General features: G+C 59.8%; 55 protein-coding genes and 1 pseudogene (2 of these 56 only partly in view). 22 read left to right on the forward strand and 34 right to left on the reverse strand.

The features are described 5' to 3' along the window. A protein-coding gene (locus tag FBY04_RS06015) for a D-glycerate dehydrogenase (RefSeq protein WP_145314777.1) crosses the window boundary here: on the forward strand, nucleotides 1–100 show its final stretch. The gene continues 875 nt to the left of window position 1, outside the view; the window shows 100 of its 975 coding nt (coding positions 876–975); its start codon lies beyond the left edge, outside the window; the stop codon is at nucleotides 98–100. Between the two features lie 173 nt (nucleotides 101–273). Continuing rightward, nucleotides 274–783 (forward strand): DUF2165 domain-containing protein, encoded by a 510-nt coding sequence (locus FBY04_RS06020; RefSeq protein WP_145314778.1) that lies wholly within the window; start codon nucleotides 274–276, stop codon nucleotides 781–783. 28 nt (nucleotides 784–811) lie between these two features. On the opposite strand, the gene FBY04_RS06025 is transcribed toward FBY04_RS06020, so the two are convergent. Further along, entirely contained in the window at nucleotides 812–1,714 is a 903-nt protein-coding gene (locus tag FBY04_RS06025) for a DMT family transporter (RefSeq protein WP_084318170.1), read from the reverse strand. Nucleotides 1,715–1,852: 138 nt separating this feature from the next. Between FBY04_RS06025 and FBY04_RS06030 the strand changes: the two genes are divergently transcribed. Continuing rightward, on the forward strand, nucleotides 1,853–2,728 hold the full coding sequence (locus tag FBY04_RS06030; RefSeq protein ID WP_145314779.1) for an AraC family transcriptional regulator: 876 nt from the start codon (nucleotides 1,853–1,855) through the stop codon (nucleotides 2,726–2,728). Nucleotides 2,729–2,859: 131 nt separating this feature from the next. Here the strand turns inward: FBY04_RS06030 and FBY04_RS06035 are convergent, their stop codons facing one another. The 8 genes from FBY04_RS06035 to FBY04_RS06070 all read right to left on the reverse strand — a co-directional run bounded on the left by FBY04_RS06035 (nucleotide 2,860) and on the right by FBY04_RS06070 (nucleotide 11,034). After that, complete coding sequence (locus FBY04_RS06035; RefSeq protein WP_145314780.1) at nucleotides 2,860–5,304, reverse strand: TonB-dependent receptor; 2,445 nt, start codon at nucleotides 5,302–5,304, stop codon at nucleotides 2,860–2,862. 126 nt (nucleotides 5,305–5,430) lie between these two features. Beyond that, nucleotides 5,431–6,417 carry a FecR family protein gene (locus FBY04_RS06040; RefSeq protein ID WP_145314781.1) on the reverse strand — a complete coding sequence of 329 codons (987 nt, stop codon included), beginning with the start codon at nucleotides 6,415–6,417 and terminating at the stop codon, nucleotides 5,431–5,433. Beyond that, nucleotides 6,414–6,977, reverse strand: coding sequence for an RNA polymerase sigma factor (locus FBY04_RS06045; RefSeq protein ID WP_090473880.1), 564 nt, complete (start codon nucleotides 6,975–6,977; stop codon nucleotides 6,414–6,416). Before FBY04_RS06045 ends, FBY04_RS06040 begins: the two co-directional genes overlap by 4 nt. Before the next feature lie 4 nt (nucleotides 6,978–6,981). Continuing rightward, nucleotides 6,982–7,308, reverse strand: coding sequence for a DUF3325 domain-containing protein (locus FBY04_RS06050; RefSeq protein WP_145314782.1), 327 nt, complete (start codon nucleotides 7,306–7,308; stop codon nucleotides 6,982–6,984). Next, nucleotides 7,309–8,889 (reverse strand): PepSY domain-containing protein, encoded by a 1,581-nt coding sequence (locus tag FBY04_RS06055; protein ID WP_145314783.1) that lies wholly within the window; start codon nucleotides 8,887–8,889, stop codon nucleotides 7,309–7,311. Then, a complete protein-coding gene (locus FBY04_RS06060) occupies nucleotides 8,886–9,179 on the reverse strand; it encodes a DUF3649 domain-containing protein (protein WP_145314784.1) in 294 nt (97 codons plus the stop codon). Before FBY04_RS06060 ends, FBY04_RS06055 begins: the two co-directional genes overlap by 4 nt. A 286-nt stretch (nucleotides 9,180–9,465) precedes the next feature. Further along, complete coding sequence (locus FBY04_RS06065; RefSeq protein ID WP_084318163.1) at nucleotides 9,466–9,873, reverse strand: HPF/RaiA family ribosome-associated protein; 408 nt, start codon at nucleotides 9,871–9,873, stop codon at nucleotides 9,466–9,468. Between the two features lie 213 nt (nucleotides 9,874–10,086). After that, nucleotides 10,087–11,034: a LysR substrate-binding domain-containing protein gene (locus FBY04_RS06070; protein ID WP_084318162.1), complete on the reverse strand. Its 948-nt coding sequence runs from the start codon at nucleotides 11,032–11,034 to the stop codon at nucleotides 10,087–10,089. Between the two features lie 135 nt (nucleotides 11,035–11,169). Here FBY04_RS06070 and FBY04_RS06075 point away from each other — a divergent pair, with 135 nt between their 5' ends. Next, a complete protein-coding gene (locus FBY04_RS06075) occupies nucleotides 11,170–12,546 on the forward strand; it encodes an L-serine ammonia-lyase (protein ID WP_145314785.1) in 1,377 nt (458 codons plus the stop codon). A 321-nt stretch (nucleotides 12,547–12,867) separates the two neighbouring features. Next, nucleotides 12,868–13,182, forward strand: a complete 315-nt coding sequence (locus FBY04_RS06080; RefSeq protein WP_084318160.1) for a DUF3509 domain-containing protein — start codon at nucleotides 12,868–12,870, stop codon at nucleotides 13,180–13,182. Here the strand turns inward: FBY04_RS06080 and FBY04_RS06085 are convergent. Next, nucleotides 13,179–13,679 (reverse strand): phosphate-starvation-inducible protein PsiE, encoded by a 501-nt coding sequence (locus tag FBY04_RS06085; protein WP_084318159.1) that lies wholly within the window; start codon nucleotides 13,677–13,679, stop codon nucleotides 13,179–13,181. The two genes, FBY04_RS06080 and FBY04_RS06085, sit on opposite strands and share 4 nt — an antisense overlap. 358 nt (nucleotides 13,680–14,037) lie before the next feature. On the opposite strand from FBY04_RS06085, the pseudogene FBY04_RS06090 reads away from it, so the two are divergent. Then, nucleotides 14,038–14,292: pseudogene (locus tag FBY04_RS06090) on the forward strand (YebG family protein); the annotation flags it as partial. Nucleotides 14,293–14,451: 159 nt separating this feature from the next. Here FBY04_RS06090 and FBY04_RS06095 read toward each other — a convergent pair. From FBY04_RS06095 to FBY04_RS06105, 3 genes are all read right to left on the reverse strand, one after another. Beyond that, complete coding sequence (locus tag FBY04_RS06095) at nucleotides 14,452–14,883, reverse strand: hypothetical protein (protein WP_145314787.1); 432 nt, start codon at nucleotides 14,881–14,883, stop codon at nucleotides 14,452–14,454. Further along, nucleotides 14,880–15,653 carry a hypothetical protein gene (locus FBY04_RS06100; RefSeq protein WP_145314788.1) on the reverse strand — a complete coding sequence of 258 codons (774 nt, stop codon included), beginning with the start codon at nucleotides 15,651–15,653 and terminating at the stop codon, nucleotides 14,880–14,882. Before FBY04_RS06100 ends, FBY04_RS06095 begins: the two co-directional genes overlap by 4 nt. A gap of 159 nt (nucleotides 15,654–15,812) precedes the next feature. Next, complete coding sequence (locus FBY04_RS06105) at nucleotides 15,813–16,832, reverse strand: Glu/Leu/Phe/Val dehydrogenase dimerization domain-containing protein (protein ID WP_084318156.1); 1,020 nt, start codon at nucleotides 16,830–16,832, stop codon at nucleotides 15,813–15,815. Between the two features lie 172 nt (nucleotides 16,833–17,004). Here FBY04_RS06105 and FBY04_RS06110 point away from each other — a divergent pair, with 172 nt between their 5' ends. Beyond that, complete coding sequence (locus FBY04_RS06110) at nucleotides 17,005–17,808, forward strand: SirB1 family protein (RefSeq protein ID WP_145314789.1); 804 nt, start codon at nucleotides 17,005–17,007, stop codon at nucleotides 17,806–17,808. Between the two features lie 93 nt (nucleotides 17,809–17,901). Here the strand turns inward: FBY04_RS06110 and maiA are convergent, their stop codons facing one another. From maiA to hmgA, 3 genes are read right to left on the reverse strand one after another with little or no spacing between them, the layout of a single operon-like run. Next, complete coding sequence (gene maiA, locus FBY04_RS06115) at nucleotides 17,902–18,537, reverse strand: maleylacetoacetate isomerase (protein WP_145314790.1); 636 nt, start codon at nucleotides 18,535–18,537, stop codon at nucleotides 17,902–17,904. A 12-nt stretch (nucleotides 18,538–18,549) separates the two neighbouring features. Continuing rightward, nucleotides 18,550–19,854, reverse strand: coding sequence for a fumarylacetoacetase (fahA, locus tag FBY04_RS06120; RefSeq protein WP_145314791.1), 1,305 nt, complete (start codon nucleotides 19,852–19,854; stop codon nucleotides 18,550–18,552). 3 nt (nucleotides 19,855–19,857) lie between these two features. Continuing rightward, a complete protein-coding gene (hmgA, locus tag FBY04_RS06125) occupies nucleotides 19,858–21,162 on the reverse strand; it encodes a homogentisate 1,2-dioxygenase (protein ID WP_145314792.1) in 1,305 nt (434 codons plus the stop codon). 165 nt (nucleotides 21,163–21,327) lie between these two features. Between hmgA and FBY04_RS06130 the strand changes: the two genes are divergently transcribed. Continuing rightward, a complete protein-coding gene (locus FBY04_RS06130; protein ID WP_145314793.1) occupies nucleotides 21,328–22,122 on the forward strand; it encodes an IclR family transcriptional regulator in 795 nt (264 codons plus the stop codon). A 6-nt stretch (nucleotides 22,123–22,128) separates the two neighbouring features. Here FBY04_RS06130 and FBY04_RS06135 read toward each other — a convergent pair whose 3' ends face one another. From FBY04_RS06135 to FBY04_RS06175, 9 genes are all read right to left on the reverse strand, one after another. Beyond that, nucleotides 22,129–24,576: a dermonecrotic toxin domain-containing protein gene (locus tag FBY04_RS06135; RefSeq protein WP_145314794.1), complete on the reverse strand. Its 2,448-nt coding sequence runs from the start codon at nucleotides 24,574–24,576 to the stop codon at nucleotides 22,129–22,131. A 92-nt stretch (nucleotides 24,577–24,668) separates the two neighbouring features. Continuing rightward, on the reverse strand, nucleotides 24,669–24,989 hold the full coding sequence (locus FBY04_RS06140; protein ID WP_145314795.1) for a hypothetical protein: 321 nt from the start codon (nucleotides 24,987–24,989) through the stop codon (nucleotides 24,669–24,671). 148 nt (nucleotides 24,990–25,137) lie between these two features. Beyond that, nucleotides 25,138–27,693, reverse strand: coding sequence for a LuxR C-terminal-related transcriptional regulator (locus tag FBY04_RS06145; protein WP_145314796.1), 2,556 nt, complete (start codon nucleotides 27,691–27,693; stop codon nucleotides 25,138–25,140). Nucleotides 27,694–27,833: 140 nt separating this feature from the next. Continuing rightward, on the reverse strand, nucleotides 27,834–29,201 hold the full coding sequence (locus tag FBY04_RS06150; RefSeq protein ID WP_084318147.1) for a DUF1329 domain-containing protein: 1,368 nt from the start codon (nucleotides 29,199–29,201) through the stop codon (nucleotides 27,834–27,836). Nucleotides 29,202–29,224: 23 nt separating this feature from the next. After that, the gene (locus tag FBY04_RS06155; protein WP_145314797.1) at nucleotides 29,225–31,018 is read right to left on the reverse strand and encodes a DUF1302 domain-containing protein; all 1,794 of its coding nucleotides are present in this window, start codon (nucleotides 31,016–31,018) and stop codon (nucleotides 29,225–29,227) included. 497 nt (nucleotides 31,019–31,515) lie between these two features. Further along, the gene (locus FBY04_RS06160) at nucleotides 31,516–32,427 is read right to left on the reverse strand and encodes an SDR family oxidoreductase (protein ID WP_084318145.1); all 912 of its coding nucleotides are present in this window, start codon (nucleotides 32,425–32,427) and stop codon (nucleotides 31,516–31,518) included. Between the two features lie 268 nt (nucleotides 32,428–32,695). Beyond that, a complete protein-coding gene (locus FBY04_RS06165; protein WP_145314798.1) occupies nucleotides 32,696–33,598 on the reverse strand; it encodes an alpha/beta fold hydrolase in 903 nt (300 codons plus the stop codon). After that, nucleotides 33,598–34,380, reverse strand: coding sequence for a class II aldolase/adducin family protein (locus tag FBY04_RS06170; protein ID WP_145314799.1), 783 nt, complete (start codon nucleotides 34,378–34,380; stop codon nucleotides 33,598–33,600). The genes FBY04_RS06165 and FBY04_RS06170 overlap by 1 nt, the downstream gene beginning before the upstream one ends. Nucleotides 34,381–34,635: 255 nt before the next feature. Further along, nucleotides 34,636–35,091 (reverse strand): flavodoxin, encoded by a 456-nt coding sequence (locus tag FBY04_RS06175; RefSeq protein ID WP_084318142.1) that lies wholly within the window; start codon nucleotides 35,089–35,091, stop codon nucleotides 34,636–34,638. Between the two features lie 103 nt (nucleotides 35,092–35,194). Between FBY04_RS06175 and FBY04_RS06180 the strand changes: the two genes are divergently transcribed. Together FBY04_RS06180 and FBY04_RS06185 are read left to right on the forward strand one after the other, a co-directional pair. Then, entirely contained in the window at nucleotides 35,195–35,671 is a 477-nt protein-coding gene (locus FBY04_RS06180) for a PAS domain-containing protein (protein ID WP_084318141.1), read from the forward strand. A gap of 54 nt (nucleotides 35,672–35,725) precedes the next feature. Further along, nucleotides 35,726–36,331: a hypothetical protein gene (locus FBY04_RS06185; protein WP_084318140.1), complete on the forward strand. Its 606-nt coding sequence runs from the start codon at nucleotides 35,726–35,728 to the stop codon at nucleotides 36,329–36,331. 1 nt (nucleotide 36,332) lies between these two features. On the opposite strand, the gene FBY04_RS06190 is transcribed toward FBY04_RS06185, so the two are convergent. After that, on the reverse strand, nucleotides 36,333–37,292 hold the full coding sequence (locus FBY04_RS06190) for a MerR family transcriptional regulator (protein WP_145314800.1): 960 nt from the start codon (nucleotides 37,290–37,292) through the stop codon (nucleotides 36,333–36,335). A gap of 212 nt (nucleotides 37,293–37,504) precedes the next feature. Here FBY04_RS06190 and FBY04_RS06195 point away from each other — a divergent pair, with 212 nt between their 5' ends. The 7 genes from FBY04_RS06195 to FBY04_RS06225 all read left to right on the forward strand — a co-directional run bounded on the left by FBY04_RS06195 (nucleotide 37,505) and on the right by FBY04_RS06225 (nucleotide 42,106). Further along, the gene (locus FBY04_RS06195; RefSeq protein WP_084318138.1) at nucleotides 37,505–38,074 is read left to right on the forward strand and encodes an antibiotic biosynthesis monooxygenase; all 570 of its coding nucleotides are present in this window, start codon (nucleotides 37,505–37,507) and stop codon (nucleotides 38,072–38,074) included. Nucleotides 38,075–38,247: 173 nt separating this feature from the next. Further along, the gene (gene folM, locus FBY04_RS06200) at nucleotides 38,248–38,958 is read left to right on the forward strand and encodes a dihydromonapterin reductase (RefSeq protein ID WP_084318137.1); all 711 of its coding nucleotides are present in this window, start codon (nucleotides 38,248–38,250) and stop codon (nucleotides 38,956–38,958) included. Between the two features lie 21 nt (nucleotides 38,959–38,979). Then, nucleotides 38,980–39,555: a GTP cyclohydrolase I FolE gene (gene folE / locus FBY04_RS06205; protein ID WP_008026971.1), complete on the forward strand. Its 576-nt coding sequence runs from the start codon at nucleotides 38,980–38,982 to the stop codon at nucleotides 39,553–39,555. Between the two features lie 2 nt (nucleotides 39,556–39,557). After that, complete coding sequence (gene folX, locus FBY04_RS06210; RefSeq protein ID WP_008026970.1) at nucleotides 39,558–39,929, forward strand: dihydroneopterin triphosphate 2'-epimerase; 372 nt, start codon at nucleotides 39,558–39,560, stop codon at nucleotides 39,927–39,929. Nucleotides 39,930–39,997: 68 nt separating this feature from the next. After that, complete coding sequence (locus FBY04_RS06215) at nucleotides 39,998–40,294, forward strand: DUF1244 domain-containing protein (RefSeq protein ID WP_008026968.1); 297 nt, start codon at nucleotides 39,998–40,000, stop codon at nucleotides 40,292–40,294. Beyond that, on the forward strand, nucleotides 40,287–40,625 hold the full coding sequence (locus tag FBY04_RS06220) for a HopJ type III effector protein (protein ID WP_084318136.1): 339 nt from the start codon (nucleotides 40,287–40,289) through the stop codon (nucleotides 40,623–40,625). Before FBY04_RS06215 ends, FBY04_RS06220 begins: the two co-directional genes overlap by 8 nt. 230 nt (nucleotides 40,626–40,855) lie before the next feature. Next, on the forward strand, nucleotides 40,856–42,106 hold the full coding sequence (locus FBY04_RS06225; RefSeq protein ID WP_145314801.1) for an aspartate aminotransferase family protein: 1,251 nt from the start codon (nucleotides 40,856–40,858) through the stop codon (nucleotides 42,104–42,106). 153 nt (nucleotides 42,107–42,259) lie between these two features. Here FBY04_RS06225 and trxB read toward each other — a convergent pair whose 3' ends face one another. Next, nucleotides 42,260–43,222 carry a thioredoxin-disulfide reductase gene (gene trxB / locus FBY04_RS06230; protein WP_084318134.1) on the reverse strand — a complete coding sequence of 321 codons (963 nt, stop codon included), beginning with the start codon at nucleotides 43,220–43,222 and terminating at the stop codon, nucleotides 42,260–42,262. A 315-nt stretch (nucleotides 43,223–43,537) separates the two neighbouring features. Between trxB and cysZ the strand changes: the two genes are divergently transcribed. Continuing rightward, complete coding sequence (gene cysZ / locus FBY04_RS06240; RefSeq protein WP_084318133.1) at nucleotides 43,538–44,293, forward strand: sulfate transporter CysZ; 756 nt, start codon at nucleotides 43,538–43,540, stop codon at nucleotides 44,291–44,293. A gap of 27 nt (nucleotides 44,294–44,320) precedes the next feature. On the opposite strand, the gene FBY04_RS06245 is transcribed toward cysZ, so the two are convergent. Beyond that, the gene (locus tag FBY04_RS06245; RefSeq protein WP_084318132.1) at nucleotides 44,321–44,896 is read right to left on the reverse strand and encodes a hypothetical protein; all 576 of its coding nucleotides are present in this window, start codon (nucleotides 44,894–44,896) and stop codon (nucleotides 44,321–44,323) included. Between the two features lie 140 nt (nucleotides 44,897–45,036). Between FBY04_RS06245 and FBY04_RS06250 the strand changes: the two genes are divergently transcribed. After that, the gene (locus tag FBY04_RS06250) at nucleotides 45,037–46,212 is read left to right on the forward strand and encodes a glycosyltransferase family 1 protein (protein ID WP_084318131.1); all 1,176 of its coding nucleotides are present in this window, start codon (nucleotides 45,037–45,039) and stop codon (nucleotides 46,210–46,212) included. A gap of 126 nt (nucleotides 46,213–46,338) precedes the next feature. Here the strand turns inward: FBY04_RS06250 and FBY04_RS06255 are convergent, their stop codons facing one another. The 3 genes from FBY04_RS06255 to FBY04_RS06265 all read right to left on the reverse strand — a co-directional run bounded on the left by FBY04_RS06255 (nucleotide 46,339) and on the right by FBY04_RS06265 (nucleotide 48,765). Then, entirely contained in the window at nucleotides 46,339–47,442 is a 1,104-nt protein-coding gene (locus FBY04_RS06255) for an NADH:flavin oxidoreductase (protein WP_084318130.1), read from the reverse strand. Nucleotides 47,443–47,673: 231 nt separating this feature from the next. Then, complete coding sequence (locus tag FBY04_RS06260) at nucleotides 47,674–48,156, reverse strand: glutathione peroxidase (protein WP_084318129.1); 483 nt, start codon at nucleotides 48,154–48,156, stop codon at nucleotides 47,674–47,676. Nucleotides 48,157–48,279: 123 nt separating this feature from the next. Then, complete coding sequence (locus tag FBY04_RS06265; protein ID WP_084318128.1) at nucleotides 48,280–48,765, reverse strand: peptidylprolyl isomerase; 486 nt, start codon at nucleotides 48,763–48,765, stop codon at nucleotides 48,280–48,282. Here FBY04_RS06265 and FBY04_RS06270 point away from each other — a divergent pair. From FBY04_RS06270 to FBY04_RS06280, 3 genes are all read left to right on the forward strand, one after another. After that, on the forward strand, nucleotides 48,734–49,072 hold the full coding sequence (locus FBY04_RS06270; RefSeq protein ID WP_084318127.1) for a DUF3565 domain-containing protein: 339 nt from the start codon (nucleotides 48,734–48,736) through the stop codon (nucleotides 49,070–49,072). The two genes, FBY04_RS06265 and FBY04_RS06270, sit on opposite strands and share 32 nt — an antisense overlap. A gap of 218 nt (nucleotides 49,073–49,290) precedes the next feature. Continuing rightward, nucleotides 49,291–51,390 (forward strand): phosphate acetyltransferase, encoded by a 2,100-nt coding sequence (gene pta, locus FBY04_RS06275; protein WP_084318126.1) that lies wholly within the window; start codon nucleotides 49,291–49,293, stop codon nucleotides 51,388–51,390. Continuing rightward, a complete protein-coding gene (locus FBY04_RS06280; protein ID WP_084318125.1) occupies nucleotides 51,391–52,293 on the forward strand; it encodes an acyltransferase in 903 nt (300 codons plus the stop codon). It begins immediately after the preceding gene. A gap of 186 nt (nucleotides 52,294–52,479) precedes the next feature. Here the strand turns inward: FBY04_RS06280 and cysN are convergent, their stop codons facing one another. From cysN to FBY04_RS06295, 3 genes are all read right to left on the reverse strand, one after another. Beyond that, nucleotides 52,480–54,378: a sulfate adenylyltransferase subunit CysN gene (cysN, locus tag FBY04_RS06285; RefSeq protein WP_084318124.1), complete on the reverse strand. Its 1,899-nt coding sequence runs from the start codon at nucleotides 54,376–54,378 to the stop codon at nucleotides 52,480–52,482. 9 nt (nucleotides 54,379–54,387) lie between these two features. Beyond that, on the reverse strand, nucleotides 54,388–55,305 hold the full coding sequence (gene cysD, locus FBY04_RS06290; RefSeq protein WP_010463281.1) for a sulfate adenylyltransferase subunit CysD: 918 nt from the start codon (nucleotides 55,303–55,305) through the stop codon (nucleotides 54,388–54,390). A 226-nt stretch (nucleotides 55,306–55,531) separates the two neighbouring features. Beyond that, on the reverse strand, nucleotides 55,532–55,738 hold the 3' end of the coding sequence (locus tag FBY04_RS06295) for a Nif3-like dinuclear metal center hexameric protein (protein WP_008026945.1). It continues 552 nt past the right edge of the window; the window shows 207 of its 759 coding nt (coding positions 553–759); the start codon falls outside the window, past its right edge — the gene reads right to left on this strand; its stop codon occupies nucleotides 55,532–55,534.

The raw sequence follows: 55,738 nt of genomic DNA on the forward strand, positions 1-55,738 counted from the left end.
CCGTGAAGCGATGGCCAATCGTGCCTTGGCCAACCTGCGCAGCGCCTTATTGGGTGAACGACCGCAAGACCTGGTGAACCCGCAAGTCTGGAAAGGCTGATAAACATGTGGGCAGGCGATTAAAGCGCCTGCCCGCCTACAACTAAACATCGGCAACTAAAAAGCCAACACTACACAATTTGCAATTGTGCCCACGCCTCAACTAACACATCAAGCTATAGACTCTCCTTACTTAACCGTCTTGACGGAAACCTGTTTTGGAGAACTGTTCCCTTGAATCATTTAACGACCGATAAAACAATCAGAATCAGCAAAGCCACACTGATGCTGTTCATTAGTTTCTTTGGTTTTTTTATGTTGGTTAGCAATTTCACCGACTACCCAACCAACTACGAATACATCGCCCACATCCTCAGCATGGACACCACCCTCGATCGCGAAAAATACAGTTATCGCGCCATTACCTCACCCATGGCCCACCACAGGATCTACTGGTTAATCATTACCCTCGAAGTGCTCTTCACGGTCTTTTGCATGATGGGCACTTACCATCTTTACAAGAACATAAACACCAGCGCCAAAAAATTCCACGAGGCCAAGAAGTACGCACTGACTGGTTTGTTGATCGCCGTATTTATCTATTACGTCTGCTTTCAGATCATTGGTGTCGAGTGGTTCAACATGGATGAATCACAACAATGGAACTACAAAGACTGGGCTCGACATATTGTCGATTTCATCCTGCCGCTAATGATGTATGTGGCCCTCAGGATCGAGCGTTAAGTGCAATCGCACTCGATCCGAAAAGTCTTTACGCCAACTTGCCATTCCCCTGCACCATCGGCGCCTTGGGTTTACGAAACACCAGCACGTTGCCCAGCATCACCATCACCAGCCCCACCAGCGCCGGTGCGGTCCATTGGTAGCCTTCGACAAACGCCGACACATTGAGCGCCACCACCGGGAACAACACCGTGCAATAGGCTGCACGCTCAGGGCCCATGCGCCCGACCAGCGTCAGGTAGGCAGTGAAACCGATCACCGAGCCCGGAATCACCAGGTACAGCAACGAGCCGATGTAACGTGCATTCCATTCCATGTCGAAGGGAATGCCTTTGACCAGGCACCACACCGACAGCATCGCCGCGCCGTATGCCATCCCCCAAGCGTTGGTGGTCAGCGGCTTGAGACCAGCCTTCTGCTGCAGGCTCGACAACATGTTGCCCGCCGAGAAACACAGCGTTCCAAGCAACGCCAGGCCCAGGCCGAGCAAGGTTTCGGGGCTGGCGGTGTGGCCGGCCAGTTCTGGCCAGAACAGCAAACCCAACCCCAGCAAACCGAGCGCGCCACCCAGCAGGACGTTGCGAGCGATTTTCTGGCCGAAGAACACCCGCGCGTTCAGGGCGTTCCACAGCGTGGCGGTGGAAAACACCACGGCCACCAAGCCACTGGGTATCCACTGGCTGGCAGTCAGGAAGCACATGAAATTGATGCAGAACAGGCAGAGCCCCTGCGCCAGGCAGATCAGGTGTCCGCGACGGTTCATCACTTGCAGCTTGCGGCTGAGCAACAACAGCACAAACAGCACCAGCGCGGCGAGGCCGAAGCGATAAACGATCGACACCGGGATGGCCACCACGCCCAATTGCCATTTCAGGGCAATCCAGGTGGTGCCCCAGATCAGCACGGTCAGCAGGTACAGCGAAAGGTTCATGGCGAAGGCTCCTCAATAGGTGCCCAGTGTCCTGCGCCAAACCTTTTCGCACTTGCATAAACTTGCGCTTTTGTCGGTGCAGAGGCTGGCAGCTCAAGGTCTACGGAGTAGGATGCAAGGCGTTGGAGAGAAGCGATCATGCCCGCACTGGAATCACTGCAAGTCTTTCAAGCCCTCAACCGCTCGCCCAATGCTCGCCTCGAGCACAGCGCCGAGCTCGGTGACGGTATGGCTGCAGCCTTGTGGAGCAACCATCACGACGCCCAGGACTACGAAGCGCCGAGCCACCACACTCTGTCCTGCTACATCGCCGGTGGCACCGGCACCTTTCGCCGCGACCGGCCCGACACCAAGGGCGGCCCGGACAAGCTGTGCATCCTGCCCGCCGACCATCAGTCAGGCTGGGTGATCAACGGCGACATTCGCCTGGCCCATCTGTATTTCAGTCCCGAACAGTTCGCCCTCGGTTGCGTCACGCTGCTGGACCGCGAACCTCGCGAGCTGCAGTTGCGCGAAGGGACTTTTCTGGACGACCCGCAGCAAGCCCGACGCTTTCGCCAGATGCTCACGCTCAATTGGAACGAACCCGGCGAACGCCTGCTCACCAGCAGCCTGGCCCATGAAATGCTCAGCCACGTGCTGCTCGGCCAGGTCGGGATGCGCGACGGCTTGCGACTCAAGGGCGGATTGGCGGCGCACCAGCGACGGCAGTTAGTCGAGTTCATCGACAATCAGTTGGCCGAAGCCATCAGCCTGGGACAATTGGCTGGGTTGTGCGCGCTGTCGGAGTATCACTTTGCGCGGATGTTCCGGGAGAGCTTTGGTTTACCGCCGCATCAGTATGTGTTGGCGCGGCGGCTGAGCCGGGCGCGGGAGTTGTTGCGGACAACATCGCAGCCGTTGGGGGAGATTGCGCTGGCGTGCGGGTTTGCCAGTGCGAGTCACTTTACCAACCGGTTTCGGCAGGTTCTGGGTGGGACACCGGGGGAGTATCGGCAGGCGTTTTTGCGGTAGGCCTAATGTTTTCGGCGCCTGTCAGGCAGCTTTCGCGAGCACGCCCGCTCCCACAGGGGAATGCATTCCAACTGTGGGAGCGGGCTTGCTCCGGGCGGCGCTCCGACGATGAACGATGACGCGGTGTGTGATTAAAACTCCAAGGTGCTGGACAGCGACACCTGCCGCGAATCCCCCATCGACACAAAGAACCGGCTCGCCGCCGACGTGTAGTAAGTACGGTCAAACAGGTTCTTCACGTTGAGCTGGAACTTGACCTTCTGCCCTTCGACCTTGGTGTCGTAGGTGGCGAATGCATCGGCCACGGTGTAGCTCGGCAGATCAAAATCATTCACCGCGTTGCCCGCCCGCTCACCGACATACCGCGCGCCCGCGCCGACCCGCAACTGATCCCCGCCCACGATGGTGCCGAAGTCGTAGACCGCCGACAGCGAGCCAGTGTTCTTGGCGACGTTTTGCAGTTTTTTGCCTTTGTAGGTCGGGTCCTCGGTCACTTCGGCATCGGTGTAGGCATAGCTGCCGATCATGCTCCAGCGATCGCTGAGCTGACCGGTCAGATCCACTTCCAGCCCACGGGAACGCACTTCGCCGGCAGCGCTGTAGATCGTCACCGGCCCTTCGGAGTTGGCCACCAGCACGTTGCGTTTCTTGATGTCGAACAACGCGACATTACCCGTCACACGGCCCGCAATATCGAGCTTGGCGCCGACTTCCCAGGACTTGGCTTCTTCCGGCGCCACGCTGCCGTCGAGCACGGTGCTGCTGCCGCTCAACGGTGCGATGGTCGAGTTGGGTTTGAACGATTCGGTGTAGCTGCCGTAGAACGACAACTCGTCGGTGTAGCGGTACACCAGGCCGGCGCGCGGCACCCACTTCTGGCCGTTGCTGTCGGTGTTGGCCTTGAACGGCACACCTTTACCGGCGTACTGGTCGTACTCCTGGAAACGTCCGCCGGCTACCAGAATCCACTGGTCGGTGAGGTGGATCGAGTCCTGCAGGAACAGCGAATCGCTGCGCAGCAAATCGGTCTGCGCGCTGTCGGCCGGGCTGACGGTGGTGCCGGCGACTTCACGGCCATAGACCGGGTTGAGGTAGCTGAACGTGGTCAGGCTTTTCTGGCGGATCAGGTCTTCGCGGTAGATCTTGCGGTACTCATCATCGACGCCGAACACCAGGTCATGCTGCATGCCCAGCACATTGACCTTGCCTTCGAGGCTGGCGGTGGTGAAGCGGTCGGTGCTGATCGCGTTTTGCGTGCCGTCCATGCTGCGGGTCAGCGTGCCTTTGGCGGTGTTGATGGCCGTGACGCGCACCTGGCTGGCGTCGTAGGTTTCACGGTTCCAGCTGTAGCCGAAGTGCGCTTTCCAGTTGTCGTTGAGCTCGTGGTCGGCCTCGAAGTGATAGAGGTCCGAGCGCCCTTCCATGTTGTTGAACGGCTCGTCGAGGCGACGTTCGCGGGAGATGTCCAACGGATGGTTGTCACGCGGGTCGATCAGCGTGCCGCGGTCGAACGGGGTCAGGAATTCACGGTGTTCATAGGCGAACAACAGCTTGGTGCTCTCGCCGAACCAGGCCAGGGATGGCGCCACCAGGGTCTCGCGGTGGGTGCCGAAGTTGCGCCAGTAATCTTCGTCTTCGTGATCCAGCACCATGCGGTACGCCAGCCCGGAATCACCGAGCGCGCCAGTGCTGTCGAGGCCGCCACCGCTGCCGTTTTTACCATCGCCGTAGGTCGAGCCGCGCAGGGTCAACGCGTTGTACTGCTCGAGTTCGGGTTTCTTGCTGACCATATTGACCACGCCGCCCGGGTCCTGAATGCCGTAGAGCAAGGAGGCCGGGCCCTTGAGCACTTCGACCCGATCGACCGTGGCGTTGAGGCCACGGCCCTGCACCACCGGCATGCCGTCGCGCATGATCGAGCCGTTGCGGTTGTCGCCGAAGCCGCGGGTCATCACCGAATCCTGGGTGCTGCCCAGCGTGTTGCCCTGGGTGATGCCGCTGACGTTGGCCAGCGCGTCATCAAGGTTGCGCGGCGCCTGGTCACGAATGACCTGGGCCGGGATCACGTTGACGGTCTGGGGAATTTCCTGGAGCAAGGCCGACGAGCGCATCACCGAACTGGTCGGCGGCGGCTGGTAGCTCATGGTTCGATCCATCACCGAGGTGATGGTGGTCGCGCCCAGGTTCAGGGCGCCTTCAGTGGGCCGCGGTTCCAGCGCCAGGGTGTGAGCATCGGTGCGACGGAAGGTCAAACCCGAACCGCTGAGCAAACGCTGGATCGCCTGTTCGGCGCTCATCTGCCCGCTGACGGCTGGCGCGGTAACGCCGTACGGTGCTTCGTCGGTGTAGACCACGCTGATGCCGGTAATCCGGCTGAAGTCGCTCAAGGCCTGGGGTAGCGGTTTGGCGACCATCGCAAAGTTGAACTGCGAGCGCTGCTGCGTCGTGTCGGCCTCAGCGGCCAATGCCACGCTCAATGGCAACAACGCCAAAGCCGAAATGCCCGATGCCGAAATAACCAGCGCCGAGGCACCCAACCACTGTTTGACCGAACCCGATTTTGCCCTGGACTTCATTGCTCATGACCTGTGTAGAACCGCTACGGATGCGAATGACTCGCAGTTTCAGTCACTACACGGATGGGGCTTGGGTTTACCTCACCATAATTTTGAAAATATTTGAAAAGATCAAAAGACTTTGCTTCACCGCAAAATAATCAGCTGCCCCACTTTATGCTGCTCAAACCCCAGCACCCCCTGCAACGAACTCAACACCGCCTGAGGATCCTTGCCCGGAAAGCTGCCACTGATCCGCCGCGCTGCCAGTTCATCATTGAGCAGCACAATCCGCCCCGGGTAGTAACGTCGCAGGTCCTGCACCACCTCGGCCAGTGGCGCCTTGTAGTAATTGAGCCAGCCCTGGCGCCACGCCAACTGCGCTTCGCTGTCCACGGCCTGCAGTTTTTCCGCCGCACCTTCGCCGTAAGCCATTTGCTGGCCCGCGCTCAGAATCTGTTGCTCGGCGTGCTTGTCCGCGGTCACACCAACCCGCCCTGACAACACCGTGACCTGCGCGCCATGAGGTTGCAAACGCACTTCAAACTGCGTGCCCAGCACCCGCGCCTGACCCTTTTGCGCATCGACCACAAACGGCTCGCCCGTGTGCGTCACGCTGAAGAAACCAGCGCCGCGACGCAACTGAACGTGGCGCTCGCCGCGACTGAAATCCACGGCGATGGCGCTGTCGGCATCCAGGGTAACCTGCGATTGATCTGCCAGCGTGACGGTGCGAATTTCCCCCGGTGCCGATACATAATCAGCACCCAGGTCGTCGACCCAGCGCATCGGCTGCCAGCCTGAGCCGAGGCAGATCATCAACAACAGGCACGCCGCCATCGCCAGCGCACCGGACCAGCGCCGAACACTGCTGCGACGCGATTGATTCATGGCGTTGAGGTAGCCCTGCAAGGCAAACGCGTCTTCATTGGCCAACGTACGCGCCGGCACTTCGCTCAATTCCCACACCACTTGCGCCTGGGCGTAGGCCTCGGCATGGGCCGGGTCGGCTTGCAGCCAATGGCTGAACGTGGCCTGGTCGCCGCTGCTCGGCTGGTCATGCAACAGACTCAGCCAGGCGAAAGCGGCCTGCACCTGAACGGGCGTCGGGGTGACGCGGTCAAGCTGATTCACGGTGCTTTCCCTGGCGTGCGCGGTTCGGGATCCCGCAGGCTGGCCTTGCAGGCTTCGAGGGCGCGCATCATATGTTTTTCCACGGCACTTTGGGACAACCCCATGGCCTTCGCGATCTCGGCGTACTTGCGGCCGTGAATGCGATTGAGCAGAAAAATCTGGCGCGTGCGCTCGGGCAACGCGCGCAACGCGGCTTCGACGTGGCGCAAATCATTGCCGGCCTCCAGCGCAGCCTGGGGTTCACTGCCGTGGCTGTCGGGCTGATCCGGTTGCCAGCCCTCATTGACCCGCACCCGTGTGCCTTCACTGCGCAAGTGGTCGATGGCGATGTTGCCGGCGCAGCGCAACAGGTACGTGCTGAGCTCTTCGACCTGCACCAGCGGCCGGCGCCAGAAGCGCAAAAACAAATCCTGCACCAGATCCGCCGCCGTTGCCCGACACCCCACGCGGCGGTTCACCAGCGCTTCCATTTGCGAACGCTGGGACAAGAACACCTGCAGGAAATGCGCACGCGCTTCGCGAGGTTCTTCGTCGTGGGAGTCAGGAGGACGGGTGATCATCAGTTCAATACTGCGCAAACGCGGCAACGGGGCTGATGAGCAGACTCACACCCGCCAGTGACAACGCCAGACGCGGTCGATAGGGCATCAACAGCACCAGCAGCAATGCACTGAGCATCAGCACCGCAAACCACTCCACCAACCCAAGCCCCCAACCGGTCGAAGACACCGCCGCCCACAGCGACAAGGCCAGCAACACCCAGCCACCGAGCTTCATGCCCCGGCGGCGACGGGCCGACGGCTTGCAGCCCAACAGCTCGGCGTGATGCCGGTCCATCGACAAACACAGCGCGGTGAAGCCGCCGTAACAGAGCAACAGGGCCAGCAACATTCAGTTCACCTCTCGCTCAGGGGTGATCGGTTGCGCACGTTGTCGAATAACGGCTTCAGCCGTTCCCGAACGCTGCATTTTCCACGCGGCCCAGGCGAAAAACAGACCGCTGCCCAGACACGTCAGGTCGAAACCGGCCATCGCCCAATCGCCCTGCACCAGCGTGATTCCCAAGTGATACGGTGTGGTCAGGGCGTTCAGCACCGGCACCGCGCCAAACAGCAGCGCCGCCAGCGCCAACTGTTCGACCCACGCCGCACGGCCACGGCGGGCCATGGCATGCAACACACTCAAGCCCCAGACGATAAAGAAGCTGTTCACTTCCCAATCCGCGCGCCCGGCCACGTCCACCGGCAACAAACGATTGGCCCAGAAGAACGCGGCCACGGCGAGCATCAGTCCGGACATGCCGGCGATGTTCAGCACTTCCACCAGCCGCAACTCGAACGGCATCACGCCGCTTTTCGCGTGCTTGAGCTGACGCTTGCCGAGCCAGACCACCAGCCCGGTGCCGATCATCGCCGTGCCGGCCAACCCGCAGATGAAGTACAGCCAACGCAGCACCGGGCCGGCGAAATGGCCCATGTGCAAACCGTAGAAACTGCCGGCAATCGCCCTCGGCAGCGATTGCTCCGGCGTCGTAGCGAGCAAGTGTCCAGTGACGCCGTTAAAGGTCACGGCGCTGCCGAAGTCGTGGACCACACGGTCGGCGCCATCACGCACCAGCACGACCGAGGCATTCGCATCGCCCGGATGGTTCACGGTAAGGCGCCCGACACGCCCACCCGACCACTGCTCCCGAGCCCGTTCCAGCAACGGTGCCAGCGGCGCCAACTGTGCCGGTTTGCCCGCAAGCTCAGGCGTAGAGGACGCCGGAAACACCTCATCGAAAAACGCCCGGACATCGCAGTTGTAGGAGGCCAGGATGCTCGCCGGCATCACCATCGACATGAAAATCACCAGGCTGCTGTAGGTGATCATCAGGTGGAACGGCAGCACCAGAACGCCCACGGCATTGTGCCCGTCGAGCCAGGAACGCTGACCCTTGCGCGGGCGGAAGGTGAAGAAGTCCTTGAAGATTTTCTTGTGGGTGATGATCCCGCTGATCAGCGCGACGAACATCACCATAGCGGCGATGGTCGACAGCCAGCGCCCCCACGGATACGGCATCTGCAGTTGAAAGTGGAAGCGGTAGAAGAACTCGCCGCCTGTGGTTTCGCGGCCCTGCACTTCGGCGCCGGTTTGCGGGTCGAGGAGTTTTTCCGTGAACTGGCCGCGTTCGCCACGCTTGGCCGGGCTCTGCTGCCAGCGTACTGACAAGCCAGGTTCGCGGGCATCGGGCAAGTCGATGAGCCAGCGCGAGGCACCGGCGGCGTGTTGCTGGAGGTAGTTCTGCGCCAGGTTCAGACTGGCTTCGGAACTCACCGAACGGGCAGGAATTTCCGGCTGCATCCAGTGGCTGATTTCGTCCTTGAAGTAGGCCAGCGTGCCGGTCAGGAAAATCGCGAACAGCAACCAGCCGAAGATCAACCCGGCCCAAGTGTGCAGCCAGGCCATCGCCTGACGAAAGCCCTCTTTCATGAGTGGCCCATCCAATACGCCAGCCCCGAAACTACCGCCAGCACCAGACTCGTCACGATCAACCCGAGCCAGGCCCGCCATGCGCTACGGCAGGCAAAGCACCAGATCACCGCGCACAGGTAGGCCAGAAACGAGGTCATCATCCCGGTCACCACCGCGTCGGCGCGGGGCATGGACGCCCATAGACTCAGGCTGACACTGGCGAGCGCCGCGACGATATAGCCGCCCAGCACCGCCGCCAGCACTCGCGAGGTGACGGCCAATCGATAGGAAACGGGAAGTACTTTCATGTTTCGGCCTTGGAACAGGTGAGGCCGCGAGAAAGTCAGGAGGCCAACAAAGCCGCAATATTAATGATAAATATTCTCATACGCAAAAAGATCCGGCTTTTCCTGGGTTTTGATCCAATGATGCATGGTGGTTGCAGATTTTGGGGCCGCTTCGCAGCCCAACGGGGATAAATCCCCTCGCCACAGGTATTCATCAACCTGAAGAATTTACCAACCCCAGAAACAACAACGGGCCTGCATAAGCAGGCCCGTTTTCAGTAGTGGAAAGTAAAAGGTGATTCAGGCGTCAACCATTCAGTGCAGCCTGTTCGTTCTCGAGAAACTCGTCTTCCAGCAGCGCATCGGCTGCACGCCTCTCGAACGGCACCACAGCGGCACGTGGTTTGCCCCGCAGTTTGCCGAACAGATGGTCCAGCGCATGTTCGAGTTTTTCAGCCGCACCGTCGATCGCCAGTTCCAGGTTTTCGGCTTTATGGGTGACAGAAATCGGTTGGTGGCCTTTTGGCCGCGCTTCCAGCTGGCAGCGCAAATCATGGGGACCTGGCTTGTCGCCGTTTTCGTCCCGCAGATGGACCTCGACGCGTGTCAGGTCCTCTTCATAACGTTCGAGCGTGCTCTCAATGGTAGTACGTACCCACTCCTCCAGTCGGATGCTGCTTTGAATATGGTTATCGCTGTTGACTTGGATTTGCATAGTTCATCCCTTATTTCAGCTAGCTCGCGAGAGGCCCTTCGGCTGGCCCTTGGGCTTCATCACCGTGACCTCTTGGTTACACAATCGGTCTGTGCGTCGAACAATTCAACCCCTGAAAAAAGATAAATTTTCATTCGCAAAAAAAGCCGGACAAGGAGCAAAAGCGCTGTTAAGGTCGGGAGTTGGGTCGCTTCACTTCTTTGTCACAATTGCTCACATCTGCCGCTCCGCCAGCGGGTGCAGGCCTCGAAAAACCGCCGCTTCCTCCACCAGCCAGTCATGCACCGCACGCACGCCCGGATGGCTCAGCGCCCCCGGCGCATAAAGCAGCATGTAACGTTTGTGATTCGGCACCGCGAGACCGAACGGCACAATCAACGTCCCGCGCTCCAGTTCATCGTTCAGCAAGGTGCGACGCGCGATCGCCACGCCCATTCCGGCAATGGCCGCTTCGATGGTCAGGTGGTTGCGATTGAACGTGTGCCCGCGCCGCACGTCCGCGCCCTCGAAGCCGATGGCGTTGAGATAGAACTCCCATTCCGCATACTCATAACTGCCGCGCCAGGCCGTGATGTCGTGCAACAACGGAAAGTGCGACAGGTCTGCCGGGCCGTGCAACGGCGGCCGCCCGCGCAACAGGCTCGGCGCGCAGACCGGAAAGATCTGCTCGTCGAGCAACGCTGTGGATAACAAGCCGGGGTAACTGCCGTCATTCAGATCGATGGCCAAGTCGAAGTCGCCCTCGTGCAACGGCACGCTGCTGTCCTCCGCCACCAGGCGCAATTGAATGTCCGGGAAACGCTGCTGCAAGCGCGGCAGACGCGGGGTCAGCCATTTGCTCAGGAACGATGGAATCGAGCGCACCCGCAAAGTCCCGCTGATCATTCCAGCGTCCAGTCGTCGCAATTCGGCGTCGATGCTGCCGTAGGCCTCGTTGACGGTAATGGCCAGTCGCTGGCCCTCCGCGCTCAATTCCACCCCCCGCGCACGCCGATGAAACAGTCGAAAACCCAACCGTTCTTCCAGTTGACGGATTTGCTGACTGACCGCACCCGGCGTGATGTGCAGTTCTTCAGCGCATCGGGTGAACGACAGGTGCCGCGCGGCACAGGAAAACACGTGCAGCCAGACATACGTCTGGGCGTGCAATTGGCGGCTCATTGTTTAGTCCTGCTAAAGGCTGTCTTAGGAAGTTTCGTTGGTCACGTAGGACCGAGGCAGGCAGTATCGCCGACATTGCGCTTGGCCTACAAAAATGGCAGCGATTTCACTTCCATTGTTTGTATAGGCTTTAGCATGGCTATCAGTGTTTTTGATCTTTTCAAAGTCGGCATCGGTCCGTCCAGTTCCCACACCGTCGGCCCGATGCGCGCCGCCGCGACCTTCGCCCAGGCACTGATCGAGCAGAATTTGCTCGATGCCGTCCGTCGAGTGGAAATCCGCCTGTACGGTTCCCTCTCGGCCACCGGTGTCGGCCACGCCACTGATCGCGCCTGTGTCATGGGCCTGATGGGCGAATGGCCGGACAGCATCGATCCGACCTCCATCGACAGCCGCATCCACACATTGCTGGAGAGCGGCGAACTGAATCTGGCCGGCCAAACCACCATTGCCTTCGACTGGCAACGCGACCTCCTGCTACTCGACGAAAGCCTGCCCTACCACCCCAACGCCATGTCTCTGACAGCTTTCGGCGAAACCGGCGAATTATCAGAGCAAACGTATTACTCGATCGGCGGCGGTTTCATCATCGAAGCGGCCGAAGCCGAGTCCGGTATCGCGCCGGCCGGTGACGTGGTGCTGCCATACGACTTTTCCAGTGCAGCCGAACTGCTCAAGCTCTGCAATCAGCATGGGCTCAGGGTTTCCGAATTGATGATGGCCAACGAACAGGCCTGGCGCAGCGAAGCCGACATCCGCCAGGGCTTGCTGCATATCTGGTCGGTGATGCGCGAGTGCGTCGAGCAGGGCTTGCGGCACGAAGGGATCCTGCCCGGCGGGCTGAATGTTCCGCGCCGTGCGGCGAAATTGCATCGCAGCCTGTTGGAAATCGGCAAGCCGAATGTCATCACTTCGACGCTGTCGGCGATGGAATGGGTGAACCTGTTCGCCCTCGCCGTGAACGAAGAAAACGCCGCCGGAGGACGAATGGTCACCGCGCCTACCAACGGCGCGGCCGGGATCATTCCCGCTGTCCTGCACTACTACATGAAATTCAACCCGGACGCGTCGGACGATGATGTCGTGGCGTTCTTTCTGGGCGCGGCGGCGGTCGGCATTCTGTGCAAGAAAAACGCCTCGATCTCCGGCGCCGAAGTCGGCTGTCAGGGTGAAGTCGGATCGGCGTGCGCCATGGCCGCCGCTGGCCTGGCGGATGTGCTCGGGGCCACGCCGGAGCAACTGGAAAACGCCGCCGAAATCGGCCTGGAACACAATCTGGGCCTGACCTGCGACCCGGTCGGCGGCCTGGTGCAAGTGCCGTGCATCGAGCGCAATGCCATCGCTGCCGTGAAGGCGATCAACGCCACGCAAATGGCCCTGCGCGGCGACGGCAAACACTTCATTTCCCTGGACCGGGTGATCCGCACCATGCGCGATACCGGCGCTGACATGCATGACAAATACAAAGAGACATCACGGGGAGGCCTGGCGGTGAGCTGGGTGGAGTGCTGATCGCTCTGATTGCACCCTCAGCGAACACACGCCCCGAAACGGGCAAGATCTCCTGTAGAGGCGAGCTCGCTCGCGATGGACTTCAGAGCACCGCGCTTAGCCAGTAAACACGTGTAATCATTGACGACCGTCGCGAGCAAGCTCGTTCCTAAAGAGGCGATCATTGTTCGACAATTTTTCCGGCATGGCCCTTGCTACATCGCTGACGAGGCAAAAGGATTTTTGAAAACCTCAGCGAGCGACTGCCGATGGTCCAGCGTTGCGAACCAACCCGATCATGGCCGGTCAATAACTGCACGTTCAATCAGGCGGTGACGCATCATGGACAACCCCTTTCAGCTCATTACCGATGCCTTTGCACCGGATTACCAGATCAACCTGAGCATTCAGGGTCTGGACGGCAGCATCATGCTGACCCTGTCCAACAGTGGCCGTATCGTGGCCAAGCGGATGATCAGCGCCGAGCAACGCAATGACCCCAAGCGCCTCAAACGTTTGGTGCAAAGCATCCAGTTCGGCATTGCCATCGAACAGGGACAGTGCGCCATGACCATCCTCGAAGCCATGACCGACGGCGACAACCACAAGCTGCCGCCGCCAACCAAAGGCCAGCCGCGGCCAGCCATGCGCCTTTAAATCTCGCCTTTCTCCACTTCGGGATGCTCGCCGGAGCCCGCACCGATCTTGCGTTGCGGGTGTTCGATCTTCACCGAAGGGAATTGCGACGAGGCGTAACGCACCACCAGAATCGCAAACGCCAGCAGCAGAATCCCGCCGCACAGGTAAATGATGCCGAGATCAGGCGGGTTGTGGTGCGAGACGTTGGAGATCAGCAAACGCGTCAGCGCGGTAATCGCCACGTAGATCAGGAAGCGCACCGGCATGTGGTTGGTCTTGAAATAAATGCCGACCATCGCACCCAGTTCGAGGTAGATGAACAACAGCAAGATGTCATCGATCTTGATGTGTCCCTCTTCGATCATCCCCAAAAACTCCATCACCGCTGCCCACGCGGTCACCGCACCAATGGCGAACAGCGCCAGGTAGTGGAAAGTCTCGACGAACAGATTGCCCAGTGACTCGGCCAGTTGATGCACGTTCTGCCGCAGTTGCTCGGCCCAGTTGATTTTCACGATGATTCTTCCTTAGCTCGGTTCGAGCGGATGATACGGGTTGGACGTGACGGTTGTTCTGCATGCAGAAAAAAGGCCAGAGGCTGCGAGTTGAGAAGATGGCTGAGTGATACGAGACACGTCAGCGGTGTGTGGACTGACACCTTCGCGAGCAAGCCCGCTCCCACAAAGGTCAATGGCGACCCCGTGGGAGCGGGCTTGCTCGCGAATGGAGCGCCACGGTTCACATGACAAACCCTGAATTCGGTCTACATTAAAAAGCCACTACCCAAAGCGCAGGGATTCGCTTATCCTTTTCGCTGTATATAAATACAGTGGTCGAAACAGACAACTATCGTGAAGGCATGTGAGGTGGTGAATGGCCGTCGAAGTGGTATACCGCAGCAGCCGAGATCTGGAGCGCTTGTTCATGGATAAAGCCGAAGCTGACCGTCATGACAAAATGCTCGAACTGGCCGAATTGCTGGCTGAAGTGTTGCAAAAAGCCGTTCCGTCCCTGACCGAGCAGCAAGTGGAAGAAGCCGGGATCTACATGGCGAAGAACCGCGATGTGTTCGCCAAGGCGTTCAAGAGCCAGCCGGATGCGTTGTCCGAACTGCTGAATGCGCCGGCGCAAGTGGTAGAAAAAGCTGAACCCGTTGAAGTAACTGAAGCTGCTGAGCCAACCAAGCCAGCCAAAGCTGCCAAGACGCCGAAGTAAGCAACGCCCGAATTGAATAGGCCCTGAGTCGAATGGCTCAGGGCCTTTTTCATGCCTGCGAAAAACCGGGGATCAGGCCGTTCGCGGCGATCTCTTGTCCGCAGCCGTCGAGCCACCACGGAATATCGCTCCAGATGGCGACTGCGAAGAAAGCCCCTGGATGACGTAGAGATAGGTCTCTTGTGCGCCGTAGTCGAGCACGCTGATCAAACCGCCAAGATAGCTGCCGTTGAAAAGAAAACCATCGAAGTCGTAGGTCACCGTGAAGGTGATCTGTGCTTCGGCACTTTTGCCCGAGGCCTCGATGGTTGTCCCTGCCGACGTTGATGGCGATACGGCGCTTCCCTCGTACGGGATCGGATACTTGTAAAAATCCGGTAGCTCCAATGCGCCCGTTACAGAACCGCTATCGAGCGTCAACGTGCCGCTCTGCCAAACCTGCAAGCCGTTCGGGCTGACGCTCGCGTCCAACAGGCTGACGGAGAACGTGTAAGTAGTGCTCATGATTTCACCCATGGTCGTTCAACGACGTTCAGCAGGTAGACTTCATCACTGTCGGGCGTCAGTGAAAACAGGTAGCCATTGTTGAGGAAGTCCTCGTGATCGCTGACGTCGATGGGCCAACCGGGATACTGATTACCGGCGGCGTCCAGCACCCACATGAACTTGACGTTGTAATCCGTCGGGGTGTCGGATTTGTAGACACCGCCGGCCACCTGAGTCCCATCGTCGAACCGCGCCCACGCCATGACGACCGGCGAGCCAACGCTGATTTCGTCGGGCACCGCAGCATTGCCCTGCATGATCAGCGTCCATGTCTCTTTGCCGCCCGCAGGAAGCAACATTCGCGCAACGTGTTGAGGCGTCGGCGATCCGGCTGCCTGAGCCGAAACGGTGCCCTGACCAACGCCGGCGCTCGGCACCACGTCGAGGGTATAGCCAAACGTATTTTCACCGGGTTGCTGCACTGGGCCAGTGATGGTGCACGTAAGGCCATTTTGCTGGGCGACCTCGATATAGGGGTCCCAGGAACCGGGCGTCGATCCCGAGTTGATCACGCAGTTGATGGCCGGATTTTCAGACTGGTAGAGGGTGAAGAAGACGTTGCCGTCGCTGTCCCATAAACCGGTGCTCACCGGACCCGCGGTGCCAGGGGTGAAAATAGTGATCTGCCCGCCATAATTGGCGCCGTTATCGTCGCTGGCAAACGACACGCCAATATCAAGACTGGAATTGATCGTGAAATTGCAGGTGAGAGAAGAACTGGAAGACATGATTCGCTCCTTGAAATCACGAAAAAGCATTGCGCCAGTCATGATTGCCCCAGACGCTGGCAGGCCCTCATCAACCGGGCGGGTGGCGTTGCGCCATCCCGCTTGCAGCGTAGTCAGGACTCTGGAATTTGCCAGCGGTGTGAAGGACGTCGTGAGCCTTTATCGGTACAACACTTTCTCCGCCAATTCGTCTGCCACCCGCGCTGGCGAACGTTTCTCCGCCTGGGCATGGGCAAAGACTTCGGTCAGCCTCGAGCTGATTTTCGACAGGTGGGCGGTAATGGTCGTCAGTTCTTCGCCGCGGTGTTTGAGCGAGACGTAGATCAGCCCGCCGGCATTGATCACATAATCCGGCGCGTAAAGAATGCCTCGCCGTTCCAGTTGATCAGCGACCTCTAGATGAGTCAGTTGGTTGTTCGCCGAACCGGCCACTGCCGAGCATCGCAATTGCGTCACGCTATTGCTGTTGAGCACACCGCCGAGGCCACACGGCGCGAGAATGTCACAAGGCGTGCTGAGCAACGCGTCGTTGGCGATCGGGTGAGCGCCGAGTTGCTCCATGGCCAGTTGCACCTTGCCGTGATCGATGTCACTGACCAGCAGTTCGGCACCGGCGGCATGCAGCTGTTCGGCCAAGGCATAACCGACGTTGCCCAGGCCTTGAATGGCCACGCGCAAACCTTCGAGGTTATCGCTGCCCAGGCGAGCCATGGCGGTGGCACGAATGCCGGTGAACACCCCCATCGCCGCGTGAGGCGCCGGGTCGCCCGCCGAGGTGGTGCTGGTGACGTGTTGGGTCTGTTGGGCGATGCAATCCATGTCCGCCACCGAGGTGCCGCTGTCGATGGCAGTGATGTAGCGGCCGTCGAGTTGATTGATGCAGCGGCCGAACGCTTCGAACAGTGCCGCGCGGTTTTCCACATGGACCGGTCGAATAATCACCGCCACGCCGCCCCCCTGCGCCAGACCGGCGAGCGCCGCTTTGTAACTCATGCCTCGGGCGAGGCGAATGGCATCCTCGACCGCGGACTCGTCGTCGGGATAGGCAAGGTAACGACACCCACCCAGGGCAGGCCCCAGACGGCTGTTATGGATGGCAATGACCGCCTTCAACCCGGTGGCCGGGTCGACGCTCAGATGCAGCGATTCAAGGCGAGTGCTTTGCATGAGAGCGAACATCGTAGGGCTCCCGAATCACTTCTTGTAGTCGCCAGTATAGGCTTGCGCCCAAAAATTGCAGAAGCGCACCGGAATAAGCAGTACGGCTATTCAGCGGTTTCGACATAACCCGGCACGGCACTGGACGAACGCCGCAGACGAGGCTAAAACGAGGCATGCCCCGGAGATTTTGATGACGCCCCGCCAACGTTTCTTCGACTGTCTGCAACGATCACCGCCCGCGCTGTTCGAGGCGGCGCTGTGGATGTCCGTCGAGCATGACAAGGAAGTGAATCCCGAGGCGGTCCTGGCCAACTTCAAGGATCTGCAACAACGCGTCAGTTATGGCCTGCCGATGCTGCCGGTGAGCGAGCTGGCTCAACCGCTGTTGCGACGCCTCAATGACCTGGGCTTCGCCCAGGACGACTTTACCCCCTTGCGCCCGCAAGCTGCCTTGCTCGACAAAGTGCTGGAGCGCCGGCGCGGACAACCGCTGGCACTGGGGCTGATTGCGCTGGAACTGGCCAGAGGCCTGGAAATCCCCATGGTCGGGGTCAACTTCCCCGGGCATTTCCTGTTGCGGGTTCCGGGGGCCGATCATTTGCTCGACCCGTGCGGTGGACGCCGGTTGTACCCCAACGATTGCCGTGAACTGTTGCAACGTCAGTACGGCCCGAACATGAAGCTCAGTGCCGAACATCTGCTGACTGCCGAGCCGGTGCAGACGCTGCAGCGGTTGTCACGCAACCTGCGCCAGTTGCACCTTTCTCACGATGATTACATTGGTGCGTTGATCGATGCCGAACGCGTGCTGGAGCTGGGCAACGCAAGCGCCTCCGATTACCTGGCCCGGGCCAGCCTGTACCAACGGCTGGACTGCCCGAACGCCGAGCGTTTTGATCTGGAGCACGCGCTACTGCTGAGTGACGATCCGATCCAGCGGATTCGGCTGACTGAACGATTGGGCCACCTGCCGCCCAACTCGATCGTCCACTGACTCCGTAGGAGCCGGCTTGCTGGCGATCAATTCACCTCGGTTTTCCTGGTGGACCGAGGTGTCTGGATCGCCAGCAAGCCGGCTCCTACGGATTCAGGGGGTGTCTGGCTGGTTTGCCGGGTGCGCCTTGATGAATGCCGGGTGTTGGGCAGCGAGCACCGCCACTCGCCGAATCCGTGGATATGCCTCCAGCGAAATGTTGAAGCGCTCAGCCGCATACAACTGCGGGATCAGGTAAACATCCGCCACGCCAGGCGTCGGACCAAAGCAGTAACCTTCATCGCCAATCAACTGCTCGACCGTCGCCAGGCCCAGGCCGATCCAGTGTCCAATCCACTCGACCACCTGCGTTTCATCGTGCCCCAACTGTCGCAGCCGGTTGAGCACGCTGACGTTGTGCAGCGGATGCACATCGCAACCGATCACCGCCGCCACGCCGCGTTCATGCGCGCGAGCGGCGAGGTCTTTGGACAGCAGCGACACCTGTGGATAACGTTCCTCCAGGTACTCGATGATCGCCGGTGACTGAATCAGCAACTCGCCTTCATCAGTGCGCAAGGCCGGCACCCGGCCTTGCGGGTTGATGCTCAGATACGCCGGCTGGCGATGCTCGCCCCCCGGCGGTGCGATCAGGTTGACCGGCAGCGCCTGGTAATCCAGCCCTTTCAACGCCAGTGCGATACGCACCCGGTAAGACGAGGTCGAGCGATAGTAGGTATAGAGTTCCATGACCCGATCCTCTTAACGCGCCGGCAGCACTTTGCCGCGGCATTCGCCGAAACCGATGGAGGCAAAACCGTCTCGGTTGCAACGGGCACGCAGAATGATTTCGTCGCCGTCTTCAAGGAATTTACGCACTTCGCCGGAGGCCAGTTCGATCGGCTTTTTACCACCTTCGGTGATTTCGAGCAGACTGCCGAACTGACCGCTTTCCGGCCCCGACAACGTACCCGAACCAAACAGATCGCCTGCCTGCAACTGGCAGCCGTTGACGCTGTGATGCGCAACCAGTTGCGCCACGGTCCAGTACATGTGTTGCGTGTTGCTCAGGGTCAGGCGATGGGCCGGCAGGTTCTGCTCGCGCATGCCTTCGGTGAGCAGCAGCACTTCCAGTTCGATGTCGAAGGCGCCAGCGGCCTGGTCGCGTTTGTCGAACAGGTATGGCAGCGGCTGCGGATCGCCTTCAGGACGCGCCGGTTGCGCGCGACGGAACGGCTCCAGCGCTTCGGCCGTCACCACCCACGGCGAGATGCTGGTGATGAAACTCTTCGACAGAAACGGCCCCAGCGGCTGGTATTCCCAGGCCTGGATATCCCGCGCCGACCAGTCGTTGAGCAGGCAGAACCCGGCGATGTGATCGGCGGCATCGCCGATGGCGATCGCGTCGCCCAGCTCGTTGCCCTGGCCGATCCAGATACCCAGTTCCAGTTCGTAATCCAGACGCGCGCACGGGCCGAAGGTCGGCTCGGTCTGGCCGGCAGGCAAGGTCTGGCCTTTCGGACGGCGAACGTCGGTGCCGGAGGGGCGAATGGTCGATGCGCGACCGTGATAACCAATCGGCACGTACTTGTAGTTCGGCAGCAACGGGTTGTCGGGACGGAACAGTTTGCCAACGTTTTGCGCGTGCTCGATGCCGACGTAGAAGTCAGTGTAATCGTTGATTTTCGCCGGCAAGTGCATCTCGCAGTTTGCCGCCAGCGGCAGCAGTTTTGCGCCTTGGGCTTCGATCTTGCCGTGCAGGGTGCTGCCTTCCTTGAACAGTTCGATCAAGCGTTCACGCAGGGCGACGCGAGCCTCGCGGCCGAGTTCGAAAAACGCATTGAGCTGACTGCCTCGGGTGGCTTCGACAGCCGTTTTTGCCGCGCCTTCGAACAGGCCGGCCTCCAGCGCCGCTTCCAGATCAAAGATGTGGTCACCAATCGCCACTCCGCTGCGCGGCGCACCGCCCTTCACGCTGAACACCCCCAGCGGCAGGTTTTGAAGCGGGAAATCCGCATGGCCGTTGGCGGAGGCAACCCAGCTACGAGTGATGGAAGTCTGAGTCATGGGTTATCTCCGGGTCGGGTCGAAAGTGGCGGGCAGCGTGGCCCAGCAGGCATCGTAGTTGGTTTGCAGTTGCGGGCAGTCGAGGGCGAATCGGCTCGGGCGCAGCACCTGGCTGGTCTCGAACATGAAGGCCATGGTGTTGTCGATTTTCGCGGGGGCCAACTCGGCGTTGATCGCTTTGGTGCAGGTTTCGCCATCCGGGCCGTGGGCGCTCATGCAGCTGTGCAGCGACGCGCCACCGGGCACGAAGCCTTCGGCCTTGGCGTCGTACTCACCCTTGATCAGGCCCATGAATTCGTTCATCAGGTTGCGGTGGAACCACGGCGGACGGAAGGTTTTCTCGGCCACCATCCAGCGTGGCGGGAAGATCACGAAGTCGAGATTGGCCAGACCGTGAACACTGGTCGGCGACGTCAGGACGGTGAAAATCGACGGATCCGGATGGTCGAAACTGACGGTGCCGAGGGTGTTGAAACGGCGCAGATCATATTTGTACGGCACGTTGTTGCCATGCCAGGCGACCACGTTGAGCGGCGAATGATCGAGCTCGCAGCCCCACAGCTGGCCGAGGAATTTCTGCACCAGTGTGGTTGGCTGCTTGAGGTTTTCATAATGGGCGACCGGGGTCAGAAAGTCTCGCGGATTGGCCAGGCCGTTGCTGCCGATCGGTCCGAGGTCCGGCAGGCGCAATGGCGCGCCGTGGTTTTCCGCGATATAGCCGCGCGCCTGTGGGTCGAGCAGTTCGACGCGAAATTTCAGACCGCGCGGCAGCACGGCGATTTCCAGCGGTTCAAGTTCCAGCACGCCCAGTTCGGTAGCGATGCGCAGCCGTCCCTGTTCCGGCACCAGCAACAGCTCGCCATCGGCGTTGAAGAACACACGCTCCATGGAGCGGTTGGCGCGGTAGCTGTAGATACTGATCCCGGCCGGTTTTTCCGCCGCGGAATTGGCCGCCATGCTCACCAGCCCGTCGATGAAATCGGTGGGCTCGGTCGGGATATCCAACGGGTTCCAGCGCAGGCGATTGGGGGTCACTTCACCCAATGGGCCGCCAGCCAGTTGCCGATCCAGTTTGACGAACGCCGGGTGATTGGCCGACGGCTGAATGCGGTACATCCAGGTGCGCCGCGCTTCGCTGCGGGCCATGGTGAATGCCGTGCCGGAGAACAGTTCGGTGTAGAGACCGTATGGCGCTCTTTGCGGGGAGTTCTGGCCAATCGGCAATGCGCCGGGCAACGCTTCGCTACTGAATTCGTTGCCGAAGCCGGACTGATAAGCCAGCGCGGGTGCCGTTGAATCGAGGTTCATGGAGCCTCCTGAACAGGGAGTAGGCAATGGCCTGTCACTCCGCTTGAGAGGTCCTGGCACGCCTGGGTTATTTTTATCGTAATTCAATTACGCACAACGTAATTTGATTGGTATTGACCGTCAAGCTATAAAGACGCCCATTCGTCTCGGGATCAGACCGCCTCCATGGAAACGCCGCGCAACAACGACAAACAGAAAGTCCGTTCGGCCGAGGTCGGCACCGACATCCTCAAGGCACTGGCCGAGCTGTCGCCATCGACTTCGTTGTCGCGACTGGCCGAGCACGTGCAGATGCCGGCGAGCAAGGTTCACCGCTATTTGCAGGCCTTGATCGCCAGCGGATTTGCCGAACAGAACACCGCCACCAACCACTACGGCCTGGGTCGCGAAGCCTTGCGTGTGGGGCTCGCCGCACTCAACAGTATGGACGTGCTCAAAGTCGCCGCCCTGCCCTTGGCCGAGCTGCGCGATGAATTGAACGAAACGTGTTTTTTGGCGGTGTGGGGTAATCAGGGCGCGACCGTGGTGCATATCGAACCGGCGGTGCGCGCGGTGACAGTCGTGACGAAATTGGGCTCGGTGTTGCCGCTGCTCAGCTCGTCGACCGGGCTGGTGTTCGGCGCCTACTTGCCGAAGCGAGAAACCATGGACCTGCGCGAGCAGGAACTGCACAACGCTAATACCCATGCGCTGGCAGACGATCAGGCCTATGCCGCATTGTGCGAACAGATCCGCGAGCGCGGTCTGCACCATGTGCATGGTTTGTTGATGCCGGGCGTCGATGCCTTGTCGGCACCTGTTTTCAATGCCGTCGGCAACGTGGCAGCGGTCATGACCATTGTCGGCCCTGCCTCATTGTTCCACGCCGACGAAAACGGCCCGGCGGCGCAGCGGTTGCTGGCGGCGACGCGGGCCGTGAGCTGGCGGATGGGCTACGAGCCGACGGCCGTATCCGGTTAGTCGGGGTTATGACAGCAGCGTCTGCTCGCTGGAATCAGGCTCGGCCAGCGCCTCCTTCATGAGTTCGGTAATGACGGCCAGATCTACCGTGGTGCCACTGAGTGTCGAGACAACGCTAAAGCAGGTATTCACATCGCCCAACCGCTTGGCGATCAATTTCTGTATCGGGGTGAATCCCGCTTTGCCAATGTGCAATGTCGCCAGTTCCAGCATGCAATCGAGAAAGCTGGAGAAGACTTTTTCGTTCTCACCTTCGTGGTAGGCCAGCCCGCCCTCAAACACACCTTTCGCCACAACGATGGCACTCAGCCCAAGGCCAATCGGCGGGTACACCAACGCTACGACTGCAACGGCCGCCACCGCAGCGTCATAGGACAGCTTCGCCACAATTTCGATAAGGCTGCGGGTCTGGGCATCCACCCCGTTAATGATCTGGCCGATCATTTCCCGATAGCACAGCGAGAAGTCGAAAACCCGGCTATTGACTTGCAGCGCCGGCGGTTCGACGTCGTCCCTGCCGCCCATGACCTCTTCAACGTAGGCCTTGATGACTCGCTGGTCAGTGAACCGGGCACGTTTGCAGTAATAAGTGCCCAGACCGCATTGCCTGATCGACCTGGAAAAATCAGCCAACGGTCGAAACCATCGGCCATCCGGCGCATGCGGGGTATACAACAGATCCTGAGCGACGCCGTTGTTCATCATGCGAAAAACATAAACACCCTGAATCGCACGGTGCTCCAGATGAAACCTGTAAACACCGTCGCGCTTGGGAGAATCGGGATAGTCAGCCTTGACGGGGTCATTGGCTTGCAGCTCGCGCAGCCGGTCAATGGCCTGTTCGATCCGATAATACTCGTCGCGCTGAAGCGCACCGCTGAACAGCTCGGCCAATGCAGCCCGGTGCATTTCATGCAGTTGCAAGTCGACATACACGTCACGTCTGAAGGCATAACCGGTCGAGCGTTCATCCAGATAATCCGAATTCAGCATGTCGATGTATTTTTCACCCGGACGCAGCGCTTTCGACCAGTTGGCGATGTAGTTATCCAGCAGGTTCGACATCGGCGGATGACCCGGTAACAGGCGAATTCGCGGGTAAATGCCGGGGTTATGCACCGGCCCGCTTTCTTCGGTGATGTGATGCTCTTTGATGATGAGTCGAGTCAGCGTCATCGATTGCGAGGCATTTAGTTCGACCATGATCAGATCGGGATTGACCGACACCGTCTCGCCGTTATCCGCCATCAGATCGTCCGCCATCTTCTTCACCAGATTGAAGGCGAATTTTTCGTAACTGATCAGCCCTGCTTCGTGGCTGGCCAGCCGCGTCAGCGCTTTGAGCTCGGTGTTCAGGCGGGCAAAATATTTCCGCTGATAGGCCGACGCGGATCGATAACCCGCGGGGGTGACAACCTCCAGCTCGCCTCGCAGCCAGTCGATACCCAGCAACACGCTGTGGCGGAGCACCGCGCCTTCCGATCCGGGCCAGGCTGCGCGCTTGATGCCACGCCACTGACTGGGCAGATCCAGGACCAACCGCATGTACGATTCGATACTTTCCCGCTCGGTGGCGTGAGCCTGTCGGCTCAGGTAGCTGCGCCCTTCTGGCGACCCCACCCAATCGGCCATGTGCAGGTTCAATTGTCGGAACGACGCGAACTCGTGCCATGTTCTGCCACCAGGCCCCTGCGGCGCATAAAGCACGCAAGGACCGGCCTCGCCTTCCGGCCCGCAGTAAACAATCAGCCCATGAAAAGGTTTACCCCAGCCGTCGAACGACAGCTCTCCCGCCGAATAGCCTTTAGCCTGCTGGCTGGCCCGCTCAACAATCTTCAGACTTTGATCACTGATGTGCGCCTGCAATTTCGCACTGAGCGAACTCAGGCTGGTGCCGCTGTCCAGGCGAGCCTGCAAGGCACGGATAACCTCTTCATTGCTGTACTTCTGCTCAAATTTGTCCGAGTACAGCGAACGCATGCTGGTATCGCCCATCACGTCCAGAAGGTCTTGCCTCGTCACGTCGACAGGCAGCGCTTCGCCTTCAAGGGCAATCTCCAGCGGGACAGTGGCCGGGTCATGCAAACCGTTGAGCATGAACTCGGGAAGGGTCAGACGATTGCGCTGAACGACTTTCTGCTGACCGACATAAAACGTATGCCGGGCGCTGACGAAGACCTGCTGCGGATCAATCACTTCGCCGCTGAGAATCCTGAGAAACTCACTCGCATAAAAATGGGCGAACGCTCTGAGAGAGCGGGCCTCTTTCAGCAGTTCATCCACTGCTTGCTCATGTTTTGCCAACGCCTGCTCTGTGTCGAAGTAATACTGGCGATCTTCTTCACTGGCACGCTGGAGCCAATCGGGAATCTGCTGCGGTTGTTCCGCCAGCATCCGCGTGGACGGTCGCAGAAGTGCTTCCTGAACGCCGCCTGCTAAAACTTTAATATTCATGCGCGCTTCCTTTTGCACATTTCAAAAACAAATAATCCGACAACGCCGCCAGCCATGGCGGCGTTGTCGGACAGATAATCTATTGATTAGTTTTAGCGATAGGACTCGACCACTGCGCGTCCGAACAAGTTGACTTGTTGAATATCCAGGCCAACAATTTTATAGGCAGATTCAAAGGTCCACTGTTCGGAAAATACGCCCGCATATTTTTCACTGAAAGCCGGCAGCTCATCCGCCTGCACTTTCTCCATGATCGCCCAACTCAGACTTTGCGAGTAATCAACGACCTGCTCACCCAGATCATTGATGACTATCGAAGTGAGGTAGGTATCATCGACATTGATCGTGTATTCCATATCCCGAAAAATCCTGTCGAGTTTCGCACTCACTTCTTCGAGTAAACCGGTTTTCATAAATTGCGTCCTTTCAATTAATTATGAGTCGACCAACATACGTCCAAAAAGACCAATACTCATTGACCGTGCCGACGCATAACTTATAAACACCTGAAACCCCGAAGTACACCCCACTACTTGTATGCATTCGTAAACAGGCCAACGTTCAAACAACCAACCCCAACACTTTCGCCTTCGCCACCGCTTGGGTTCTACGCTCCACCCCCAACTTCCCGTTAATGCGTCGCGCGTGGGTTTTTACTGTATGTAACGATATGAACAATTGATCTGCTATCTGTTGATTGGAGTTACCCAACGCGACTAATTCGAGGACTTCTATTTCACGCTGGCTCAACCTGTTCTGCAGCGAGGGCCCCGACTCGGGAGGGTGACCCGGCTCGGCGCGCCCGATGGCCTCTGGCAACCGTGGCTGACGCAACTGAAGATCGCGCAGGGTCTGTCGCAGATTGCAGCGCTCGATCAGCGCCACACCCTCCTGCAACGACTGGCGCGCGATGAGCATGTCACCCGTCAGCCAGGCGACTTCGGCCAGTGCCAGGTGCAACTGCGCTTGCAGCCCCGACATCCCCCGCTGCCTGGCTGACTGCAACTGACACTCGAGCCGTTGCACCGGTGATTGCGCCTGCCCCTGATAAACGTCGGTCAGCACCAGCAGGTATTCGAGGCTGGGGATCAGCTCCAGCGTGGCCGGCGGCGCCTGACGTGCAAGGGGGCCGTGGTAGTGGCGCAGCACCCGGGTCAGCGCTTCATGGGCCAGTTCCGGACGCCCCTGCTGCAACCAGAAATGGCAGCTGATGTGCAGCAAAGCTCCGCGATAGACCGTGTCGGGAATACGTCGTTGCTGCATCAAGCGTTCGGCATCACGCAGAAGGACAAAGGCCTGGGCGTAGTCCAGGCGATTGGCGGCCAGTTGCGCGAGGCCCAGAAAACCGTAAAGCACGCGCTTGTCCTGACTGCGCAGGCCTATCTGCAGCCCGCTTTCGAAGTACTCGGCCGCGTGTGCATCTTGTCCCTGAGACAGGCTTAAACGCCCGCGCCGCAAGGCAATCCGCCCAAGCAACGGTTCGGCCAGCGGTTGCCGCTGGACGAGCAAATCGTGCATGTTCGCCAGCAAGTGCTCGGCCCTGCCGGACGCTCCCCGTTGCTCGAGCAATTGCGCGTGGTCGAGTTCCAACAGCCCTTCAAACACCAGCGAACCTTGTGCGCGCGCCAGGCACAACGCTTCACGGTTGAGGGCGTGCGCCACGTCAAGTTCGCCTTGCAGCAGTGCTTGCTGGGTCAAGCCGGACAGGCACATCAGCCGGGCGCTCCACAATTCCGGGCCGAGCTCGCTGAGCGCCTCCAGCAAATGCGCCCGCGAAGGCTCTATATGCCCCAGCAAATGCTGGAGCCAACCTTGCAATGCCTGCCACCGTGCAATCAGTTGCCCTTGCTCGAGCGCCGACGGCTGAGGCATGAAGCGCGACAGATGCTCAATGCATTCGCCCGCCTGCTCGAATCGACCGGCGAACAGCAACGCCGCGGTGATCAGCCCCACCAATTGCGGTGAGCCCAGCATCAGTTCCTCGCCTTGTCGCTCGTGCAGACGCAACAACAGCACCACTGTCTGCTCCTCGAACAGGTGCTCGAAACTGAAATGCTGCAACAGGCTGACCGCGACTTCGAACTCTTGCGCCAGCAAGGCCTGTTCAAATGCGGCTTTCCAGTCCAGTTCGGCGGCGAACCACTGACAGGCGCGACGATGCCAGGAGCGTCCCTCCGGCCATTGTTCTTCGCGCATCAACTGCGTGAGCGGCGCGAAAATCTGCAGCCAGTCTGTCGAGTCCTGCCAGGGCTCGATAAAACAACCCAACGACTGCAAGGTATTCAGGCACTGTGCGCCTTCTCCCGCACCGAACAAGTGGTCGCACAGCCGGGCATTGAATCGGGGCAGATGGGCGAGCACCCGCCAGGCTTCCGTGAGCTCCGGGGTCAGAATGCTGAACAGTTCGTGCTCCAGGTAATCGTGCAGCGTGTCGGGTCGACCGTGCAGTTGCTCGTTGCGTGACCAGTCGCATTTTTGCAGCAGCGCAATCCTCACGCCCGCGCACCAGCCGCCGCTCAGTTCGACAATCCGGCAGGCACGCCTCGCGGCCTGCTCCGGTTCAAGATGGTGCAGCAGTCGGGCGATTTCCGTCTGGGTGAAAGCCAGCGTGGAACGCTCGCAATCGTACAATTCATCTGCCAGCAGCAGGCGTGGCCAATTGCAGGGTGGGCGGCGGCGACTACTCAGCCACCAGGTGACCATCGGACTGCTGATCGCCAACAACCGGTCGAGCAAAAGATCCAGCTCCGGGTTGGGCGTGCGGCAATAGTCATCGAGACACAGCCAGGTCGGCGTTTGCAATTGCGCCAGATAGGTCAGCAACCCGGGTTCGTCCGCTGAGTCCGATCCCAACGCCCGAGCCAGCCGCTGGCGAAATTCGCCGGCAGTCAACGACGCACCCGCCAACGGCAGCCAACAGACTTGACACTGTTCCGGCGCTCGTAGCAGGCACTCGATGAGCAGCGCACTCTTGCCACTGCCGGCCGGCGCACAGAGCAGTTTCACCCGCGCTGTCGAGGCCAGTAACGGCTCGATCAAGCGGTCGCGAGACAGGTGATGGGAAGACAAGCGGGGCAGGAGTCCAGGACGGTCCAGACACGGGGCCATGGCAGTCATAGTGGTGCGCCTTTTTATAATTGTGGCGCCACCCTAGCCCTCTCCACACAACTTGTTGAAGAAGTATTCAACACGCTGATCGACACCTATAAAAAAGGTGACCGCAAAGTCACCTTTTTCCTTAGGAGCTGTAGGAATGATTACCTCACCCCTGTACTCCTCAGCGCTGCTGGCGTGTAGTCACCTGCTTTGGCATCGATACCGAATTCGAAGCTGCGCTTCTCTTCGTTCTTCATCCCCAGGGCAATGTAGCGACCGGCAATCAGGTCATACAACGCTTCAACGGTATAGGCCGGCACCTGGTGATCGTAGTAGAACTGGGCGTGCCCTTCGGCTACACGCCAGAGCTGCCCGCGACCGTCGTAGTGATCCGCCAGCGCCACCTGCCAACTGTCTTCGTCGATGTACATGTGCCGCTTGGCATAGACATGCCGCTCGTTGGGCTTGACCGTGGCGACGATCTCCCAGACCCGGTGCAACTCATAGCGCGTCAGGTCCTGATTGATGTGCCCGGCCTTGATCACATCGGTGTACTTGAGGTCCGGCGAGTCGAGCTTGTAGCTGTTGTAAGGGATGTACATTTCCTTCTTGCCGATCAGCTTCCAGTCGTAGCGATCCGGCGCGCCGGAAAACATGTCGAAGTTGTCGGTGGTGCGTAGCCCGTCAGACGAGGTGCCGACGCCGTCATAGGCCACTTGCGGTGCACGCCGCACGCGGCGCTGGCCGGCGTTGTAAATCCATGCCTTGCGCGGTTCCTTGACCTGGTCGAGGGTCTCGTGAACCAGCAGCACGTTGCCCGCCAGCCGTGCCGGCGCCGTGACTTCCTGCTTGAAGTAGCTGAGGACGTTTTCGTCGCTGCCCGGCTTCAAATCCCCCAGCAGCGAAGGCACCGCCACTTCATCCTTGAAGCGGATCACCGTGAAATCGCCATTGGACTGCGGCGTGGCCTGGGTGATGGTGCGACGCAAGTTGCCACCGTGATAACGAGTGACGTGGTTCCAGATGACTTCGACGCCGTTCTTCGGAATCGGAAACGCGTAGTAGCGATTGCCGGTGAAGTTGGCCAGGCCATTGCCGTCGTTGATTGGCGTCACGTTCAGCGCGCTGCGCTTGGCCGACTCGTAGATGTCCGCTGGCAAGGCCACTGTGCGATGGGTCGGGTAGACCGGGATCTTGTAGGTCTCCGGGTAGCGCTTGAACATCGCTATCTGGCCGTCGGAAAGTTTGTCCTTGTACTTGTCGACCGTTGCCGCGGTGATGGTAAACAGCGGCTTTTCATTGGCAAACGGGTCGGCCAGGAAACCTTTGCTGTCCACCGCGCCGGCGTTTTTCGGCAGGCCGCCGGCCCAGGCCGGAATCGAGCCATCGGCGTTGCCGGCCTTTTCACCGCCCAATGGCGTCAGGCTGGTGCCGAGCTTGTTCGCTTCTTCCGGCGACACCGCAGCCATCACATCGACGGCCAACAGGCTCAGGGCCAGAACGCCGCATTGCAGAATCATCTTGCGCATTGAAATCATCCTTCTCAGCCAGATCAGAAGTTCACGCCAAAGCTCAACGCCAGGAAGTCGCGATCTTCCAGGGTGTTGTAGTCACCACCGAAGAAATCGGTGTAACTCAAGCTCGCGGTGTAGGTGTTGCGATAGTCCGCATCGACGCCGACGCTGATCGCCTTGGCGCCTTCGTTGAACAGACCGTTGGGGCCGTAACCGGCGACGTCGTGCGACCACGACACGTTGGGTTTGAAGTTGATCCCGCCAATCACGTTGTTGTAATCAAGGATGGCGCGGGCGCGGTAGCCCCAGGAGGTCGAGGTCACGAAACCGTCCCTGTCACCGCGAAAACCGTAGGCGCCATAGACCGAGTCACGGCCATAACGCAGCTTGTTGCGGGCTTCCAGACCACCGACGTGGACAACCGCCGCCTCACCCACCAGGGTCAGTCGGTCGGCCCCTGCAACCTGATCGATGAAGTGCGTCAGGGTACTTTGGACCTGCGTCACTTCCTTGCGGCGATAGCCCTTGTTGTCGGCGCCAGGCCGGGTAGCGATTGGCGAAGCGGCGCCGCCCGCAATCGGGTTGAGCAAGGCCAGGGTCAGGTCAGTGCTGTTGACCTGCACCGGCAGGTTCGGGCGATAGCTGATTTCGCCGGTCCACGCCGTGCCGGTGGGCAAGGTGGTGGAAAAACTTGCGCCGTAGAGGCGGATGTCTTCCGGGTACTCGAGGTAATACTGGCCGCGACCGAGCATCACACTCTGGGCCAGTGCCGAACCGGTGCCGGGTGCAATGGCGTTGGCGGTACCGACGATGGCCGGGATCCGTGCCAGCGTACCCAGCCCGGCGGTGGTGGTACCGACGAACGGTGTACGGCTGTGGTAGTTCATGAAATACAGACCGTACTCGGTATCGTCACCCAGCCAGCGCAATGCGGTGCCCCACTGCCCGGAGTCGCGGGCATCGCGGTCGCCGCCACGGGGCACGATCACCCCTTCCCTGCCGACCTGGAAGCCCTGGCCAAATGCGGCGGCAATCGGTTGCAGCGGCGCAATCGCCGGGCTGGCAACGGTGTATCCCGTAGTGCATCCATCCGCCGCCACGTCACCCCCGAAGAAGGTGCCGCAGTTGTCGAGAACGGTCTGGTCCCACTCCAGCTGATAGAAGCCTTCCACGGTGAGCTTGTCGGTCAGGCCCTGGGAAGCGAACAGCATGTTCACCGGAATCAGGCCTTCCTTGATCTCGGCGCCAGGACGGCGGAACGCTGAAACGTCGACCGGGTTGATGCTGTTGATCGAGTTGCCGATGAAGGTACTTTCACCCCAACTCACCACCTGTTTGCCGGCGCGTACAGTGCCCGGCAGATCGGCGATGGAGTAGTTGTGATAGACGAAGGCATCGAGGATCTGCGCACCGGAAGACTTGGAGCCCTCCTTGCGATTGTGATCACTGATCGGCTTGAACTCGCGGTCTTCGTCCTTCAGTTCGAAGTCGTACCAGTACTTGCCACGGACGAACACGCCGGTGTCGCCGTACTTCAGTTCCAGGTCGTGAATGCCCTTGAAGATCTTGGAGAAGGTCTCGCCCTTCTTGAAGTTCAGTCGCCCGTCGTCACCGGTCGATGCCTGGCCGGTCCCGCCGTTGACAGTTCCCACCAGGGACCTGTCGGCATCGCGCATGCCCCAACTCGCGCCCACGGACAGCGAGGAGTCGAACGTCCCTTCGATTTCGCCAATGTTGAATGAAATGGCCTGCGCCTGGGCACAGCTGCCCAAGGCAACCGCAGCGGCCAGCGCCTGCGGTGTGAAGATGGCGCGCATTGTTGTTTTTGTCATGCGTCTTCCCCGGTGAGTGACAGAAGGCCACACCCTACTGCCGCAGGTCGGGGGCGATAAGCGCACCAAGGAGGTATTCGCTGTGTACCTCTAAAGGATGAACAGGCTTGCGGAGCGAGGGTTTGCGCGAAGTATGGATGCAGTGGATGGGGGTTTATCAGTCAGACGCATGAACGCGGCACTGTTGCCCAGCCTGCAACACTGCATGTCTGGAATCGCTGTTTTTCCTTTGGACTCAAGCGCTTATTCTGACCGGGCTTTCAAGGGAAACCGCCTGACAGCAAACAGCGATGCCGTGTGATCAGTTCACGCCATTGGCAACCGTTTTCAGATGAATCGAAGGTTTCGACTCATCGCCCCGTGTTCACTGACGTTGATTTGTAGCTCCTTGATCCAACGTCTTGCTTTGGCCGCTGCGTTTGCAGCGGCCTTTTTTATGGGCGATGGTTTTTTGAGGGATGGCGGGGCTCAGGCGAGCCCTGCCGAAAGCGAAGGAATCAGAGCGCGTACTTCTGCAAATTCCCCATCATCTCCTTCAACGCTTCAATGTTGTCCTTCGGATGCGCTGCCCCTTCGAAATCACAAATCTGCTGCCAGTGCGCCGCCACATCTTCCGGTGAGAAACCGACCCGCGGATCGAACCCGGCACCGAGGCTGCGCTCCCAGCGCACCTTGCCCATCCAGCCGCCGCCGACTTCAAACAGCCCAGAGGTTTCCTGGCAATTTTCACTGGCGAGGTACACCACCAGCGGGCTCACCAGCTCCGGTTTGAGTTGTTCGAACACTTGTGGCGGGATCAGGCCTTCGGTCATGCGGGTGCCGCCGGTGGGGGCGATGGCGTTGACCAGGATGTTGTTTTTGCGGCCTTCGATGGCCAGCGTGCGGGTCAGGCCATAGAGGCCGAGTTTGGCCATGCCGTAGTTGGACTGGCCGAAGTTGCCGTAGATGCCCGAGGTCGACGCCGTGAAGATCACACGACCATAGTTTTGTTCGCGCAGGTGCGGCCATGCGGCGCGGGTGACTTTGTAGGCGCCTTCGACGTGGACGCGGTAAACCACGTCCCAATCGGCGTCGTCCATTTTGTGAAAGGTCTTGTCCCGCAGGATCCCGGCGTTGTTGACCACCACGTCGACACGACCAAAGACGTCGAGGGCATGTTGCACCAATTTGTCGCCATCGGTGACGGAGTCATGGTTGGCTTCGGCGATACCACCGGCCTCGCGGATCTCAGCCACGACACGGTCTGCGGCAGATGCGTTGGCGCCTTCGCCTTGAGCCGAGCCGCCGAGGTCGTTGACCAGCACCTTCGCGCCCTGTTTCGCGAACAACAGCGCATGGGCGCGCCCGAGGCCGCCACCGGCCCCCGTGATGATCACGACTTTATCTTCGAAGCGCACAGGCTCATTCATTGGGGGACTCCAGCAGGCCAAGGGACAATGAGTCCGAGTCTCAGGCAAGGCGCTGCGGGTCACAATGAACACAGCTGAGGCTGAATGGTGCTCGATAAGGCTGGGGGATGATGAGTGCGTGGACCGAGTCACGGCCCATCGCCAGCAAGCCGGCGCCTACAGGACCGGGGGGCTCCAAACTCATCTGACACCACAAAAACACTGTAGGAGCCGGCTGGCGATGGCGATCTGACAGGCACCACAAGCTCCAGCAAGTTTGCGGTGATGCCTACGAGCAGGCCGCCTTCAGCGGCAGCGAAACCAGCCGGTCGCGAAACGCCAGATAGTGTTTCAGCACTTGCGCTGGCGCTTCCGTTTGCGGGTAATGGCCAATGCCGGGCAACAGCACCGTATCCGGTTCAGGGATCAACTCCCGATAGCGCTCGACCATGTGCGCGCCGGAGATCGGATCGGCCTCGCCATCGATGACCCGCAACGGCACATCACCGCGCTGCATCGCGCTGACCCAACGATCGCGCTGGACGCGTCGTTCGGGAATGTAGGCAATCAGTTTATGCAGGATCCGTGGCCCGTGATTGCTGTCCACCAGGCTCCAGAAGTCATCCATCTCACTTTCGGTAGGACGGCTCTGCGGTCCGAAGATCTGTCGGAAACTCTTCACCAGTGCATCCCGGGAAAAGGCTCGGCCGATCATCCATCCCAGCGGGCTGAGCAACAGTTTCTGCATCAGTACCGGGCGGTGGGTTTCCGGAAACAGGCCGCCATTGAGGAACACGCAACTGCCAAGATGAATACGCGACTCGTAATGCCGGGCCAGCAGTTCCTGAGCCACGCTGTCGCCATAATCGTGGGCCAGCACGTGCACCGTTTGCTCCACATTCAAATGCGCCAGCAATGCCTGTTGCAGATCGGCTTGCTCCAGCAGGCTGTATTCGTGACCCACCGGTTTGTCGGAATCACCGAAACCAAGCATGTCGCAAGCGATCAGCCGATAGCGCTGGGCCAGAGGCTGCCACAGGTAATGCCAGTCCCAACTGGCGGTCGGGAAGCCATGGATCAGCAGCAGCGGTTCACCCTGCCCTGCTGTCCAGTAACGAACGGCCCGGCCACGAAATACGAACGTCTGGCCGCGTTTGCGCCAGACACACAGAGGGATCTCGGGAAGTGGCATCAGAGTCTATAACCCGGGTCTTGTTGATCGAGTTTGCGCAGCAACGCTGGCCAGGCCAGTGCGCCGCCCATGCCTTGTGCACTTTTGGTGACGCCGGCGATCATCGCCTTGGCGCCCGCCAGAATCTGCGGTTCGATAGCGATCAGTTCAGCGCCACCGCTCTGCGCCATCACCTGGATATCGCAGGCGCGCTGAAAGGTGAACATCATCAGGAACGTATCGGCGATGGTGCCGCCACAGGTCAGCAGACCGTGGTTGTGCAGCATCAGGAAATTGTTTTCACCGAGGTCGGCTTGCAGCCGCGCCTTCTCTTCATGGTTCAGCGCAACGCCTTCGTAGCCGTGGTAGGCCAGGCTGGACAGGACAAACAGCGACTGCTGACTGATTGGCAGAATGCCTTGCTTCTGCGCCGACACCGCAACCCCCGACGCCGTATGGGTATGCAGCACGCACACCACATCGTGACGAACTTCATGCACGGCGCTGTGGATGGTGTACCCCGCCGGGTTGATCTCGTAAGGGCTGTCCATCAGCTTGTTGCCGGCCAGATCGACCTTCACCAGGCTCGACGCTGTGATCTCGTGAAACATCAGCCCGAACGGGTTGATCAGGAAGTCTTCGGTGCCGGGCACCTTGGCGGAAATGTGGGTGAAAATCAGATCGTCCCAACCATGAAGGGCGACCAGGCGATAACAGGCCGCCAGATCGACGCGGGTCTGCCACTCGGCGGCGCTGACCTGGTCTTTGACGCTGGAGGACGATTGGAGGGGGGCTACGCTCACGGCAGGAACCTCGTTTTTATTATGGAGTGCATCCAATGACTACCGAGTCTAGTCAGCCCTCGAGGTTCGTGTAGTTGCATTGGCAGCCAGCTTGATGGCCTAGCGAGTCAGTGCGCAGACAAGCCTGGATCCATGTCAAAACACCGACGCCAGCAACGGCGCAGCGCCCCCGTTCAACCGCCCCGTCAGAACCATGCCCCCCCTCTCCGTCAAGCGATCAGCAAGCCTGACTTGCACGGCTCAGCGAACCACCAGTCAACCGCGCAGGGCCGTGACCAGTTCCGCCAGCCAGGGCTCGGCATCGGTTTCCGGTGTAACGCTTTCGCTGGCGTCCAGACGCAACATCGGCAGCACTTCGCGGATGCCCAGCTCGCCGAACAGTTCACGCATCAGTTCGCCACCGCCGCAGAACGTATCGCCATAGCTCGCATCGCCCAAGCCGATGACCGCGCCCGGCAAACCACGCCAGGCCGCCGGCAATTGATCGCGGATGGCGAAATACAAGGGTTGCAGGTTGTCCGGCAGTTCACCCATGCCGGTGGTCGAAGTCACCGCCAGAAAGGCTTCGGGGCCGAAGGCCTGGACATCGGCGAGGCTCGCACGCGGGTTGTGAAAGGTTTCGAATCCCGCAGTTTTCAAAATGTTCGCAGCGTGGCGGGCGACTTCTTCTGCCGTGCCGTACACCGAGCCGGAAAGGATGGCGACTTTCATCAATCTGATCCTGAAGCTGAATAAAAGACCGGGATATTAACAGCACAGACCCCATTGTTCTTTTAGAATGCTGAACGTCAATCAATAAGGAAGGGATTCTTCAATGATCAACGCGCAACTGCTGCAGATGGTGATTAACGCGTCCAACGACGGCATCGTGATCGCCGAAAAGGAAGGCGAACAAGACAACATTCTGATTTACGTCAACCCGGCGTTCGAACGCCTGACCGGTTATACCAGCGAAGAAATCCTCTACCAGGATTGCCGCTTTCTGCAGTCAGGCGACCGCGATCAGGAAGCACTGCCATTGATTCGCGAGGCGCTGGCCAGCGGCGGTTCCTGTCGGGAAATCCTGCGCAATTACCGCAAGGACGGCACCCCATTCTGGAATGAGCTGTCGCTTTCCACGGTGAAAAACCCGAACGACGGTCAGACTTATTTTGTCGGCGTGCAAAAAGACGTGACCGTTCAAGTCAAGGCGCAGCAGCGGGTGACGCAGTTGGAGGCGCAAGTGGCCGAGCTTCAAAAAGAGCTTGCCGCGCTAAAAGCGACGAACGGCGAAAACAAAACCGTGAATTGATTGTCATTAACTACAATCACCGTTGGCTTTGTAACTATTTCTTTCGAGCAGATCATGCAGCGCGACGCACTCCTGACCCAGGATGAGCTGGATTTCATCCAGACCATGCAACATAACCCGCAACTCAATGTGCGGGATGCGACGTCGAGCCTGCTCGTCAACGGTGGTTCGCAAATCCGTGATTTGCTCACGCGCCTTGCCGCACATGAGCAGGTCACCATCCAGGCCAATTTCGAAAATCAGCAAATGACCTTCCCGTTGCATCTGGTGGAAGACGAGTTTCATGCGCTGCATTTACGCCTCGGCGTCCCCAGCATCTATGAAGACGGGCCAATGGTGCGACCATGGCGCCTGGTACTCGACGAACCGGTTGCCCTGGAAAATGCCAGTGGCCAGCCCGGTACGATGTGGGTGCACGAAGTGTCGTTCAAAGGCGTCTTGCTGGAAGTTCGCAACAGGACCAAACCGCCCAAACATTTCGCGTTGTGGTTCAGCCCGTCAGGCTATGAACGGATCGCGATGCGTGGCACCTTCGAGAAAGAAACCGACAACGGTTTCTACGCGTATCAGTTGAGTCAGAGCGACACCGACGAAACCGAGCGCCTGCGCCAGTACATCCTTCAGCAGCATCGGCTGACGCACCCCGCCATGCACCTTTGATTCAGGTATCCAGGCTACCCGCCAGGAACTGTTTCAGACGCTGACGCATCATCATTCCCTCCTTACCCAGACAGCCAATGGACGATCCACTCAGGCTCTCCTGCGCCAGATCGGACGCATCGCCGGCAAGCATCAACTGGCAATCCAGGCTCATGGCCAGCCGATTTAAACGCCGCGCCAGCTCAGGGGCGGGTGCGTGGTTGGACACCAGCACCAACGCCTGGGGCCTGACTCTTTCGCAGACAAGGGTCAATTCGTCGAAGGGCTGACCGAGCGCCAGCACTTGAATCGCCGAATCGACACTGCTCAGAAAAAGCGCCGTGAGGAGCACTTCAAGCTCACGACTTTGATCGTTCAGGGCAGCGACAATCACGCGACGCGGCTGCATGACACGCACCAGCAGCAGGCGCTGCAACACGCGAGAACGCAGGAAGCCATCCAGGAAAAGCCACTCGCTTGTCTGACCGAACCCTTCATGGCGTTGAAGCAATTGCTGCCAGAGCGGAATCAGAATGTCCTGGAACGCCACCGTCAGGGGGTAGCTGGAAAAGATCTGTCCATAGACCTGCTCCAGCTGGACCTCATCGAATGCGCTGACGGCCACTTTGACCTGTTCCTGCCACTGCGCGTAATCCACTTGCACCAGTTCATTGGGGATGAGGTGCGACAGCGCCTGAAGCGGCGCGGTCCTGGCCAGGATCTTGCCGACCTTGCTGACGGCAACGCCGCGGTCGAGCCAGGCGAGGATACTGTGGACCCGCTCGATATCGGCCACCGCGTATAACCGATGCCCGCTTTCGGTGCGCTTAGGCTGGATCAGGCCATAACGGCGCTCCCATGCCCGCAGCGTAACCGGGTTGACGCCCGTCAGCCGAGATACCTCGCGAATCGGAAACAACTCCTCCTGTTCAATCGGAACAGAGGTCTGAGTACCAGCGACATCGTCAGTCAGGACAGGCATGTGTCAGATCAACGTCCGTATCTAAATTGGATCCCATTCTAACTCTCTTGCCCCATGATCATTCAAGGCTTAGATGAGCAACGATTATCAGGGGCATAACCTGTAGAATCCGGAATAATCCTTGCTTGTTCCGAGACGCAGCCCACCACCCCGGCGCTGCGCCTGGCGAAACTCCTATCCGGAGTGACGCGTTGTCCATACGGAGATACATAATGTCTACCTCACCCGTCACGCTGATGGTTGCGCGCCGCGTCGCCGATGGGCGTTATCAGGACCTGATGGCCTGGTTGCGCGAAGGCGAACAACTGGCCACCGATTTCCAGGGTTATCTCGGCTCAGGCGTGCTCGCCCCGCCGCCCGACGATGACGAATTCCAGATTATTTTCCGCTTCGCCAACGAGCAGACCATGCACGCCTGGGAGCATTCCGCTTCGCGTACCGCCTGGCTTGCACGCGGCAGCGACCTGTTTGCGCATAAGACAGAACATCGCGTGAGCGGCATCGAAGGCTGGTTCGGCGCTGCCGGCCAACGTCCGCCACGCTGGAAACAGGCCGTGGCAATCTGGCTGGCGTTCTTCCCGGTGTCGTTGTTGTTCAACTTTTTGCTGGGGCCGCTGCTCGGCGAAATGAGCCTGCTGCCTCGGGTGTTGATCAGCACGTTGTGCCTGACGCCGTTGATGGTTTACTTCTTCATCCCACTGTCGACCCGGATGCTGGCCAGTTGGCTGCAAGGCGCGCCGACACGGCGATTGCCAGCCAAACCCACCACCCAAAATCAATGAGTTCTCTTGTGGGAGCGGGCTTGCTCGCGAAGGCGGCCTTTCAGTCAAAATATGTAGTGACCGATGCACCGCCTTCGCGAGCAAACCCGCTCCCACACGAGCCGGTTTTGCACAATAGGTGAACGCGGCCGCTCGCTGGTATAGTTTTGCTCTTACCGCGACGCGAGCCGTTCATGACTTCTTCATCCGCCCCGATCCTCATTACCGGTGCCGGCCAGCGTGTCGGCCTGCACTGCGCGCAGCGTTTGCTCGAAGACGGTCATGCCGTGATCTTCAGCTATCGCACTGAACGCCCCGGCGTACAGGCGTTGCGTGACCTGGGCGCGACGGCGGTATTTGCGGACTTTTCCACCGAAGCCGGGATCCTGGCCTTCATCAGTGAACTGAAAAACCACACAGACAGTTTGCGCGCGATCATCCACAACGCCTCCGAATGGCTGGCCGAAACGCCGGACACCGACGCCGCAGCGTTTACCCGCATGTTCAGCGTGCACATGCTGGCGCCCTACCTGATCAACCTGCACTGTGCCGACTTGTTGCAACGCTCGACCCCGGCGGACATCGTGCACATCACCGATGACGTCACACGCAAGGGCAGCAGCAAGCACATCGGCTACTGCGCCAGCAAAGCCGGGCTCGACAGCCTGACCCTGTCCTTCGCGGCGAAGTACGCGCCTGACATCAAGGTCAACGGCATCTCCCCCGCCCTGCTACTGTTCAATCCTGACGACGACGCGGCGTACCGCGCCAAGGCTCTGGCCAAATCCGCATTGGGTATCGAACCCGGTAGCGAAGTGATCTACCAAAGCCTGCGTTATTTGCTCGACAACCCTTATGTCACCGGCACGACCCTGACCGTCAACGGCGGACGGCACCTCAAGTAAGGTGCCCCGCGAGGATATTTCATGACGTTATCCCGGCCCCAGAATGCCCTGTCCCAGAACTACCGCGAGATCCTCATCGGCCTCGGTGAAAATCCCGACCGCGAAGGCCTGCTCGATACACCGGCGCGCGCAGCCAAAGCCATGCAGTACCTGTGTCATGGTTATGAGCAATGTGTCGAAGAAATCGTCAACGGCGCGTTGTTCGCCTCCGACAACGATGAAATGATCATTGTCGACAACATCGAGCTGTACTCGCTGTGTGAACATCACCTGTTGCCCTTCATCGGCAAGGCGCATGTGGCTTATATTCCGACGGGTAAAGTGCTGGGCCTGTCGAAGATTGCGCGGTTGGTGGACATGTTCGCCCGTCGTCTGCAAATCCAGGAAAACCTCACCCGGCAAATCGCCGACGCGGTGCAACAGGTGACCGGTGCCGCGGGTGTCGCGGTAGTCATCGAAGCACAGCACATGTGCATGATGATGCGCGGCGTCGAGAAACAGAATTCGACCATGAACACCTCGGTGATGCTCGGCGCCTTCCGCGAGTCGAGCAACACCCGCCAGGAGTTCCTGCAATTGATTGGACGGAGCAAGTAGCAATGCCACAACTTCAACCAGGAATGGCACGCATCCGGGTCAAGGACCTGTGCCTGCGGACGTTCATCGGGATCAACGAGGATGAAATCCTCAACAAGCAGGATGTGTTGATCAACCTGACCATCCTGTACGCCGCTCAGGAAGCGGTGCGTGACAACGACATCGATCACGCGCTCAATTACCGGACCATCACCAAGGCGATCATCGCTCACGTGGAAGGCAATCGCTTCGCCCTGCTCGAGCGTCTGACCCAGGAAATTCTCGACCTGGTCATGGCGAATGAATCGGTGCTGTACGCCGAGGTCGAAGTCGACAAGCCCCACGCCCTGCGTTTCGCCGAGTCGGTGTCGATCACCCTGGCTGCGAGCCGCTGACCGCGTCTGGCGCATCGTGCGCCAGGCTTTTATCATCTCGCGCACGACTTATTCCCACAGAGCCCATCATGACTGACCAACAACGCCTCGAACTTGAAGCCGCCGCTTTCCGCCGGCTGGTCGCGCACCTGGACAGCCGCAAGGATGTGCAGAACATCGACCTGATGAACCTCTCGGGTTTCTGCCGCAACTGCCTGTCCAAGTGGTACAAGGCCGCGGCAGATGAACGCCAGATCGAGGTCAGCCTCGACGACGCCCGCGAAGTGGTCTACGGCATGCCGTACGCCGAGTGGAAAGCTCAATACCAGCAAGAAGCCAGCGCCGAACAACAAGCGGCGTTCGCCAAAGGAAAACCCAATGAGTGATTTGAACACCCTGCGCGCCAGCCTCAAAAGCGGCGAACACGTTTTTGCCGACACCCTGGCGTTCATCGCCACGGGCTACGACTATCAGCCCCAGGCCTTCAACAACGGCGGCGTGGAAAATGCGGCCGGGCAGAACGAAGGTTCGTGCAAGACCTTGGGTCTGGCGCTGCTGGAAGGCCTGAGCGATGAAGAAGCGCTGTTGGCGTTTGGCGAGCATTACCGCTCGGTTGTGGCCACGCCTGAAGGCAGTGATCACGGCAATATCCGTGCGTTGATCGCCCATGGATTGGCTGGTGTGAAGTTCTCGCAGCAACCGCTGACACGCCGCTAAATTGTCACCTGCACCAATCCCGTAGGAGCCGGCTTGCTGGCGGTGGGGCCTTGAGCCTTGCATCGCCCCTGCGGACGCCATCGCCAGCAAGCCGGCTCCTACGGGGGTTAACGTTTTTCCATCCACATCCCGACTTTTAAGATTGACCCGCCAACTTTATTTCGTTTGCCGGACACCGCTGCTCGCGGCTTAGATAAAAGGAAGAATCCCTTCTTCAGAGTCGGTCATCCATGAGCAGCGAATCCATCAGTCGGTCGATCAACATCGTTCATCCCGTCACCCTCAACCACGGCAGAAATGCCGAGGTCTGGGACATCGATGGCAAACGCTACATCGACTTTGTCGGCGGCATCGGCGTGTTGAACCTCGGCCATTGCCACCCGCGCATCGTCGAGGCCATTCGCGAGCAAGCCACCCGGCTGACGCACTACGCGTTCAACGCGGCGCCGCACGTGCCTTACCTCGACTTCATGGATCGCCTGGCCGCGTTCATTCCGGTGGATTACCCGGTCAGCGGCATGCTCACCAACAGCGGTGCGGAAGCGGCGGAAAACGCCTTGAAAATCGTCCGGGGCGCGACCGGTCGTACAGCCGTCATTGCCTTCGACGGCGCCTTTCACGGACGCACACTCGCCACGCTCAACCTGAACGGCAAAGTCGCGCCCTACAAACAGAAAGTCGGCGTACTGCCCGGTCCGGTGTATCACCTGCCCTTCCCCAGCGAAGACAACGGCGTGACCTGCGCCGAAGCGCTGAAGGCGATGGATCGCCTGTTCAGTGTCGAAATCGATGTCGACGACGTGGCGTGTTTTATCGTCGAACCGGTGCAGGGCGAAGCCGGCTTCCTGGCCATGGACGTCGAGTTCGCGCAGGCACTGCGACGCTTCTGCGACGAAAAAAACATTCTGCTGATTGCCGATGAGATTCAGTCCGGGTTCGGCCGCACCGGCCAGCGCTTTGCGTTTTCTCGCCTGGGCATCGAGCCCGACCTGATCCTGCTCGGCAAAAGCATCGCGGGCGGTGTGCCGCTGGGTGCGGTGGTTGGGCGCAAGTCGCTGCTCGACACGTTGCCCAAGGGCGGACTGGGCGGCACTTACTCGGGCAATCCGATTGCTTGCGCTGCCGCGTTGGCGACGCTGGATGAAATGACCGACGCCAACCTGCACGCCTGGGGTTCACAGCAGGAAGAAACGATCGTCAGCCGCTATGAAGCCTGGCGCGCCAACAAGGTTTCCCCTTATCTCGGACGCCTGACCGGTGTCGGCGCCATGCGCGGCATCGAACTGGCCAACGCAGACGGCACACCCGCCCCGGCGCAGCTGACACAACTGTTGGCCCTGGCGCGAGAAGCCGGGTTGCTGCTGATGCCCAGCGGCAAGTCGCGCCACATCATCCGGCTGCTGGCGCCGTTGACCACGGAGCCGGCGGTGCTGGAAGAAGGCCTCGACATCCTGGAGGCGTGCCTGAAAAAGCTGACCTGATCCCTGTAGGAGCCGGCTCGCTGGCGATCCAGTCGACTCGGTATGACAGGAGCACCGCGTCGTCTGGATCGCCAGCGAGCCGGCTCCTACAGGTAAAACCAAATGAGCTGCACAAAAAAACCGGCCGAAGCCGGTTTTTTCATTTCAACAGAATCAGAACGAAGCGTTCTGCAGACCGTCGAGGTAACGCTCGGTGTCCAGTGCCGCCATGCAACCGGCGCCGGCCGAGGTGATCGCCTGACGGTAAACGTGGTCAGCCACGTCACCGGCCGCGAAGATGCCCTCAACGTTGGTCGCCGTCGCATTGCCTTCACGACCGCCGTGCACCACCAGGTAGCCGTCTTTCAACGTCAGCTGACCTTCGAACAACGAGGTGTTCGGGGTGTGGCCGATGGCGATGAACACGCCGTCGACTTTCAGCTCGTCGAAGCTGCCGTCGTTGTTTTTCAGGCGAGCACCGGTCACGCCCATGTTGTCGCCCAGGACTTCGTCCAGGTTCGAATTCAGCTTCAGAATGATCTTGCCTTCGGCAACGCGGGCATTGAGCTTGTCGATCAGGATCTTCTCGGCGCGGAAGGTTTCGCGACGGTGGATCAGGGTCACGGTGCTAGCGATGTTGGCCAGGTACAGCGCTTCTTCGACAGCGGTGTTACCGCCACCGACCACGGCCACTGGCTTGTTGCGGTAGAAGAAACCGTCGCAGGTTGCGCAGGCCGAAACGCCTTTGCCCATAAACGCTTCTTCCGATGGCAGGCCAAGGTAACGAGCGCTGGCGCCGGTGGCGATGATCAGGGCATCGCAGGTGTAGGTCGCGCTGTCGCCAGTCAGGGTGTAGGGCTTGGCAGCGAAGTCCACGGCATTGATGTGATCGAAAACGATCTCGGTTTCAAAGCGCTCGGCGTGCTCTTTCATGCGTTCCATCAGCGCCGGGCCGGTCAGGCCGTGGACGTCGCCCGGCCAGTTGTCGACTTCGGTGGTGGTGGTCAGTTGACCGCCGGCCTGCATGCCGGTGATCAGCAGTGGCTTGAGGTTGGCACGGGCGGCATAGACCGCTGCGCTGTAACCGGCAGGGCCGGAACCGAGAATAATCACTCGCGAATGACGGACTTCAGACATGACCTGCTCCTGTTGACCGGCCCGGAACACCTGGCGCGGAACGCCGGGTTGCCGGCGGGAATAAAAAAGGACCGTTGAAAGCACTTGGGGAAGGCTTGAACTCGACAGTCCTGTAAAAAGATTGGGTGCAGCGTATCGAGGGGGCGAAGATTAAGGAAATACGGTTTAACAATCCAGCTCATAGGCGGTCTCTATCCGGTTGCCGCTTATATATAGGCGCCTTTGTTACAGTTGATGTCGATGCTGCGACCGCGCTTTCGCCCGTCAGGCAAAGCCGGTAAGGTCGGCGCGTTTCCCCTCTGCTCGGAGCACGATATGCCCGCCCCTGTTCTGTCCGGCCCGCAATACCTGCGCGAAGGCCTCAAGCTGGTCCTGAGTCCCAGCCTGCGTTTGTTCGTGTTGTTGCCGCTGGCAATCAATCTGGTGCTGTTCGTCGGATTGATCTATCTGGCCGGCCATCAATTCAGCCTGTGGGTCGATACGCTGATGCCGTCCCTGCCCGACTGGCTGAGTTTTCTCAGTTACGTGCTCTGGCCGATCTTTGTCGTGCTGGTGGTGTTGATGGTGTTCTTCACCTTCACCATGCTGGCCAACGTCATCGCCGCGCCGTTCAATGGCTTCCTGGCGGAAAAAGTCGAAGTGGTGGTACGCGGCACCGACGACTTTCCCTCTTTCAGCTGGGGCGAGCTGATCGCCATGATCCCACGCACCCTGGCTCGGGAAATGCGCAAACTCGGCTACTTCCTGCCGCGGGCGCTCGGGCTGTTCATCCTCTCGTTCATCCCCGTGGTGAACATCATCGCCGCGCCGTTGTGGCTGCTGTTCGGGGTGTGGATGATGGCGATCCAGTACATCGACTACCCGGCGGACAACCACAAGCTTGGCTGGAACGAGATGCTCGCCTGGCTGCGCGAGAAACGCTGGCAGAGCATGAGTTTCGGCGGCAGTGTTTATCTGGTGTTGCTGATTCCGGTGGTCAACATTTTGATGATGCCGGCAGCTGTGGCGGGTGCGACGTTGTTTTGGGTAAGGGAGCGTGGCGCTGAAGCCATCACGGTGGAGCAGCGCTGAAAGGCGCCCTCCAGCCCTGTGGGTGATTCAACGGTGGATAACCCACACGCCGAAAAGAGCCAGTGCCCAAAGCAACGCCCCCGGAACCATAAACAGATAATTCAACGCGCTGAAGCGTGAATTGCTCAGGCCCTCTGGATCATTGGCGGCTAAGTTGATCATCGGTTGCCCTTTGCTCACGACAAAGGCCCTCAACGGGATCATCAACAGCAACCAACCGCCCAGAAATGCGAATTCATCGACGCGCCTTGCTACGGCATCGAGCAGGTTGGCACCGACCGTCAATACGACGAAAACGGTCGCCCACTGCTCAAAGTCCCAGTCAACGGTGCGACCGCCGCCACGAATTTTTTCATTCGCACGACGGTACAACTGGTGAATGAAAAAAATGCACAACAGACCCCGTGCCCACGGCCAGATATCCGCCTGCGTGGCGCGCTTGTACAGGCTCCAGTTCTTGTACGACCAGTAATAAAAATAGAGGCCGAACGTGAGCGTGGCCAGCGTCATGAGCTTGGCGGGCGACACGACATAAAAACCGCAAGGCTGCTCGACGACGCGTTCAAGGGGGGCCAATGGCGGGGCATAAACATTGTCGGACACGGTTGCTTCCCTGATAAATGTGTAGACCAAGGCTAACGACCTGCCGACCGAAAAATTGAGTACGTCGCCCTGGAATCTTCGTCACAAATCCATCATCGAAATGCCACAACGACGACACGGCCTCAGCCGACACTGAGGTCATGACGACAGCTCTGCATATCACCCTGATCACTGAAACTTTCCCTCCCGAAATCAACGGCGTGGCCAATACCCTTGGCCGCTTGTGCGACGGTTTGCGCGCGCGCGGGCATCAGGTGGAACTGGTGCGGCCACGGCAGGGTTGCGATCAGCAACTGGGCAGCGATGATGAATTGCTGCTGTGCCGAGGCTGGCCGTTGCCGGGGTATCCGGGGTTGCAATGGGGCCAGTCGTCGATGCACAAGCTGCTGCGGCGCTGGAAACGTCACCGCCCGGACGTGCTGTACATCGCCACGGAAGGACCGCTGGGCCTGTCGGCGCTGCGCGCGGCACGGCGTCTGGGCATTTCGGTGGTCAGCGGCTTCCACACCAATTTCCAGCAGTACTCCAATCAGTACGGGCTCGGCTTACTCACCCGCCTGCTGACTCACTACCTGCGCTGGTTTCACAATCGCTCGACCCTGACCCTGGTGCCGAGCGTCAGCCAGCGACTGGAACTGGAGCGCCGGCATTTCGAGCGCCTGGCGTTGTTGTCTCGCGGGGTCGACAGCCAGTTGTTTCACCCGACCAAACGCCTGCCATCGCTGCGCGAACAGTGGGGGCTGGGCGAGAAAGACATTGCGCTGATTCATGTAGGACGTTTGGCGCCGGAGAAAAATCTTGGCTTGCTCAAGCGCTGTTTCGACACGCTGGCAGCGACTTATCCACAGCGAAACATAAAACTGATCATCGTCGGCGACGGCCCGCAACGAGCGGCGCTGGAGCAGGCACTGCCCGGGGCGATTTTCTGCGGTTCACAACGCGGCGAAGCCCTGGCCAGCCACTATGCGTCCGGGGATGTTTTTCTGTTTCCAAGCATGACCGAAACCTTCGGCAATGTGGTGCTTGAGGCATTGGCTTCGGGGCTGGGCGTGGTGGCTTACGATCAGGCTGCGGCGGCGCAGCATATCCGTCACGGCTACAACGGCGTGCTGGCGATGCCAGGGGATGAAGAGGCGTTCAGCGATGCAGCGGCGTGGTTGCTGGAGGAGCGCGAAACCTTGAGGTGCATAAGGCTCAATGCACGTCAGCATGCGAGTCGTCAGGGTTGGGCGGCGATTATCGAGCAGTTCGAGGGGCAGTTGCGGGGGGCTTGCGTTGGGGAGTCAGCGATACCGAATGCACGGACCATCCCCTGAATCTTCGGTGATTTTCAGTCAGTCATCGCGAGCAAGCCCACTCCCACATTCGACCGTGTATCACTGAAGGAACTCGGTTAAATGTGGGAGCGGGCTTGCTCGCGAAGAGGCCCTTCCAGACGCTACTTAAACCAGCGTCATCAACGCCTCACGGCTGAACGGCAGGATGTCTTCCTCGCGACCATCACGCACTTTCTGCGCCCAGTCCGGATCCACCAGTAGCGCACGCCCTACCGCCACCAGATCAAACTCATCATTGTTCAAACGCTCCAGCAGCTTCTCCAGGCTGGCCGGCTGCGCGATCTTGTCGGTGTTGACCATGAACTGCAGGAACTCGCCATCCAGGCCAACGCTGCCCACGGTAATGGTCGGCTTGCCGGTCAGTTTGCGCGTCCAGCCGGCCAGGTTCAGCTCCGAACCGTCGAACTCCGGCTCCCAGAAACGGCGCGTCGAGCAGTGGAAAATGTCCACGCCGGCGTCGGACAGCGGCTTGAGAAACTCACCCAACGCTTCCGGGGTTTGCACCAGACGCGCGGTGTAATCCTGCTGCTTCCACTGGGAAAAACGGAAGATGATCGGGAAGCCTTCACCGACCGCTGCACGCACCGCCTGAATCAGCTCGATGGCGAAGCGCGAACGGTTGGCCAGGCTGCCACCGTATTCGTCGGTACGCTGGTTGCTGCCTTCCCAGAAGAACTGATCCACGAGATAGCCGTGTGCACCGTGGATTTCCACACCGTCCATGCCGATGCTTTGCGCGTCTTTGGCGGCTTGGGCGAACGCGGCGATCACGTCCTGGATGTCTTGTTTGGTCATGCCGTGAACCACGACCTGGCCATCCTTCAATTTTTCCGACGGACCGTAACCCGGCACACTCGCGTCCGGCTCGGTGCCGATGCGACGCACGCTGCCGACATGCCACAGCTGCGGAACGATCTTGCCGCCTTCGGCGTGCACCGCGTCGACGACTTTCTTCCAGCCGGCCAGCGCGGCCTCACCGTAGAAGTGCGGCACGTTCGGATAGCCGTTGGAGGCCTTGTGGCCGACAGTGGTGCCTTCGGTGATGATCAAGCCAACGCCTGCAGCGGCGCGACGACGGTAGTACTCGATCACTTTGGAATTGGGTACGCCGCCCGGCGAGAAGGAGCGGGTCATCGGGGCCATGACAACACGAGTCGGCAGTTCGAGGGTGCCGAGGTGGAACGGTTTGAACAGGGCTTTTACTGGCATGGAGCGCTCCACGAAAACGATATCGACGGGATGAGATTTTATGACGGCGATAATATGCGCAGTGGTTAGCGATGCACAGCACTATTGATTTCAGTGATTAAGATCTAAAAGATTAGACGTACTGTAGGAGCCGGCTTGCTGGCGATGGACTCGATATCACCGCGGGGGATCAGGCTGTGCGCGTTATCGTTGACGACCATCGCCAGCAAGCCGGCGCCTACAACGGGGATTTCAGCTCAGGGCTTTTTCAATCGCCTGAATGACACTCGGATCATCCGGCGCCGTACGCGGCGAGAACCGCGCCAATACGCGACCGTCCTTGCCCAGCAGGAATTTTTCGAAATTCCAGGTGATGTCACCCGGGAACTCGGCACCCTCGCCCGCCAGCAGACGGTACAGCTGATGACGATCATGACCGTTGACTTCCAGCTTGCTGGACAACGGAAAGGTCACGCCATAGTTGAGGCTGCAGAACTCCTGGATCTCCTGCTCGGTGCCCGGCTCCTGTCCGGCAAACTGGTTGCACGGCAGGCCCAGCACGCTGAAACCTTTACTTTTGTATTGTTGGTAGAGGTTTTCCAGCGCCGCGTACTGTGGGGTCAAGCCACATTTGGAGGCAACGTTGACCACCAGCACGACGTTCCCCTTGAAGGGCGCCAGCGGAAGCTCCTGACCATCCAGGGCTGTCAGTTTAAGGTCGTGAAAAGCACTCATGACGAACTCCAAATTCCCGTGTTCTTCTCGAAACAGCCTCTTGGCGGTGTCACCAGGGACAGCCGCGGACTAAAAAGGCGCCCTCGGGCGCCTCTCCAGTTCTCGAAAGCTTAGCGCAGAAAATCAGTGGTGATGGCCACCTTCGCCATGGACGTGACCATGAGCGATTTCTTCCTGGCTGGCGTCACGGATTTCGATGATCTTGACCTGGAAATTCAGGCGCTGACCGGCCAACGGGTGGTTGCCGTCGACGGTGACATCGTCGCCGTCCAGATCACGAATGGTGACGATCTGCATCTGGCCGTCCGGAGCGGAAGCGTGGAACTGCATGCCCACTTCCAGTTCGTCGACGCCTTCGAACATGCTGCGGCTCAGGGTGCTGACCAGTTCGGCAGCGTATTCGCCGTAGGCATCTTCAGGTTCAACGGCTACGGTCAGCTCGTCGCCGACTGCTTTGCCTTCCAGTGCCTTTTCCAGGCCCGGGATGATGTTGCCTGCACCTTGCAGGTAGACCAGCGGCGCGCCGCCGGCGGAGCTGTCGATGACCTCACCAGCGTCGTTGGTCAGGGTATAGTCGATGGAGACAGCCTTATTGGCGGCGATCAGCATGGGGCGAGACCTTTTGCATAAGAATTTAGAAAGACCAAGTTTAGCGAAGCAATCGTCCGAAAGCGAACACAACCCGGACAGACGGATCGCGGCGAAAGACTCGACGGTCACCGGTTTTCATCAGGACGAGGACGGGCACTGGGTGGCCGAGCTTTCCTGCGGCCACACCCAGCACCTGCGCCACCAGCCACCCTGGCAATCCCGGGCCTGGGTGCTGGACCCTTTGCAGCGTAATGAAAAAATAGGCCAGCCCTTTGAATGTGGTTGGTGCGCACAAGGCTCGGTTAGCGATAACCTTGGCGACTGAAGTTCGGTAGATCGTCAGATATAGATGATCACCTGGCGGCCCGTACGGCCTTTGCGTCAGATCAAACTCGGATGCCTGAAGTCCATAGCCAAGGCGCTGTGACGAGTCATAGCTCGCTATGGGGAGGAACAGCAACGCAGGGTATGGATTTCAGGCGCCGAATTTGACTGACAGCAAAGGCCACACGGGCTGCCCACATGCACCCTTAGAGAATCCGCATGCAAACTTTTTTTATCGCGCCCACCGATTTTGGTGTGGGTCTGACCTCCATCAGCCTCGGGCTGGTGCGTACCCTTGAGCGAGCCGGCCTCAAGGTCGGCTTTTTCAAACCGATCGCCCAGCCCCATCCGGGCGACACCGGGCCTGAGCGCTCCACCGAACTGGTGGCACGCACTCACGGTTTGAAACCGCCTCAGCCGCTGGGACTGGCTCACGTCGAGCGCATGCTCGGCGACGGTCAGCTCGATGAACTGCTCGAAGAAATCATCACGCTCTATCAGCAAGCCGCCATCGGCAAGGACGTGCTGATCGTCGAAGGCATGGTCCCGACCCGCAGCGCCAGTTACGCCGCGCGGGTCAATCTGCATTTGGCCAAGAGCCTCGACGCCGACGTGATCCTGGTCTCGGCGCCGGAAAACGAAGTGCTCACCGAACTCTCCGGCCGCGTGGAATTGCAGGCGCAATTGTTCGGCGGTCCGAAAGACCCGAAAGTCCTCGGCGTAATCCTCAACAAGGTCAAGACCGACGAAAGCATGGACGCCTTCGCCGCGCGCCTGAAGGAGCATTCGCCCTTGCTGCGCAGCGGTGATTTCCGTTTGCTCGGCTGCATCCCGTACCAGCCGGAACTGAACGCGCCACGTACTCGCGACGTCGCCGACCTGATGGGCGCGCAGATTCTCAATGCCGGCGATTACGAAACCCGGCGCATGACCAAAATCATCATCTGCGCACGCACCATGCGCAACACCGTGGAGCTGCTCAAGCCCGGCGTGCTGGTGGTGACGCCTGGCGATCGCGACGACATCATCCTCGCCGTCAGCCTCGCCGCCATGAACGGCGTGCCGCTCGCCGGCCTGTTGCTGACCAGCGACACCCTGCCCGACCCGCGCATCATGGACCTGTGCCGTGGCGCATTGCAGGCCGGTTTGCCTGTGTTGTCGGTGAGCACCGGCTCCTACGAGACCGCCAACCAGTTGAATGGCCTGAACAAGGAAATCCCGATCGACGACCGCGAGCGTGCGGAGATCATCACCGACTTCGTCGCCAGCCACCTCGATGCCAACTGGCTGCACCAGCGTTGCGGCACGCCAAGGGAAATGCGCCTGTCGCCGGCAGTGTTCCGCTACCAGCTGATCCAGCGCGCCCAGGCCGCCAACAAACGCATCGTGCTGCCCGAAGGCAGCGAACCGCTGACCGTGCAAGCGGCAGCGATCTGTCAGGCGCGTGGCATCGCCCGTTGCGTGCTGCTGGCGAAACCGGAAGATGTCGAAGCCGTCGCTCGTGCGCACGATATCGAGCTGCCGCCAGGCCTGGAGATTCTCGATCCGGACCTGATTCGCGAACGCTACGTCGAGCCCATGGTTGCCCTGCGCAAAAGTAAAAGCCTCAATGCGCCGATGGCCGAGCAACAACTGGAAGACACCGTGGTCATCGGCACGATGATGCTGGCGCTGGATGAAGTCGACGGCCTCGTGTCCGGCGTCATCCACTCCACCGCCAACACCATCCGCCCGGCCCTGCAGCTGATCAAGACTGCGCCGGGCTGCACGCTGGTGTCGTCGGTGTTCTTCATGCTGTTTCCCGAAGAGGTGCTGGTCTACGGCGACTGCGTGATGAATCCGCATCCAAGTGCCAGCGAGCTGGCCGAGATCGCCCTGCAAAGCGCTGACTCGGCTGCCGCGTTTGGCATCACCCCGCGCGTGGCGATGATCAGTTACTCCAGCGGCGAATCGGCCAGCGGCGAGGAAGTCGAGAAGGTGCGCGAAGCGACGTTGCTCGCCCACGAACAACAGCACTCGCTGCTGATCGACGGTCCGTTACAGTACGACGCCGCCGCCAACGAAACCGTCGCCCGGCAACTGGCGCCGAACAGTCAGGTCGCCGGTCGAGCCACGGTGTTCGTGTTCCCCGACCTGAACACCGGCAACACCACGCACAAGGCCGTGCAGCGCAGCGCCGACTGCGTCAGCCTCGGGCCGATGCTGCAAGGCCTGCGCAAACCGGTGAACGATCTGCCGCGCGGCGCGCAAGTCGATGACATCGTCTACACCATCGCGTTGACCGCGATTCAAGCTGCCAACCGACCTTTGGATCTTTAAATGCTGGATTCCCTGCCTGCCGCCGTGCGCGGCGTGATTGCATCGTTGTTGCTGGCCCTGAATACGATTTTGCTCTGCTCGTTTCTGTTTTGCGTGGCGATTTTCAAGGTGTTGCCCTTCGCCCTCACCCAGCGCTTCACGCGCTGGCTGATGAGCCATACCCATGAGGCCTGGATCAGCAACAACAAGGCCTGGATGAACCTGGTCTGCCGCACCCGCTGGCACCTCAGCGGTCTTGAAGGTCTGGACTATCAACATTCGTACCTGATCACCAGCAACCATCAGAGCTGGGTCGACATCATGGTGCTGCAGTACGTGCTCAACCGTCGCATTCAGCCGCTGAAGTTTTTTCTCAAGCAAGAGCTGATCTGGGTGCCGGTGATTGGTCTGGCATGGTGGACGTTGGGCTTTCCGTTCATGAAACGCTACTCCAAGGCCTACCTGGAAAAGCACCCGGAGAAGAAAGGCAAGGACCTGGAAACCACCCGCAAGACCTGCGCAAAGTTTCGCAACAACCCGGTGGGAATTTTCAATTTCGTTGAAGGCACACGCTTCACCGAAGGCAAACATGCCCAGCAGAAATCACCGTTCAAGTACCTGCTCAAACCCAAGGCCGGCGGCATTGCGTTTGTGCTGGATGCGATGGGCGAGCAGCTGGAGTCGATCGTCAACGTGACGATTCACTATCCCGGCGGGCGTCCTGGGTATTGGGATTTGCTCTGTGGGAACGTGAAAGATGTAGTGGTGCATTTTCAGGAACTGAAGATTCCGCCGCAGTTCATCGGCAAGAACTACGACCAGGATGGGGAGTATCGATTGCAGTTTCAGGGGTGGATCAATCAGCTGTGGCTGGACAAGGATGCGTTGCTTGAGCAGATGCATCGCGAGTATCCCGGAAAGTAATTGGTTGGCTGTACCGGCCTCTTCGCGAGCAAGCCCGCTCCCACATTGGATCTTCAGTGAACACGAATTTTGCAAGCGCCAGAGATTAAATGTGGGAGCGGGCTTGCTCGCGAAAGCGTCCTTCCAGTCACAAAAAAACCCGCCGATGATCACTCATCGGCGGTTTTTTTATTGCGCGGCTAACGCTTAGATCGCGCCACGCTTGCGCAGCAGATCCAGCACTTGCTTGACGCTTTCTTCCAGTGTCAGAGACTGGGTGTCGACCACGAGGTCGGCGTCCAGCGGCACGTCGTACGGGAAGGAATCGCCCGGGATGTTATCCCCGCCCGCGGCGTACAGGCCTTGCGGGTCACGCTCGGCACAGACCGTCGGCGAGGCCTGGACGTAGACCGTCAGCAGACGCTCCTTGCCGATCAGCTCCCTGGCTTGCTCACGACCTTCGGCACTCGGCGCAACGAAGGCTGCCAGCGTCAGCAAACCGGCTTCGTTGAACTGACGCGCAACGTGCGCGGCACGGCGCCAGTTCTCGGTGCGCCCGGCGCGATCCTGTGGCAGACCTTTGTTCAGGTCATGACGCAAGTTCTGGCCATCGAGCACGAATACCGCACGGCCCATGTCGAACAGTTTGCGTTCAACCGCGTAGGCCAGGGTGCTTTTGCCTGCGCCCGACAAGCCGCTGAACAACACGGTGGCCGGCTGCTGGCCGAAACGCTGAGCGCGCTCTTCGGTGGCAACGTGCGCCAGTTTGCCGTGGTGCGTGCTGCTGCCATGCGCCAACGGTTGAGCGATGATCATGCCAGCGGCGACAGTGCCGTTGGTCAGACGATCGATGACGATGAACGAACCGGTGGTGCGGTTGCTCGCGTAACCGTCCAGTGCGATGGCGGCGTCGAGGCTGACCTTGACCCGGCCGATCTCGTTCAGTTGCAGCGCACTGGCCGGACCTTCTTCCAGGGTGTTCACGTCAACGCGGTTGACGATGCTGGTGATCGAACCCGGCACGTAACTCGTGGCGCGCTTGATGTCGTACTTCTTGCCCGGCAGCATCGGTTCTTCGGCCATCCACACCAGCATGGCGTCGAAGGCATCAGTCACTTGCGGCTGGTTGTCGGCGTGCACCAGCAAGTCGCCGCGAGAGATGTCGATCTCGTCTTCCATGGTCAGCGTGACCGCTTGACCAGGACCGGCATGCTCCAGCTCACCCTCGAAGGTGACGATGGATTTGACACGGCTGCTCTTGCCCGACGGCAGCACAACGACTTCATCGCCCTTGTGCACGACGCCGCTGGCCAGGGTGCCGGCGAAACCACGGAAGTTCAGGTTCGGACGGTTGACGTACTGCACCGGGAAACGCAGGTCGGTGTAGTTGCGGTCGCTGGCGATCTCGACGGTTTCAAGAATTTCCATCAGCGACTGGCCGGTGTACCACGGCGAGCGATCGGACTTGTTCACCACGTTGTCGCCCTTCAGCGCCGACATCGGCACGAAGGCCATGGTGGTCGGCTTGAACGCGATGCCTTCGGCGAACTTCAGGTAGTCGGCCTTGATCGACTCGAACACGGTTTCATCGAAGCCGTTGAGGTCCATCTTGTTGATGGCGACCACGATGTGCTTGATGCCGAGCAACGAGGCGATGAAGCTGTGGCGACGGGTCTGGGTCTGCACGCCGTAACGGGCGTCGACCAGGATGATCGCCAGGTCACAGGTGGACGCACCGGTGGCCATGTTGCGGGTGTACTGCTCATGGCCAGGGGTGTCGGCGATGATGAATTTGCGCTTGGCGGTGGAGAAATAGCGGTAAGCGACATCGATGGTGATGCCCTGCTCACGCTCGGCCTGCAGGCCGTCGACCAGCAACGCCAGGTCGATGTCTTCACCGGTGGTGCCGACTTTTTTCGAGTCACGGGTAATGGCTTCCAGGTGATCTTCGTAGATCATCTTGGAGTCGTGCAGCAGGCGCCCGATCAGGGTGCTCTTGCCGTCGTCGACGTTGCCACAGGTCAGAAAGCGCAGCATTTCCTTGCGTTCGTGCTGGCCCAGGTAGGCGAGGATGTCCTCGCTGATCAAATCAGATGCGTGCGACATGACAACCCCTTAGAAATAACCCTGACGTTTCTTTTCTTCCATCGAGCCTGCGCCATCGTGGTCGATGACCCGGCCCTGGCGTTCGGAAGTTCGCGTCAGGAGCATTTCCTGAATGATGTCGGTCAGGCTGGTGGCCTCGGACTCGACCGCACCGGTCAACGGGTAGTCACCCAGTGTGCGGAAACGGACTTTCTTCTTGACGATGCGCGCCTTGTCTTCGTCGCTCAGGTGATTGAGCAGGCGTTCGTCGTCGATCATGATCCAGGTGCCATTCATCTCGATGACGTCGCGCTCGGCGGCGAAATACAGCGGCACGATCGGGATGCCTTCGAGGTAGATGTACTGCCAGATGTCCAGTTCGGTCCAGTTCGACAACGGGAAAACGCGGATCGATTCGCCCTTGTTGACGTTGCCGTTGTAGACGTTCCACAGCTCAGGACGCTGGTTTTTCGGGTCCCAGCGGTGCTTGGTGTCGCGGAAGGAATACACGCGCTCTTTGGCACGGGACTTCTCTTCGTCGCGGCGAGCGCCACCGAAAGCGGCGTCGAAACCGTACTTGTCGAGAGCTTGTTTAAGGCCTTCGGTCTTCATGATGTCGGTGTGCTTGGCGCTGCCGTGGGTCAGCGGGTTGATGCCCTGCGCGACGCCATCGGGGTTCACGTGCACCAGCAGGTCCAGGCCGAGCTCTTCGACCATGCGGTCGCGGAACGCGTACATTTCCTTGAACTTCCACCGGGTGTCGACGTGCATCACCGGGAACGGAAGCTTGCCCGGGAAGAATGCCTTGCGCGCAAGGTGCAGCATCACGGCGGAGTCTTTACCGACGGAGTACAGCATCACCGGGTTATCGAACTCGGCGGCGACCTCGCGGATGATGTGGATGCTTTCGGCCTCCAGCTGTTTCAGATGCGTCAGTTTGTCGACCATGGCTACTCACGAAAACGATCTTATGGACGGCCAGCGGGCCGTGTTCGAGCGAGGAATCCTAGCACAGCGACCTCTTCTAATCAGGACGCCGACTAGATCGAAAGGGTATATGAATATACCCCCTCGTTTGGGCTACACGGCCTACTGCAGGAGCTGAGCTTGCTCGCGATGGCGATCTCCAAGACGCCATCGCCGGCAAGCCGTGCTCCTACAGGGGGAGCGAAAATCAAATCGGGTTGGGACAATCGATAAAGATGTGCTCCAGCGCGAAACGTCGCGCCAGGTAATCGCCTAACGCCTGTACACCATAACGCTCGGTGGCGTGGTGACCGGCGGCGATGAAGCTGATGTCGTTCTCCCGGGCGCTGTGGAAGGTCTGTTCGGACGCTTCACCGCTGAGGTACAGATCGACACCCGCCAACACAGCCTGATC

The organism is Pseudomonas sp. SJZ080, from assembly GCF_007828295.1.
GTDB classification, from domain to species: domain Bacteria; phylum Pseudomonadota; class Gammaproteobacteria; order Pseudomonadales; family Pseudomonadaceae; genus Aquipseudomonas; species Aquipseudomonas migulae_A.

What these genes read in the sequence shown, in the direction of transcription:
- FBY04_RS06025 (WP_084318170.1), bottom strand. Translation starts at nt 1,714, where the DNA reads ATGAACCTTTCGCTGTACCTGCTGACCGTGCTGATCTGGGGCACCACC.
- FBY04_RS06030 (WP_145314779.1), top strand. Translation starts at nt 1,853, where the DNA reads ATGCCCGCACTGGAATCACTGCAAGTCTTTCAAGCCCTCAACCGCTCG.
- FBY04_RS06035 (WP_145314780.1), bottom strand. Translation starts at nt 5,304, where the DNA reads ATGAAGTCCAGGGCAAAATCGGGTTCGGTCAAACAGTGGTTGGGTGCC.
- FBY04_RS06045 (WP_090473880.1), bottom strand. Translation starts at nt 6,977, where the DNA reads ATGATCACCCGTCCTCCTGACTCCCACGACGAAGAACCTCGCGAAGCG.
- FBY04_RS06050 (WP_145314782.1), bottom strand. Translation starts at nt 7,308, where the DNA reads ATGTTGCTGGCCCTGTTGCTCTGTTACGGCGGCTTCACCGCGCTGTGT.
- FBY04_RS06055 (WP_145314783.1), bottom strand. Translation starts at nt 8,889, where the DNA reads ATGAAAGAGGGCTTTCGTCAGGCGATGGCCTGGCTGCACACTTGGGCC.
- FBY04_RS06060 (WP_145314784.1), bottom strand. Translation starts at nt 9,179, where the DNA reads ATGAAAGTACTTCCCGTTTCCTATCGATTGGCCGTCACCTCGCGAGTG.
- FBY04_RS06065 (WP_084318163.1), bottom strand. Translation starts at nt 9,873, where the DNA reads ATGCAAATCCAAGTCAACAGCGATAACCATATTCAAAGCAGCATCCGA.
- FBY04_RS06070 (WP_084318162.1), bottom strand. Translation starts at nt 11,034, where the DNA reads ATGAGCCGCCAATTGCACGCCCAGACGTATGTCTGGCTGCACGTGTTT.
- FBY04_RS06075 (WP_145314785.1), top strand. Translation starts at nt 11,170, where the DNA reads ATGGCTATCAGTGTTTTTGATCTTTTCAAAGTCGGCATCGGTCCGTCC.
- FBY04_RS06080 (WP_084318160.1), top strand. Translation starts at nt 12,868, where the DNA reads ATGGACAACCCCTTTCAGCTCATTACCGATGCCTTTGCACCGGATTAC.
- FBY04_RS06095 (WP_145314787.1), bottom strand. Translation starts at nt 14,883, where the DNA reads ATGAGCACTACTTACACGTTCTCCGTCAGCCTGTTGGACGCGAGCGTC.
- FBY04_RS06100 (WP_145314788.1), bottom strand. Translation starts at nt 15,653, where the DNA reads ATGTCTTCCAGTTCTTCTCTCACCTGCAATTTCACGATCAATTCCAGT.
- FBY04_RS06105 (WP_084318156.1), bottom strand. Translation starts at nt 16,832, where the DNA reads ATGTTCGCTCTCATGCAAAGCACTCGCCTTGAATCGCTGCATCTGAGC.
- FBY04_RS06110 (WP_145314789.1), top strand. Translation starts at nt 17,005, where the DNA reads ATGACGCCCCGCCAACGTTTCTTCGACTGTCTGCAACGATCACCGCCC.
- maiA (WP_145314790.1), bottom strand. Translation starts at nt 18,537, where the DNA reads ATGGAACTCTATACCTACTATCGCTCGACCTCGTCTTACCGGGTGCGT.
- fahA (WP_145314791.1), bottom strand. Translation starts at nt 19,854, where the DNA reads ATGACTCAGACTTCCATCACTCGTAGCTGGGTTGCCTCCGCCAACGGC.
- hmgA (WP_145314792.1), bottom strand. Translation starts at nt 21,162, where the DNA reads ATGAACCTCGATTCAACGGCACCCGCGCTGGCTTATCAGTCCGGCTTC.
- FBY04_RS06130 (WP_145314793.1), top strand. Translation starts at nt 21,328, where the DNA reads ATGGAAACGCCGCGCAACAACGACAAACAGAAAGTCCGTTCGGCCGAG.
- FBY04_RS06135 (WP_145314794.1), bottom strand. Translation starts at nt 24,576, where the DNA reads ATGAATATTAAAGTTTTAGCAGGCGGCGTTCAGGAAGCACTTCTGCGA.
- FBY04_RS06140 (WP_145314795.1), bottom strand. Translation starts at nt 24,989, where the DNA reads ATGAAAACCGGTTTACTCGAAGAAGTGAGTGCGAAACTCGACAGGATT.
- FBY04_RS06145 (WP_145314796.1), bottom strand. Translation starts at nt 27,693, where the DNA reads ATGACTGCCATGGCCCCGTGTCTGGACCGTCCTGGACTCCTGCCCCGC.
- FBY04_RS06150 (WP_084318147.1), bottom strand. Translation starts at nt 29,201, where the DNA reads ATGCGCAAGATGATTCTGCAATGCGGCGTTCTGGCCCTGAGCCTGTTG.
- FBY04_RS06155 (WP_145314797.1), bottom strand. Translation starts at nt 31,018, where the DNA reads ATGACAAAAACAACAATGCGCGCCATCTTCACACCGCAGGCGCTGGCC.
- FBY04_RS06160 (WP_084318145.1), bottom strand. Translation starts at nt 32,427, where the DNA reads ATGAATGAGCCTGTGCGCTTCGAAGATAAAGTCGTGATCATCACGGGG.
- FBY04_RS06165 (WP_145314798.1), bottom strand. Translation starts at nt 33,598, where the DNA reads ATGCCACTTCCCGAGATCCCTCTGTGTGTCTGGCGCAAACGCGGCCAG.
- FBY04_RS06175 (WP_084318142.1), bottom strand. Translation starts at nt 35,091, where the DNA reads ATGAAAGTCGCCATCCTTTCCGGCTCGGTGTACGGCACGGCAGAAGAA.
- FBY04_RS06180 (WP_084318141.1), top strand. Translation starts at nt 35,195, where the DNA reads ATGATCAACGCGCAACTGCTGCAGATGGTGATTAACGCGTCCAACGAC.
- FBY04_RS06185 (WP_084318140.1), top strand. Translation starts at nt 35,726, where the DNA reads ATGCAGCGCGACGCACTCCTGACCCAGGATGAGCTGGATTTCATCCAG.
- FBY04_RS06190 (WP_145314800.1), bottom strand. Translation starts at nt 37,292, where the DNA reads ATGCCTGTCCTGACTGACGATGTCGCTGGTACTCAGACCTCTGTTCCG.
- FBY04_RS06195 (WP_084318138.1), top strand. Translation starts at nt 37,505, where the DNA reads ATGTCTACCTCACCCGTCACGCTGATGGTTGCGCGCCGCGTCGCCGAT.
- folM (WP_084318137.1), top strand. Translation starts at nt 38,248, where the DNA reads ATGACTTCTTCATCCGCCCCGATCCTCATTACCGGTGCCGGCCAGCGT.
- folE (WP_008026971.1), top strand. Translation starts at nt 38,980, where the DNA reads ATGACGTTATCCCGGCCCCAGAATGCCCTGTCCCAGAACTACCGCGAG.
- folX (WP_008026970.1), top strand. Translation starts at nt 39,558, where the DNA reads ATGCCACAACTTCAACCAGGAATGGCACGCATCCGGGTCAAGGACCTG.
- FBY04_RS06215 (WP_008026968.1), top strand. Translation starts at nt 39,998, where the DNA reads ATGACTGACCAACAACGCCTCGAACTTGAAGCCGCCGCTTTCCGCCGG.
- FBY04_RS06220 (WP_084318136.1), top strand. Translation starts at nt 40,287, where the DNA reads ATGAGTGATTTGAACACCCTGCGCGCCAGCCTCAAAAGCGGCGAACAC.
- FBY04_RS06225 (WP_145314801.1), top strand. Translation starts at nt 40,856, where the DNA reads ATGAGCAGCGAATCCATCAGTCGGTCGATCAACATCGTTCATCCCGTC.
- trxB (WP_084318134.1), bottom strand. Translation starts at nt 43,222, where the DNA reads ATGTCTGAAGTCCGTCATTCGCGAGTGATTATTCTCGGTTCCGGCCCT.
- cysZ (WP_084318133.1), top strand. Translation starts at nt 43,538, where the DNA reads ATGCCCGCCCCTGTTCTGTCCGGCCCGCAATACCTGCGCGAAGGCCTC.
- FBY04_RS06250 (WP_084318131.1), top strand. Translation starts at nt 45,037, where the DNA reads ATGACGACAGCTCTGCATATCACCCTGATCACTGAAACTTTCCCTCCC.
- FBY04_RS06255 (WP_084318130.1), bottom strand. Translation starts at nt 47,442, where the DNA reads ATGCCAGTAAAAGCCCTGTTCAAACCGTTCCACCTCGGCACCCTCGAA.
- FBY04_RS06260 (WP_084318129.1), bottom strand. Translation starts at nt 48,156, where the DNA reads ATGAGTGCTTTTCACGACCTTAAACTGACAGCCCTGGATGGTCAGGAG.
- FBY04_RS06270 (WP_084318127.1), top strand. Translation starts at nt 48,734, where the DNA reads ATGGAGACAGCCTTATTGGCGGCGATCAGCATGGGGCGAGACCTTTTG.
- FBY04_RS06265 (WP_084318128.1), bottom strand. Translation starts at nt 48,765, where the DNA reads ATGCTGATCGCCGCCAATAAGGCTGTCTCCATCGACTATACCCTGACC.
- pta (WP_084318126.1), top strand. Translation starts at nt 49,291, where the DNA reads ATGCAAACTTTTTTTATCGCGCCCACCGATTTTGGTGTGGGTCTGACC.
- FBY04_RS06280 (WP_084318125.1), top strand. Translation starts at nt 51,391, where the DNA reads ATGCTGGATTCCCTGCCTGCCGCCGTGCGCGGCGTGATTGCATCGTTG.
- cysN (WP_084318124.1), bottom strand. Translation starts at nt 54,378, where the DNA reads ATGTCGCACGCATCTGATTTGATCAGCGAGGACATCCTCGCCTACCTG.
- cysD (WP_010463281.1), bottom strand. Translation starts at nt 55,305, where the DNA reads ATGGTCGACAAACTGACGCATCTGAAACAGCTGGAGGCCGAAAGCATC.